The organism is Terriglobus albidus (assembly GCF_008000815.1).
Taxonomy (GTDB): Bacteria; Acidobacteriota; Terriglobia; order Terriglobales; family Acidobacteriaceae; genus Terriglobus; species Terriglobus albidus_A.
Genome location: NZ_CP042806.1, coordinates 2,648,514 through 2,706,184 on the forward strand (window position 1 = coordinate 2,648,514; position 57,671 = coordinate 2,706,184).

A 57,671-nucleotide genomic window follows, 5' to 3' on the forward strand; every position below is an offset into this window, starting at 1 on the left:
CGACAACTGTCTCCGGTGTTATCACCCGCCAGCAACTACTGGATCTTCCTGTCATCAACCGCAGCTTTATCGCTCTGGCGCAGCTTCTGCCGGGCGGCGCGCCATCGCTCTCCGGCGATGCACGCTTCGGTACACAGACGGCCGTGGGAGGTAGCAACGTGCGTAGCGGCTACTCCACGCTGGTTGACGGAGCCTCGCTCGATCACCCGATCTATGGATTCTCGATTGTTGACGTAAATCAGGACTCAGTGCGTGAATTTCGCGTTCTGCGAAATCAGTTTGATGCGGAGTATGGCCGCGCCGGAACCGCCGTTGTCGATGTGGTTACACGTTCCGGAACCAACAAGTACGATGCACTCTTCAATTATTTCGGCCGCCGCGATGCGCTCAATGCGCGCAACTATTTCAACAGCGGTAACCAGCCGCCGTTCTCTCTCAATCGTTACAGTACCGCGGTTGGAGGGCCAGTCGTCAGAGACAGAACCCATTTCTTTGTCGCCGATGAGTACATAAAACAAACCTCTGCCTACTACCAGGCGCTGGCGGCAAGCAACCCCTTTGCCTCTCAGGTGAATGGAACCTATCCGAACAACACCACGGAAAAGACGCTCCAGGCAAAGCTCGATCACCAGATCAACGAGAAGAACTCAGGGTATCTGCGCTACCTGTGGGAGCAGCAGGACATCAACGAGACGTACGCCTATAACGACAACTACTCGATCGCCTTCCATGATGTGATGGGGCAGTGGAGCCACATCTTCACGCCGTCAATGCTGAACAGCTTTCAGCTGGAGTTCCTTGACCAGAATACATATCGCTTCATCCTGGCTCAGGGAGCGCAGCAGGTACGGCCGTCATTCACGCTGGGAGCGCAGCCCAACAAACCTCAAGGGTATCCACGTAAGCGTGTCGGTCTGAATGACACCTTTTACATCACGAAGGGCCGGAACACTATCAAGCTGGGTACCCGCCTTACATACGAAGTGCTGCACTTTGACTCGAACTACTACGGTCAGGGCGTGTGGAACTTCAATACCGATGCGGCGTTCGACATCAACAACTCCGCCACCTGGCCAACCCGGCTCACCATCGGGTCAGGTTTCTCGACGAAGGTCTACAAAAACTCCGAGCAGAGCTATTTCATCCAGGATGATGTCAAGCTGTCGCCACGTCTGACGATGAACGCCGGCCTGCGCTATGACTTCGAAACCGATCTACGCAGCCAGCGGTATGTAGCACATCTTCTGAACAACTCTGCCTATGCGGGGCTCTCCAATTACGTTTCAGCAGATCGCGGGAATGACTGGAATAATGTCCAGCCGCGTGTCGGTTTTGCCTATGATCTGATGGGCAAGGGAACAACGGTGCTGCGTGCGGCATATGGCGGTTACTCGGTCCGCAATCGTCCGTTCTTCAATATGCAGGGACAGACGGTGACCGACAACTTCACTGTCCAAATCAGCGATCCGAACTTGTTGAAGTACTATCCCAACACCACCGCTGTGCTCGGCGGCCTGAGCCTGCAACAATACGTGGCGCTGCAGGGTGGGCGTCTAATCTATCTGCCCGGCGATCATTTGAACATTCCCTACGTACACGAGCTGACGGCTGGTGTACAACACGGGTTTGGCCGGAACTCTGTGCTGGTGGTGGACTTCGTCCGGCAGATCCAGACCGGCCTGCAGACTGGGCACGACGCCAATCTTCCGGCCATCGGGCCGCTCAATAGCGCGCATCCGCGGCCGTTGAAGCAGTTCAGCACGGTAACGTTGTTTGATAGCACAACCACGTCCTGGAATACGGCGCTGCAGGTGCAGTTCCGTACCCGCTATCGCCGCGCGAGTGTGCAGACTTCCTATGCGCTGGGGAAGGTCGTTTCCGATGGTCTGAACGACAATACGGCCGCTCCCTCGGATCCATTTCACCTCATGGGCAATGCTGACCGTGGTCTGGATGAGCTTGACCGCCGTCAGGTTCTGACAGTAGCTCCGATGTTCTATTTCCCATGGGGCATTCAGATCTCCGGCGTTGCCGCGGTCTTGACGACGACGCCGTTCAATATCACTTATGGACGCGACCTCGATGGCGATGGCAATACCAGCGATCGCCCAGCAGGTTTGACCAAGTTCGCCGGCGGCCACGCCAACCAGCACAATCTCGATCTGATCAACGCAGCGCGCACCCTCAAAACTGCCACGTCCTTCAATGGAGTTACCTTGCCGGCACTGAACCTGTCTCCGGTAACCATGAGCCAGCTCGCACAGGGCTCTGGAGGATCTCGCGTTGATGTGCGAGGCGCGAAAGAGTTCAGCTTTCGCGAAGTCTTTAAGGTCAATCTCTTCGCCGAAGCCTACAACATCTTCAATACACCGGTCTTCAACGCACCGACAGCGACCATCTCATCGACTGCCTTTCTTACTCGCAGCTCAGCGGCAGATCCTCGCCAACTGCAATTTGGTGTCCGGGTGACCTGGAACAACCGCTAACCGCTGCGTGTGAGGAGACGAGTGATGAAAAACTGGGCTATGGCTGCAAGCATCGCCGCGAAGTCAGTCGCGGTAGTTGGGCTGGTATCTGCGATCACCGCATCGGCGCAGTATCCTCCACCCGCGCCAATTAACCTGCAGCAGACCACTCCGCAGAAGCTACTGGGTTTGGCCAAGGAGAACCTGCCGGAGACCAGCGGAACCGTTCTGGTGAAGGGGGTGAAGCAGCCCGTCCGTATCGTGCGTGACCGGTCTGGCGTGCCCCACATCTACGCGCAGAATACGGCCGACCTGTTCTTCGCGCAGGGGTATGTCGCTGCGCAGGATCGCATGTGGCAGCTCGAGATGTGGAGGCGCATGGGAGAGGGCAGGCTCTCCGAGGTGCTGGGGCCGCGTTACCTGGAACGCGACCGCTTTGCCCGCACGCTCCAGTACCGCGGCAATCTGCAGGAGGAGATGGCGAAATACCACCCGGAGGGGCAGGTCATCTTCGAATCGTTTGCCCGAGGAGTCAACGCGGCAATCGTCGAAACGCTCGAGTCAGGAAAGCTGCCGATTGAGTTTCGCCTGATGGGTTTTAATCCGGAACCCGTATGGACGGCGACGACACTGCTCAACCGCATGGTGGCTTGGAGCTTGACGCGCAATGTTGCCAGCGAAGTGGCGCGTGCCCTGGCGCTCAAAAAGGCAACTGTTGCGGAGGTCGATCGCGCTCTGGTCACCGATCCCGTGCATAAGACGGTCGTGCCGGAAGGACTCGATCTGGACGATATTACTCAGGAGATCCTGAACATTACGCGTGATGCCGGCGATCTCCGTTGGAAGTTTCAGGAGAGCAGTAGTAAATCTTCCACTGCCAGTTCGCCGACGACCGATCAGCAGAAGCTGGCGGACCAGACTCTGTCAGCACTCACGGAACAGATCGCCGGGAACAGTGATCTCGGCAGCAATAACTGGGTCATCGGCGGAGGTAAATCCGCGACCGGAATGCCGCTGCTCGCCAACGATCCGCACCGTGAGGTAGTGAACCCGTCACTACGTAGCTTTGTTCATCTGGTCGCTCCCGGCTGGAATGTGATCGGTGCAACCGAACCTGGGCTTCCAGGAGTCTCCATCGGTCACAACGAGAATGTTGCGTGGGGTTTCACCATCCTCGGTGTGGATCAGGAGGATCTCTACGTCGAGGAGACGAATCCCGAAAACACAGCGTACCTCTACAAGGGAAAGTGGATTCCATTGAGCGTGGATCGCCAGTTGATCCGCGTGAAAGGGAAGCCTGCCCCAGAGATCTACGATGTGAGATCGACGGAGCACGGCCCGCTGCTGTATCTGGACGCGAAGCGCCACCGCGGATACGCGCTGCGTTGGGTAGGCTCAATGCCGGGTGGTGCGGGATACCTGGGAAGCCTGAATGTGATGCAGGCGAAGAACTGGGATGAGTTTACGAAGGGCGTCGCAAAGTCCTGGTATCTCCCGTCACACAGCCTTGTATATGCCGATGTGAAGGGGAACTATGGCTACATTGCCGCAGCTGCGTCTCCGGTTCGTAAGGGTTGGGATGGTCTGCTGCCGGTTCCCGGTAAAGACGGGAGATACGAGTGGCAGGGCATCGAAGCGATGGAGTCGTTGCCACACGAGTTGAATGGCAGTCGTGGTTACTATGCTTCAGCGAACAACGATGTGGTGAGCCGGTATTTCTCAAAATACCAAAGCTCGCTCGGCTATGAGTACAGTGCGCCCTATCGCTTCGACCGCATTACGGAGGTACTGAGCCGAAAGCAAAAGTTCAGCCTGGACGATATGGAGCACCTTCAGTTCGACCACAAGTCGCTGGTGGCGGAAAAGCTGGTACCGATGCTGAAGAGTGTTCCTGCCTCAGAAGTGGCAACACGAGATGCCATCCATATGTTGTTGGGATGGAATTTGGATGTCTCCATGGATTCCACAGCCGCGACGCTGTATGAGTTCTGGTACTACAAGCTGGCGGCAAAGGTGTATACGGCGAACCTGCCGGAGAGCCTGAAGGGAGAGATCAAAAGTACCGATCCTCGTCAGGTGATCAGTTGGCTGTCCTCGGAAAAGGATCTCACCAAACGCAATAGCATCGTGACCGCAGCTCTTGATGAGGCTGTAGCGGAGATTCATAAGCGATTCGGAGCCGACCCTTCTGCCTGGGCGTGGGGAAAGGTCCACAAAGCCGAGCTGCGCCATCCCCTGGAGAATGACAAGACCGCCGTTGTCTTTCATCTGGATCCCGTATCGCGTGGAGGAGATGCGTTTACCATTCAAGCGACAAGTAACGTTAGCCCCGCAGGCTCTTCAGAGTTTCATGGGGCCTCTGCCATGTTCGTCCTCGATCCGCAAAACTGGGACAGGTCGGTGGCTCTGAATGCGCCCGGCAACCAGGCTAATGCAGGCGCAAAGCATGCAACCGATCTTGCCGCGGGGTGGGGCAATGGGGCGTACTTCCCACTTGCGTTTTCCAAAGCGAAGGTGGATGAAGTCGCCGAAGAGACGATGACACTCGCTCCTTACAGCGAAGCGGAGGGCAGCGATAAAGATGCCGCCTTTGAACGCGTACAGACGGACATCTTCAACATCCCTGCTGCTGTGACCATTGTCGTTGGTGATTATGACAATGACGGCTGGCCGGATATGTATGTCGGTTATCGCAGCGACATGAACCGCTTGTATCACAACGACCACGGCAGGTTTGTCGACGTAACGTTGTCCAGCGGCATCATCGATACCAACGAGGTTCGCTCCGCCGCATGGGGTGATTACAACGGTGATGGGCTGCTCGATCTCTATGTCGGCTTTGGAATGACGTCAACGGTGCCAAACAGGCTATATCGAAACGATGGCAACGGGCATTTCACAGAGGTTGCACTTGCAAGCGGTCTTTACGATACAGGAGAGTCGAGACAGATTAGTTTTGTGGACTACGATAACGATGGCCTGGTTGACCTGGCGGTCGCCTTCCGTGAGAAGGAAAACAAGATCTATCACAACGACGGCAACGGCCACTTCAGCGATACGACCGCGAAAACTGGCCTGGGCGATCCGCGCAAGACCATCGCCGGCGTCTGGTTCGACTATAACCAGAGCGGACATCTAAGCCTGTTTGAAGCGAATCAGAACGGCGACGCCAATGGTTTCTACGTCAATGACGGCAACGGCCACTTTACTGACAAGGCAAAAGAGCTGGGAGTCGCGGCGGAGAACCGTGGCATCAATTATGGAAGCGTCGGCCTTGGCGTAATTGATATCAACAACGATGGTAAGCTCGATGTCTTTGCCGCCAACTATGGGCCTGCCTGGTTGTTGATGAACGATGGAACCCGGTTCCACGACGTAGCGCCTGAGGTGGGTCTAGGTATTAACGCCCATCTGGTCTCGACCGGGTGGGGTGACTATGATAACGACGGCAAGCCTGATCTATATGCCGATGGATACCTGAGCGGCCACGAGAATATCCGCGACTATCTGTGGCACAACAACGGCGGCACGTTTACCGATGTAACGCCCGGATACATGCTGAAGCACGATGCCGATCATGCTGTGGTCTGGGTCGACTTTGACAACGACGGCGCACTCGATCTTGCGTTGGCCGATCATGAGCGCGAAGGCGGAGTCAACCTCTATCGCAATGTGCTGCCGGTAGGCGCTCCCGGCCGATCGCTGGCTGTACTTGTCCTCGACGATCAGGGGCATTACTCGCGCCCCGGAGCCGAGGTGAAGGTCTACCGCGCCGGGACAAAAGAGCTGCTTGGCTATCAGCTCGTCGATACTGGAAGTTCCTACAGCTCACAAAGTGCGTTGCCGCTGTATTTTGGTTTCGCGCAGCCGGCACGTGTTGACGTGGAGGTCATCAACCTCACGCAATCCGGTCGTAAGTCCACCTGGGTGCGCAATGTGAACCCGGCGGACTATCACGGGAAAATGCTGCAGGTGAGAGCAATACGTTAGTCTCCGATGATCGGAAGGGGCGGAAACGTTCAATCGTTCAAGGAAACGCCCTTCCATCCAGCACTTGCGCGAAGGATCGAGGGCTTATCGGGCAACGCCCCGCCTGCCTGTGTCCAGGTGGAGGCGATAACCCTTGTCTTGAAGGAAAGATAAAGGTCGTGTTAAGATCGCGATCAACAGCGCACTTCAGCATCATTTCTAAAGAAATCATTCCTTCCCCATAGTTGTTGGCTTGGCAGCTCACGCTATCGGCGAAGCTCCATCCATGCGTATGAGGAGAGTTCGAATGGATTTCCGAATTAGCCAGTTCCGATCTTTCCTCGTGCTTGCCGAGACCCTGAACTACGCCAAGGCAGCCCGGCTGCTGTATATGTCGCAGCCGACACTCACAGCACAGATCAAATCTCTGGAAGACAGTTTTGAGGTGCGTCTGTTTGAGCGCTCCCGGCAGGGTGTCTCAATCACCGCTGCCGGCAGAGAGTTACTTGGCGTAGCCAGAGGCATTCTTGAGCAGGTGGAACAGGCCGGTAATCGCATGAAGCAGGCCGAGGCCTCGCAGCCAGTGCGCATTTGCTGCAGTCAGGCCGGACAGTTTGAAGTGCTTCCAAAGCTGCTTCGGACGATGGCAGAGCAGCACCCCGAAATCCAGATGGAGTTTAAGGCAATGGTGCCCGGCGAAAGGTTGCAGGCTTTGCAATCGCGCCGTGTCGATCTGTTGATGATGACCTTGCCGGTTTATGCCGAGGATGTCCAGTTTGAATATCTGTGCTCGGAGTCTATGGTCGCGGTCCTGCCAGATCGTGAGCCCTACTCTTCAATGACAGAGATCTCCGTCGCGGAGTTTGTCCGTGAACCGCTGCTGACAGTCAGTGCAAAGGAGTGTTTGCGATGCACGCCTCTGGCGCTGGCCGCGCTTGCGCAGCACGGCGTTGCTCCAGTGCGCCTGGTCGAAGGGCCGATCGATCACAATGCGCGGCTTGCGATCGTGGCCGGCGGCAGAGTAGCTGCCTTGGCGGGCAAGGCCTCGTCACAACTTCATTTTCCAGGAGTGATTCGTCTCCCGTTTCGTGAATCGGTGCAGGGATCTCAGATGGGAATGGCGTGGCGCAATGAGGAAGTCTCCGAAGGGCTGCATCTGGTCATGGAAGAACTTCGGCGTTTGACGGGTGGGCAGCGCGAACCAGTTGTTTCTGTCCGCAACTCCGAAGTGTTTCCAGCGCGCATCAGCGCATAGCGCCTCGATTCCCACAGAGGAAGGTAGAGCACGATCAAGGAGAGCGGAAGAGAATGCATTCCCGCAAACATCTCGGTGGATTTCTCCTGCTCTCTTTCCTGTGGGGAAGCACGTGGGCGGCGATTCGTGTCTCCGTAGAACATATGCCGGTGCTGCGGTCGGTCGCTCTCAGGTTTCTTATCGCGAGTGTTGTGTTGCTGGCCGGGATGAAATGGCGCCGGGAGGCATTACCGCCCTTGCGTGAGTGGCCGACGCTCGTCGGCTTCAGTCTGCTCACGATTGTGATTCCGTTCTGCATAATTGGGTGGTCCGCGGGGCGCGTCTCGACCGGCCTGACCTCCATCCTTTTCTCGGCCTCACCCCTTGTGGTTTTGGTCCTGGAAGTCGTCGCATCTGCGCCATCACATCGCCGGCGTCTGAGCCGGGGTGTCCTTGTCGGTCTTGTCTGCGGCATCATCGGCATAATGTGTGTCATGCACTCCACCAGGTCGTCGTCCTCGCAGATCGGCGGTGTGGCGGCAATTGTGCTGGTTGTTTTTCTGGGATCATGGTCGAGCATCACCGCCCAAAAACATCTCAGGCATCTGCCACCGTTAACGGTCAGCGGATGTCTTTCCGTAAGTGCTGCAGTCCTGATAGGTTTGGCCAGCCTGCTGTTTGACCGAGGCAAATCCACGAGGTGGGACATAAGTGCCGTCGAGGCTATCTTGTTTCTCGGCATCTTCAGCAGTGCCGTCGGCTTTTTTCTTTTCTACTGGCTGCTCCGCGAAGTGCGCCCGTACACCCTTGCATCCCGCTATTTCCTGATGCCTGTCGTCGCAGTATCGGAAGGGGTCATCTTTCTGGATGAAGCTATTTCGCCCTCTCTCGTTTTGGGCGCGATTTTGATTCTTGGCTCGCTCGTTCCTGTTCTTCAGGAAAGAAAAGCAAGTTTCGGAACGGAGTGACAGTCCATCTCCGTTTGCCCTGGCTAGGTTTTACAAGATGGGGGGAGCGTAGCCTTACCGGTTTCCCATCAGACGTTTCAATCCGTCATGTTGATAACGGCTCATTCTGAGTTGCCGGCCGTCTTCCAGCACTACGACATGGAATCCGTTGAACCAGGGATGAACCTCTTTCACTTTGCACAGGTGCACGATGGTGGAGCGATGGATTCTCACGAAGTGCCTAGGATCAAGCTTCTGTTCGAGTGACGCCAGAGAATCGCGAATTTCGAACTGGTGTTTACCAGCGAGGATTCGCACGCTGTTTCGCTCAGCCTCGAAATAGCTCACATCCTCAACCTTCACAAACGTCACACGACCGTTTGAGGAGACTGCGATCCGTTCAAGATATTCCTCTTGCCGGCACAGCTTTCGCAGTGCCTCGCGCCACTCAGGCTCCTGGCTCTCGGTGGGTGTGCGTTTGATTCGATCGAGAGCTCGGCCGAATGCCTTGTTGAAACGTTCTTTCCCAAATGGCTTTAGCACATAGTCGACGGCGTGTGCGTCGAATGCCTGTACCGCATATTTGTCGTAGGCCGTAATGAAGACAGTTGCTGGCATCCGTTCTTCACCGATCGCCGACACTACGTCCAGTCCAGTCATTCCCGGCATCTGCATATCGAGGAATACAAGATCTGGTTGATGCCGTTCAATCGCTTCGACGGCTGTAGAGCCATTGACACACTCGGCTACGACCTCGACCTGGTCATGGTCGCGTAGAAATCCCTGGATGCTGCGCCGTGCCAGTTGCTCGTCGTCTACGATCAGAACTCGAATGCTCACTCAGATTTACCTGGAATGACTGGAAGAGGAATGCGGCGTGCCGGAATCGAGATTCGTGCGGCAACGCCCGTTGGTTCTAACGAATCAAGAGAAAATGTTGCGCGGTCCCGATATAACGTCTGTAAGCGTACGGTTGTATTCCGCAACCCTATTCCATGCTGAAAGCGGTTCGAACTCTTATCGAGCACCCCGTTTCTATTCACTACATCGAGATGAAGGGAATCTGTCTCCAGGTAGATTCTCACTTGAATCGCGTCAGGTCCTTCGTGCTTTCCGATGCCATGGCGGATGGCGTTCTCGACCAGCGGTTGAAGGATTAGCGCGGGGACGGCATAATCCATAAGGTTCGGCGCTACCTCGATAGAGGAGTGAAGCCGATCACCGAAACGCACCTGCTCGATGCCGAGATGGCACTCCAGGAAGGTGAGCTCTTTTTCCAGGGGAATCTCGGGCGTCTCTTCCTGCTCCAGAAACGCACGCAACAACTGGCTCAACCGGAGCAACATATCTTCCGCGGCGTCTGGATCATAGCGAAAGAGTGTAGCGATTGAGTGAAGCGTGTTGAAGAGAAAGTGCGGATGGAGCTGCATCCGCAGGAGGCTCAAACGCGTCTGAGCCAACTCCGCGTGGAGCTGTGCCGTCTGCAGCTCCCGCCGTCGGGCATCCTCGTAGTAGTACCAGGCCTGCACCAGGCCGATCACCATGCAATAGGTCAGCAGGTTGTAAAGAACATAGTTCCAACTCCGCACCAGTCCTGAGAGGATGCGGTACTCGGCATCGCCCTCGTTTGCATAACGGTGAACAATCGCCGCGACTGCCTGATCCTGGAGCGGACGCCCCGATCTGACCAACTGGAAGGTGAATGCCTGGACGGCGCTGGTGAGCAGGCCGGCTCCGAGAGCCACAACGATGTAGAGGCAAAGTGCTTTGACGATTGCCTTTTCGCGCAGGCGATATCGCGCGGCAACGTACAACACGATCGGTGACAAGGCTGCCCGCGTGTACCAGACCGCCATTGACAGAGTCAGATAGGCCAGTAACGGTGTGGTGTGACCCGCAAACAGATCGTAAATGTACCATTGCCCTGCATTTAGGACGACGACCATATTCCAGGCGACAAAACAAATCACCCAGAACGAACTGAGTCGCACGAGCGATCGATTGGATGTGGTCGCCGAAGGAGTCATGAATGTGCTCCGTATGGTTGCATCATGCGATTGTTGTAGCTTTAATGCAAGCCTAACAGCGTCCTAATACGATTCAGCCTCGGATTTCTACGATTCAGCTCAAAGTGCTCGGCAAGATTTGCAGTCTGTTTTAGATTCAAGTCATACACGATGCCAATTAAGTTCTCCAGTGATGCTTTTCGCGTTTTTGGAAGACCCTGGACAGGCTGCTCTTCAGCACAATCAGCCTGGTTTGAGCGTTTTGTCTCATGCGTCCGTAGAGCCGAGCCACCGCATGGCCGATGTCGTCTGGATAACGGGAAGTAAAGCCCGGTAGAGGACACCTTGATCTCTCCTGCTGAGTGCCCGTTGAAGCAATGACTTTTTGCAGTGTGTTGTACCTGATGCTGTAGTGTGCCCGCGCACGAGCCGGCGGCAGGTACCGCCTTATCGAAGTCCGAATCACTGAAACTGAAGCCCTAAGGAGCCAAGCGTTGTCTTGCGTCCGACGCCGTACTTTCTCTATCGCTGCAGTGTGCTTTTCCGTCAGCACCTTTCTAGCCGGAGTCCAGGCTCAGGAGAGAGTTGAGGACAGGCGTGCCTTTATCTGGCCACAGGCCGCCACAAGCGACGATCCCCGTCACATCCCGATCCGCCCTGAAGTTACGGTAAAAAAGCCTGTACTCGTGCTCCGCGGCGGACGCGTATTTGACTCGGTTAAGACCGATGCCTACGCAGCTACTGTCGTCATGGAAGGGAAGTACATCAAAAGCATTCTCCCTCCCCAGGATACGAACTGGCCCACAGACGCGAAGGTAGTCGACGTCACAGATAAAACAGTGATGCCCGGGCTTATCGACCTGCATGTCCACATCACTTATCCGGACTCGTCAACACCGGTCGACGAGCAGGCAAGCGAGGGCGCAGGTGTGCTGCGTGGGCTGACCAACCTGCGCTACTTCATTGAGAGTGGCTTTACTACGGTCCGCGATATGAATGGTGTCTTGAACGCGCCCTTCCTGCTCAGTGAATGGATGGCGGAGGATCGTGCTCCCGGCCCGCGTGTCTTTGCCGCCGGCCACATCATTACGGGAACCGGTGGACATGCCGCCGATCGGCCTATCAGCCCGATTCATTCATCGGCATTCGCGCAAGAGGTCGATGGTCCTGACGAATGGCGCAAGGCAGTCCGTCAAAACTTCAAGAACGGCGCGAACGTGATCAAGATCGCGAGCATCTTCTCGCCGGGGGAGGTGCGGGCGGCGGTGGAAGAGGCCCATGCTCTCGGGCTGCGCGTCACGTGTGACTGCGAGACGTTCTATATCAGGTGGGCAATCGAAGCGGGTGTCGATATGATCGAGCACCCGCTTCCTCGAACTGATGAAACGATTCGTCTGATGGCGCAGCATCACACCGACGCAGACCCGACGCTGCAGGTCTATCAGAGCCTTCTTGATAGTTCGGGAGGCTATTACGGTGTCACCTCTCGCAGGTTCACCCTTGGCAGCCAGCAGGACTTCGATGTCTTCAAGAAGATGAAGGCCGCCGGCATTCGCCTGGGAGTCGGTACTGACACCATCGGCAACGCAAACGCGTTTACTCCAAATACTTACATCGCGGAACTGAAATGGTTTGTAAAGGGAGGCTATACCCCTTCCGGCGCGCTGATCGCGGCCACTCGAACGAACGCCCAGATGCTCGATGTCGGCGACAAGCTGGGAACCTTGGAGCCCGGAAAGTTGGCCGACGTGATCGTTGTCGATGGAAAGCCTGACCAGAATCTTGACGATCTGAAGCAGGTCAGCATGGTAATCCGCGACGGCCTGGTCATGGTCGATCACGGTCAGATCAACGTTCCGCCACATGTTCCAAAACCTCTTTTGAAAGCATCCCCTCCCGAGAATGTGCACTAGCAGGGACTGTCAATGCCAGTGCAGTTTTGAAATCTGTCGACGACCACAACCCTGATTCGGAAAGGACACCATGAAGAACAGTGTTTTTGTTGGGCGGGAAGTTCTTTTGGGCGATGTTGCAGGGGCGAGCAGAAAAGCTCCTCGATGCGTGTTGCGTGGTTTGGCCATCCTGTTTGCCTTTGTGGTTGCATTCTCCGCGCCGCCCTTGAGCCATGCTCAAACTGGGGGCGCTCTGGCGGGAGAGGTTTCGGACGCGAGCAAATCTGTCCTGACCGATGTCACCGTAACCGCGACTGCTGCGACCACCGGCCAAGTGCAGACGGTTAAGACCAATGAGAACGGACTCTATCGGTTTCCGTTGTTAACGCCTGGATCGTACGAAGTAACATTTATACTTTCCGGCTTCAAGGAGCTAAGGGCCAAGGCGACGGTGGTGGTCAGCGAGACGGCAACGCTGGATGCCGTATTGCCCGTAGGAGGTGTGAATGAACAGGTGGAGGTCAGCGCCGCGGATAACAGCGCGCTGCTGCAGACAGATACCTCTACCCTGGGCCGTGTCGTTGATGAAAAGACGGTGCAGGAGGTTCCCTTATCCACAAGAAACTTCACCCAGTTGATGACGCTTTCCCCGGGAACCTCTTCTAACGTCAATAACGCTGGTTCCTTGGGAAGAGGAACGCAGACGATCTATGCCAACGGCGCCAGAGCCGTATCCAACAGCCTCACGATCGACGGAATTGACGCGATCAATATTCACAGCAACGGGCTTGCTGAGAACTCGGTTTCGTCAAACGGCGTTGCCGTGCCATCCCCCGAGGCCATCCAGGAGTTCAAGGTTCAGACCGGAATGTACGACGCGCAATATGGAAGAAATGGCGGCGCGAACACGGCACTTGTGACCAGGACCGGGACCAGTCGCTTTCATGGATCCATCTATGAGTTCTTCCGCAATGACGCATTGAATGCGAATACCTTCCTGTTTCGCCAGAACGGCACAAAAAGAGCAGTTCTGAAACAAAATCAGTTCGGTGTCTCATTGGGAGGACCTGTCATCGCAGAGAAGATGTTTTTCTTTGCGAGCTATCAAGGGACGCGGCAGGTGAATGGCCTTGCCGGCTCGAAGACTCTGAGTCTGCCATCCGGTCTTTATGGTTCCATGCGGACTGCTGCCGCACTTGGCGCCGCATACGGAGGCAAGACGGGGACCAACGGAGGCCTCGCCATCGCGAATGATGGCTCGAATATCTCTCCGGTTGCACTCGCGCTTCTGAACTACAAGCTACCGAACGGGCAATACGTCATTCCGAGCCCGCAGTCGTCAGCGACAACCAACAACTATTCCGTTTCAATTCCGTCGCGATACACAGAAGATCAATGGGTTGCGACGATCGACCATAGCTTCAGCACAAGCAATCACTTCACGGTTCGCGGCCTGCTTGCGAATCAGCCTCAGTTCAATTCATTTACGACTGCAACAGTAGCTGGATTTGGACAAACCCAGGACTTCAAGTCCCGTGCGTTCAATCTGACAGATGTGCATGTGTTCAGCCCCCGCGTCGTCAATGAGGCCCATGCGGGGCTGATGCGCATTATGGGAGCGCTCGGTGTGGAAAACGTAATTCCAATCGGATCGATCGGAATGAGCCGGTTCAATTCATCGATCTTCAATAACATCCCAACGATTGCCGTATCAGGAAGCTCCGGAACGTTCACGCTTGGATATAGCACGGACGGGAATCAGGCAGGACACCAGAACACCTTTCAATACACGGACACGGTGTCTGTAATCGAAGGAAAGCATAGCGTGCGTATTGGCGCTGAACTGAGACGATATCAGGACAACTACAACACCTACAACCGCACGCTGGGTACGATCACGCTGTACTCGTTTCCTGACTTCTTGCTCGGGCGTTCTTCTGGAAGCGTGGCGAGCGGTGGCAACGGCTTGAGTACGTACGGGGCATTGAGCAATGCCAGCGTAGCGAGCAATATCGGTGTCCGTAACGACCGGTTGACCGACTATACGCTGTTTGTTCAGGATGATTGGAAGATCTCCCGTAAACTCACCTTCAATGCCGGACTTCGCTGGGACCGTTATGGTTCTGGTGTTGATCAGGGTGGACGAAACGGGAACTTCGTCCCTTCGCTTTACACGGCTCCTCCCTCCGGTGGATACACCAGCGCCGGTTTTGTTCAGTCAGCCAATGCGCGCAAGTTGCTGAACGGGGTTCCGACTGTCAATCCGAGGCTGCTGAGTCATGAGATGTGGAAGAACTTCGCGCCTCGCGTAGGCTTCTCTTACCAGGCCTTACCCAGCATTGTGGTGCGCGGCGGCTATGGCATCTTCTTTGATCGGCTGTCGAACCAGATCAGCCTGAGAACCGCGCTGGCTCCGCCTAACTACATCAAGTCCGATCTGTCGGGGACCAATGCGAATGGGGCGAGCCTCGCCAATCCGTTCCCGGCGCTGCCTCTGCCGTCTGCCTTGCCGACCACGCCACTGCTGCCTGACCCCTTCACGTTCCCGGCAAGCAGCCTGTTGGCAACCAATGCGGTTGATCCGAATATGGGAATGCCTTACATGCACCAATATGTAGGGAATGTCCAGTGGGAGGCACGAAAGTCGTTACTCCTGGAAGTTGATTATGTCGGAAGCAAGGGAGTGAAGCTTCCGAACCAGATGTATATCAATCAGGCCCGGATTGCGTCCGCGTCCACCCCTGTCAACGGAGTGACTACGACCACAACGGCTTCAGCCAACCTTGCCCAGCGGGTGCCTTTCCTCGGGATGAGCCCGAACGGCCTGACTTACCTGATGACCAATACGGACTCGCGGTATAACTCGCTCCAAGTGAGTGTCACCAAGCGGCTCTCGCACGGCTTGCAGTTTCTGGCTTCGTACACGTACTCGAGATCCGTGGATGACAGCTCCGGCAGTAGCGGCTCAACCTTCGTGAACTCCGATGGCGATCAGATCGATGTTCATCAGGCAACTGGCAGATCGGACTTCGACCGGCCACGCAGGTTTGTTGTTAACTACATCTACGATGTGCCGTACGTGGGCTATCATCTGCAGCGCAACGCCTTCACCAACGCCTTGTTTGCGGATTGGCAGCTTACCGGTGTAACCACCCTGCAGGATGGATCGCCCTTCGATCTGACTGATGCGAATGGGGCGGCGTACTACGGGACCGGTACGTCCCGTGCATCGTTTGCTTCGGGCAAAACAATCGCGGACGCGAAGAAGAACGGTTCCGTAACAAGCCGCTACAAGGCCTATTTCAATACCTCGGCCTTCGCAAGTGCAGGGAACTATTACGGGAATGTCTCAAGAAACGCTCTTCGGGGCCCGGGACAGGCGAACTGGGACTTTGCGGCGTTGAAAAGCTTTCAACTCTTCGAGGGCGTCAGGTTCCAGTTCCGCTCTGAGTTTTTCAACGTCTTCAACCATACGAACTTCGCGAACCCCTCGTCGGCGATATCAAGCAGCTCCAGCTTTGGTGTGATCTCTTCCATCATTGGAAATCCAAGGGTCATCCAGTTTGCGGGTAAGGTGACGTTCTAGCACAGGCCAGACGGCGGGCGACTTTTGAGAAGTCACCTGTCGTCTCTTTCAGCATAAAAACCTAGGGAGGCATGATGAAGGAGCTTGCTATTGTTGTGGCCGGATGGGCAGTAACCATGTGTGCAGTTGCTCATGCGCAGAACTCCAAGTTCAACGGAAGCTGGAAGATCGTGAATGCCAAGTCGAGCTGGAGTGATGGGAATTATCCCAAGAATATGAGCTTAGCCATCGATCTTGTTTTTACCGAGGAACAGCTCACCTACCATTCGGTCAACGATACGAATAAGGACAAGCCGGCATCCGTTTCATTCACGGCAGGTATCGGCGGTAAAGCCTTTCCGCTATCCGGAAGTCCGCGTTATAACCAGGTGACACTCAAAAAAATCAGCGATAACGAGTTTGAACTTCTTGAGCTAAAAGATGGAGATGTTATCGTAGGCGCTTTATGGATGTTCTCGCAGGACGGCAAACATCTCGTCCGTTGGGGCGTGGGCAAATCCCCTGAGGGCAAATCAAAGGCGTACATCGAATACTTTGATCGCCAGTAGCTTGGCGATCGTTCTTAAGTGCAGCCTTTCCGTGTTGACGATTTTCAAAATTGACGAGCAGGAGAAGCACAATGAAGACCGCCGGCCATCTTGTATTGGCTGCCTTACTGAATATCACTGCTTTGGGCAATGCCCAGACGTTGACCGCGATCAGGAATGCGCGCGTATTCGATGGGACTGGAGCCGCAGCGCAGATCGCAACGGTTCTGATCGCCGATGATCGGATTAAGGCCGTTGGCCCAGAGATCCAGATTCCTAAGGGGGCACGGGTTATCGATGCTGCCGGCAAGACATTACTGCCGGGTTTCTTTGACCTTCACACCCACCTCAACGCATCTGCCGGATCATTGTCGGCGGACTGGCAAAAGAGCGCAGCCTCGTATCTCCTCTCCGGCATAACCACCGTCGATGAGTTCAGTGCAAACCGGGAGATGTATGCCCCCATACGCAAGTTGGTCGCGGATGGAACGCTGGTGGCGCCGAACATCAACTTTGCAACCAGGATAAGTACACCCGGTGGGCATGGTGCAGAAAGTGGCATGGGAGAGTTCACAACCGTGGAGGTGAACACGCCCGCAGCAGCCCACCTGGCAATGAAGCAGATCCTGCCCTATCACCCTGATGTCATCAAGATCTTCACGGATGGATGGAGATACGGAACCACGCCTGCGCTGAGCAGCATGAACGAAGCTACGATTCACGCGATTGTCGAAGACGCACATGCAGCCGGTATCAAGGTGCTTACGCATACGCTGACCGTTGAGGGTGCAAAAGCCGCGGCTGGTGGTGGTGTCGACGTCATTGCGCACAGCATTCAGGATGGGCTTATCGACCAGGAACTGGTCGCCATCATGAAGGCACATCATACGTCCTATGTGCCAACGATGGCTGTCTATGAGGCAAACAAGCCCGCGGCTCCGACGCCATTGATGCTCTCAATCATGGAGCCATTTTTGCAAACGGAGATGGCAAAGGGCTTCGAGACCAAGAAACCTCTCACGCAGGATAGTCCTGGATTCAAACGTTGGAGCCAGCTTCAGCAGAACCTTCGGACTCTCTATAGCGCGGGAATTCCCGTCGCGCTCGGAACCGATAACGGTATGCCGTCAACCCCTCATGGCTGGGGATCGCTGCGGGAGATGGAGCTTATGGTTGCCGCGGGTCTCACACCTTCCCAGGCGCTTCAGGCTGGTACCCGCGTCAGCGCAGAGGTGTTGGGAGTCGACAAAGACAGGGGGACAATCGCTCCCGGAAAGTTGGCCGACCTTGTCTTGATTGATGGCAGGCCAGACGAGACCATCGCCGAGGTGGAGAAGACGGATGCGGTTTGGCTCGCCGGCAAACAGGTTGATCGGCAAAAGCTATTGATGATGTTCCGCACGGATGACCTGGTGCAGTTCCCGGTGATTGTTCCGGACGCTCTCATAGACGATATGGAACGGGAGGATGGCCGCAGCAATCTCGCTACTCTTAAATATCCCACCACCGATGCCGGCGCCGACCATAGCCAACTGCTGCTGCAGCAGGTTGTGCGAACTGAGGGCGGAGGGCATGCATGGCTGGCTACAGCAAAGATGGGGCCGTCATCCCGCAGCTATGTACGCCTCAACCTTCCCCTAACGGCCGGTGAGATTGAAATTGCCGACGTGTCGAAGTACAAAGGCATCGAGTTCGAGGCGAAGGGTGAGGGAGAGTTTCGTTTGCTGCTGAATTCGTTTAGCGTTCGTGACCGGCACTTCCCGGAGGCCCCATTTCGTGTAGGCCCTGCATGGACGAAAGTACAGGTCCCGTTTACGGACTTCAAAGTAAATCCCAGCGGGACGGTCAACCTCCGCGTACGGGGGCTGATGTTTCAACTGGAAGGCGCACCCGGCAGCAGAGAGTGGCTGGAGCTTGATAACGTTCGGCTTTACTAAAGCACGCCATAACCCTATGGAGAAGTGAAATGCTTTCAAAGTGTATTCAGCGTTGCGCGCTGATGGTGGGTTCTACTGCCTTTGCCACGTTGTTCCTTTGCACTGTATCGATGCGCGCTGAGGAGCGTAGCGGTATCACGTCTCCGAAGGAGGCGCTGGGCTTCAACATCGGAGACGATTATCACGTAGCGAACTATACCCAGCTTGAGGCTTACTGGAAGCAACTGGCCGCCGAGTCCGACCGGATGAAGCTTATTTCCATCGGTAATACTTCGGAGGGCCGGCCGCAGTACATGGCGATCATCTCGTCTCCGGAAAATCTGAAGAACCTGGATCGCTATCGTGCTATCTCCCAGAAACTCTCCCTGGCAAAAGACTTGAGCGACGCGGAGGCTCATGAGCTGGCAAAGGAAGGGAAGGCTGTTGTCTGGATCGACGGAGGGCTGCATGCTTCTGAGACTGTCGGTTCACAGCAGATCATGGAGTTGGTCTATGAGTTGAACAGCCGCACGGATGACGAGACATTACGATTTCTACGCGACGAGATCATCCTGTGCGTAGCGGCAAATCCGGATGGTCAGGAACTGGTCGCCAACTGGTATATGCGCGAACCGGTCCCGGAAAAACGGAAGGCGGACGGTTACGGGATGGGCGTGCCGCGCCTCTGGAATAAATACGCCGGCCACGATAATAATCGTGATTTCTTCATGTCTAATCTCGCGGAGACGACAAACATCAATAAGCAGCTCTTCCGCGTTTGGTACCCACAGATCATGTACAACCATCACCAGACCGGACCGGCCGGAACGGTGATCTTTGTCCCTCCATTCCGGGATCCGTTCAACTACCATTTCGATCCTCTGGTCCCGATAGGAATTCAGGCGGTGGGAACCGCGATTCACATGCGGTTTTTGGAGGAGGGAAAGCCTGGCTCGACCATGAGGAGCGGCGCCACCTACTCCACCTGGTATAACGGCGGACTGCGGACAGTTACTTACTTCCATAACCAGATCGGCATACTGACGGAGATTATCGGGAGCCCGACGCCCTGGCAATTGCCCCTCGTCGCCGCCAAGCAGCTTCCCAACAGCGATCTGCCCGCGCCGGTGAAGCCGCAGCTCTGGCACTATCGACAGTCCATTGATTACGAGATGACGGCGAACAGGGCCATCCTGGACTATGCCTCCCGCAACCGGGAAAAGTTGTTGTATGACATCTACCAGATGGGCCACAACTCTATTGAGCGTGGAGAGCAGGATACGTGGACCGTCTCTCCACAGCGAGTAGCAGCAATAGAGACGGCAGCCGAGGCGGAACGAAAGGCCCAGGCTCCGAAGCCTGCGGCTGACGGTCCGAACGCGAATGCTGGTGTTTCACCTAAGTTATATGACACGGTATTGCACGATCCCACCAGGCGCGACCCGAGGGTTTACGTGTTACCGGCAAACCAACCTGATTTTCCCACTGCCACAAAGTTCGTTAACACGCTCTTGAAGAATGGAATTACAGTTCTTCAGGCGACATCTGACTTTACAGTCGATAGCAAATCGTATCCAGCCGGTTCCTATGTGGTGAAAACCGATCAGGCTTTCCGGCCTCACATTCTTGACATGTTTGAACCGCAGGACCATCCAAATGACTTTCGTTATCCTGGTGGTCCTCCAATTCCTCCGTATGACGTGACCGGATACACGCTCGCAATGCAGATGGGCGTAAAGTATGACCGCTTCTACTCCGCCGTAGATGGTCCTTTTCAGGTGATCGTAACCGAATTAGCCTCTCCGCTTCCCGGGAAGATCTCTGGAGAGAAGGGCAAGGTAGTGGGCTATCTGGTCAGTCACGAATATAACGATGCGGTCATTCTTACAAACCGCTTGCTGAAGGCGGGCTGTGAGGTGTCCTGGCTGGAGAAGCCTGCTGCAGGGCTTTCGGCTGGAGCGATCTGGGTTCCAGCTACAGTGAAGTCTCGAACCATTCTGAGCAGTGCTGTGCAGCAGTTGGGAATCAATGCAATTGCCATGGGGAAGACGCCTGATGGTCCATCCTTGAAGCTGAAGACGGTGCGAATCGGTCTTATTGAGCAGTATGGTGGACTGATGCCATCTGGTTGGACCCGGTGGCTTTTAGAGCAGTACGAGTTCCCGTTCGATGTGGTCTATCCGCAGACGCTGGATGCAGGACATCTTCGCGACCGGTTTGACGTATTAATCCTTGCCGACGGCGCTATTCAAAAGCAGCAGCGGGAAGACACACTGCTCAGGCCGGACACACAGCCAAAGCCGGAAGAGATTCCTGTAGAGTTTCGCCCGTGGCTCGGGCGTATCACTGAGAAGACGACGCTTCCACAGCTTCAGCAGTTTGCAGAGAGTGGGGGAACGATCCTCACCATTGGCAGTTCAACGACGCTGGCTGAGCTGCTGCATCTTCCGGTCCATAACGCTCTCACGGAATTGAGGCAAGGCAAAGAAGAGGCCTTACCGCGCGAGAAGTTCTACATTCCGGGTTCGTTGCTGCGAGCACAGGTCGATACGATGACCCCTCTCGGATATGGTATGCCGTCGAGCACGGATGTCTTCTTCGACCATAGTCCTTCGTTCCGCTTGGCTCCTGACGCCGAGCAGAGGCATGTTCGGGCCGTTAGCTGGTATCAGGGGACAAACCTTCTGGAGAGCGGATGGGCCTGGGGACAACAATATCTGGATGGTACCGCTGCCATCGTCGAGGCCTCTGTCGGAAAGGGGCGGGTTATTCTCTTCGGCCCGGAAATCGCGTTTCGAGGCCAACCGCATGGGACTTTTAAATTTCTCTTCAATGGCATTCTGGCGGGAACAGCGGAACCGTCTTCTACAGATTCGGTTGAGAAGAAGCCTCATCGGCGTGAGGGGAAAAGGACGTGAGCTAGTCTTTACTCGAATATCTAATCCGGATTCGAGATTGTGACGTAACCACTGGACACCCCTCTCCAGGTAAATGACGAGCCCGTTAGCCGGTACGCCTGCGTGCCAGCTAACGGGTTCGTTTAGCTTTTAAAACGAAAGCCGGGCCGTGAGTGAGATTGCGCGTGGCCCGGCGTTGTCCTTGCTCTGCATGCTTGTGATCTGGCCGAAGCTTCCGGTTTCGATTCCGTTTTTAATGGATGAAGTGGCGAGGTCCAGCGATGAGGGGATATCGTAGTTGTGATGGTTGAACAGATTCTGGACCTGTGCTCCCATCTGGAACTTCACCCGTTCGGTGAAAACAAGACTCTTCATCAGCGATGTGGAGAAGGTATTCGTTCCTGGACCTACGACGCTGCCTACGCTGGCCGTTCCCTGGCGGCCGATATTGGCGGCCGGGTTAGCAAACGCGGTTGCGGTGAGGAAGTTGCGAATCCCTTTGCCGGAAGTATAGGGAGAGACTCCCACCACTGCATCCGGACGCGAGTAGGTGGCGAAGCCCTTCGAGATCATGCCGGTCCCCGTGGGGTCAACCGACGAGGTGATTGGGGTTAGGAAAGCGCCGCTTTGCTGCAAATAGTAGCCAGCAAGCTGCCAGTCATTGACCAGCGAGTTAAGCAGATAGCCGACGTTGGAGAGATATGACTTGTTGTGGCCGAAAGGGAGCTCATAGAGGAACGATCCCAGGAAGCGGTGACGGCGGGTGTAGATCACGTTGCCGTAATCGACACCCGGGTGGTAGATATCGCTGGGGATTCCGCCAATCTCGCTGGCATTGGAGGTAGGGTTGCTTCCACCTTCTTCAGAGAGATTGCGGGCGAAGGTGTAGCTCGACTGGAATTGGAGCCCATGCGACATGCGGTGGGTCCCTTCGATGGTGACCGCGTTGTAGTTGCTCGACGCGAGGTTGCGCACCTGGTACATGGAGTTCATCGTGGGGAAGGGGCGCTGGGCGGTATTGGGTGTTCCAGTGCCATAGGGCAACTGGTTGGCGTCGCCTTCCATGCCGAGGTTCTGGCCATGGCTTCCGGCGTAGGAGACACGCATTCCGGTGCTGAAGCCAAGGTCCTGTTCCACCGTAAGGTTCCACTGCTGGACGGTCGGATCTTTGTAGTTCGGTGTAATGGCGTAGTTGAAGTCGAGGCTCCCGGAGGAGGTAGCGTTGGGTGTGCCGAAGGGGTTCGGGAAGGAGAGCGTCGGTTTGCCGCCGGAATAAGCATTCGTATACGAGTTGACGGCGCTCGCAGAGACCGCCCATCCGCCCACGACGTTGCCTCCGAGGGCGCCGGCGATGAATCGCCCGAAGCCACCGCGGATCACTGTCTTATCGTTGTGCAGCGGACGCCATGCGAAGCCGAAGCGGGGTGCGAAGTCATCTTTGGCAACTGAGACCAGAGCCGATGAGATGCCGGCCTGGGCCGCGGTGAGAATCGGCATCGGAGCAATGCCGTTGCGGAAGCTCGCCAGTACATTGTTGTTGATTGCGTAGGCCGTAGGAACGACGACTACTCCGCGAACATTCGTGCCGTTGACGTTGGTGTAGGAGTCCGGCAGGAATTGCGCACTGTTCTCGTACTTATCGCGCAGCATCGGGTGGTATTCGTAGCGGAGGCCGAAGTTGAGCGTCAGTGTGGACGTGATCTTCCAGTCATCCTGCACATACATGGCATACGCATTGCCGCGGCCATTCATGTCCGGTGCAAGAACATCGGCCAGGTTCGTCGAGTCAGGGATGCCCAGCAGGAACGACGCCATCGGGACTGCGATGGTCTTGCCCACGGCGCTGCTTCCGTTGAACGTATAGCGGCCCAGGCGCGTGCTGCCGAAGACGTTGCTGGAGTAGGCATACATGCGCCGCCAGTCGCCGCCCATCTTGACGGTGTGTGCTTTTCTGGACCAGGTCAGGTTGTCGATGATCTGGTAGGTATTACTGCTGCCCTTGGAAGATCCCGTACCGCCAGCAGCGGTGAAGCCAGTGATACGAACGTTCGGAGAGGCGGCAGTCGAGGCGGAGATCAGGTTGGGGATGCCCGTAATGCCAAGCTTGGAGAAGTTGGTCGAGTTATCGCTGAAGGTCGTCTCGGTAATGAATTTGCTCAAACCCCCGCGGAGCTCGTTGAGCAGGGTCGGCTTGATGGCGTAGTTGTAGGCGACGGCGAGGCTGGTGTCTTTTTCGGGTCTGTTGAAGGTTCCAATCAGCGCGGAGCCGCCTGCGGTCGCGCTGCTGCTCGGTGGGGTAGTCACACTCCGCTGCTTGTAGCTGTAGCGGGCATAGATGTTCTGCTTCGTAGTGATGGTGCGGTCGATGCGGGCATCCCCCTGGTCAGAGGAGATGGGGGTTCGGAAGTTCTGCTGGTAGTTGTTGGTGATTGCGGTAGATGCTCCGGTATTAGGGAGAGGGTAGTAGGCATTCAGGAGATTGCGGGAGACGGCACTGATGTCGCCGCTGGGAATTTGGTTGCCGGCGTAAGGAACACCGGAGGCGTTCTTTATCTGTGTCGAGTATGCCGAGAGATCTCCGTTGCGCATCGCCTGCGTGGGAACGCTTTGAATGACATTGGTCTGTTGCGGTAGACGAAGCCCCTCATAGCTGAGGAAGTAAAAGGTTTTGTCGCGACCGTTATAGAGATGCGGAATGATGACCGGGCCTCCGTAAAAAAGGCCGAAGTCATTCATCACCAATTTTGGCTTGCGGGTGGCGAAGGGGTCCTTCGAGTTGAAGCCCGCGGTCTCGTAGTTGTCGAAGGCGCCGCCGTGCGCCTGATTCGTTCCACCGCGCGAGACAGTGGTGATGTCGCTGATGCCGCCGAACTCTGCGGCATTGGCATTTTGGCTGATGCGGATCTCTTCGATGGTGTTGAACGAAGGGAAGAGCTCCGATGCCGGAATGCTGGAGCGCACATTCATCGTGCTGATTCCGTCGACGGTGACGGAAAGCAGGCTGGGCTTCGCGCCGGCGACCGAGATGTTGCCGGAGGAGTCAGTCTGCACGCCCGCCTGGGATGTAAGGGTTGAATAAGGGCTGGTCGATCCGCCTGCCCGTGAGCTTACCGCCAGCGGAAGCGTTGTCAGTTCGATGCCGGTACGGGTCTCAGTCAGATTGGAGGTGTCTGTGTTGATGACGGCTGCGGCCGCCTCCACGGAGACAGATTGTGCTTCGGAGCCGACCTGCAGTGTGCTGTCGAGGCGCTGGGTTTCGCGTGCCTGCAGCGTCAGGCTGGTCAGCACCAGCGTTTGGAAGCCTGGGAAGGTCACGGTGACCTTGTAGCTCCCCGGCTCGATATTCAGGAAGCCGAACTGGCCGTCGGGCCCTGTAGTCGTGACTCTCTTGAGGTTTGTGCCTACACCTTCCAGAGTGACGGAGGCCCCGGCGATCACCGCGCCTTGCGGGTCTTTGGCCGTTCCGACAAATGCGCCAAATGTAGACTGCGCCTGCAGGCGCCCGGTGAATACGCCGATGCTCAAAAGGCAGAGCAGCGTCGAGATACACGCCGCAATGCGGAACATCCGTTTGCACGGTGTAGAGAGAAGACTGTGCATGCCTAACCCCTTCATAGGTCGAAAGATGTACTGCGATCGTGAAAGCTGACGACGGAACACGCCTAACCAGACAGAACTGCATAGCCGCGACATACTCTGGCGAGTCTGCGTAGAAGCGCACACCGGTGCATATCACCAAAGTCCTTTGGATGGACGGTGCGCAAAAAGACCAGAAGCTGCTTCTTGTGAGTTGAACCGTATACCAGATGCCCCGAAACGCAAAAGCACAAATTCTTTATGAGGGATAGAAGCTGAAGTTATCGCCGCGGCAGATTGGCGTGCTTCATAGCTTTGTCTTATCGGATGAAAAGAAATAATTATTTGCTTGCAGGCGGACTCCCGTCCTAGATTGCAGTCAGTTCCGTTGACCGGTTCCATTCCTTTTCCTCCTCTGCTTCAGCCACTGTGCTGGGAGCGAAGTGCCTGTACGCAACCGATGTCCGACGACAGCGGTTTTCACGAATCGAAACAAGCAGCTAAGGATAAGCATCTGGCATGACGAACATCAGAAAGCGCACTGCTGGCCATACGGTCTTGATGCTTATGGCAGCGTTGACCTTCCTTTGCAGTGTGTCCCTCTCGAACGCACAGCAACCTTCAAATGGGGCAGCGAAGCCCACCACAACACCCGCCGATGAAGGCTTGCCGGTCAAGGACCCGCTGGTGCAGCAGAAGTGCGGCGCGTGCCATCAGGCGGATGTCAAGGGAAACCTGAGCCGCATCTCCTATGTGCGTACAACGCCTGAGGGATGGGAAGAGGCCATCAAGCGGATGATCCGCCTCAATGGCCTGCAGGTATCGCCGGATGAGGCGCGCCACATTCTGCGCTATCTCAGCGACCGGCATGGTCTGGCGCCGGATGAGGCGAAGAAGACGGAGTACTTCGTCGAGCATCGCATGATCGACGAGACTCCAATTCCGGAGATTGACGGTCCGTGCGGCTCTTGCCATGCAACGGCAAAGCCGCTCTCATGGCGCCGTACCGGCGACGACTGGAAGCTGCTGAAGAACATGCATATCGCATTCTTCCCCAGCGCGGAGAACACTTCGTTCTCAGGCAACCAGAACCGTCTGGGCCAGACTCCCGGCGGTCAAGGTGGTGGCGGCAGAGGCGAACAGAATGCGCGCACCGGTCCTGACGGAAAGCCCATCCGTCCCGTAGACGATGCCATTGCATGGCTGGCGAAGAGCGAGCCGCTGCATACGCCAGAGTGGGCCAATTGGGAGACGATGATCCAGCAGCCGAAGCTCGAAGGTGTTTGGTTTGTCAGCGGAAAGGCTCCAGGCAAAGGTAGCTTCCATGGCAAGGTGACCATCAAGGCTACGGAGACGCCCGGCAACTTCACGACAGAGACTTCGGTCACGTATCTGGACGGAGAGACCTACACCGCTAAAGGGTATTCCATTGTGTACACGGGCTATGCCTGGCGCGGCCGCTCTGAGGCTCAGTCAAGCGCTGCCGGCGTTGGAGCTCCATCCAAGGTTCGCGAGGTCATGATGTTGTCACGCGACGGATCGAAGCTCGAAGGACGCTGGTTCTGGGGAACCTACGAAGAGTTCGGCATGGACATCACCATGACCAGAGACGTCGGCGCGCCGGCTCTTCTCGACATCAGCGCTGCCTCGCTCAAGGCCGGTACAAGCGGCGCGAAGGTCACAATCTACGGGCAGAACCTTCCCACGTCAATTACTCCTGCCGGCATCGATCTTGGATCGGGGATTACTGTCACAGGGGCGGAAGCAAAATCTGACTCTGTCACGCTGACTGTCAGTATCGCTGCGGACGCTATCCCCGGCAAGCGTGCCGTGACCGTCAATGGCCTGGTCTTGCCCAGCGCGATCGCGGTCTACGATCACATCGACTTCCTGAAGGTTACTCCCGAGACCTCGCTCTCACGGCTTGGAGATGAGCCGCATGCAAAGGGATATGCGCAGTTCGAAGCCGAGGCCTACGCCTTCGGACCGGATGGGAAGGCGATGACAGCGGACGATGTCCCGCTAGGTGTCGTGCCTGCAACCTGGAAACTGGAGGAGTTTGTTGCCTCCTACGGTGATGACGATGTGGACTTCGTCGGGAAGCTCGATAGCAAGACCGGCTTCTTTACACCGGCGTCGGACGGTCCCAACCCGAAGCGCAGGTCAATGCGAAACAACTACGGCGATGTCTGGGTGGTTGCCACCTACACGCCTGAAGGTCAATCGAAACCGGTTACAGGGCGTAGCTACATGGTCGTCTCTGTTCCGCAATACATCCAGTACGATCAGCCGGAGGTTGCAGGCAAATGAACCTTGCACTCGGAGAGTTTCATCGCTTCCGTGGGAACAGAGAGACGTTCCTTTACATGGTCAACAGCGGCGGCATCGTCGCTCTGGATGAGGTGTCGGACGTACTGGTCCAAAAACTAGAAGGCCGCACACTGAGCGGCGACGATCTGATTCGAGAGACTGTCGCCGATGGCTACGCCGCACAGGAGGTCGTGGAGTCGCTACGCGAGCTGTGGCAGCTTGGAGCTGTCTCGGATGGCGCGCCAAAGCCGGTCATCTCGCAGGCGCTGCCGGATGACTTTCCTTTGCAGAGTATCGTCCTGAACATTACGAACCAGTGCAATCTCTCCTGCTCCTACTGCTATGAGTTTGGTGAGGACAAGATCGCGACCCCTGACGGGAAGCCGAAGTTCATGGACTGGCATACCGCGAAGGCGTCTGTCGATTATCTGTTCGAGAGTGCCAGCTCGCGGGATGCGCTGCATATCACTTTCTTCGGCGGCGAGACGCTGATGAACTTTCCTCTGCTGCAGAAGGTAGTGGACTATGCCCGCGGCCTGGCAAAGGAGAAAAACGTCAGGATCGGCTTCAGTCTGACGACGAATGCAACGCTGCTGACAACGAAGATTATCGAATACCTTGCTGACAACGAGATTGGCGTTACGGTCAGCATCGACGGTACCAAAGAGATGCAGGACAAGTTCCGTATCTTCTCCAACGGCAAGGGCAGCTATGACGTCATCAAACCGAAGATCAAGGAGCTGATCGCGCGCCATCGCAGCCGCCCAATCGCTGCCAGGGTCACGCTGACTTCGGGCGCGAGCGATGTATTGAAGATCTACGATCACCTGAAGAACGAGTTCAACTTCCATGAAGTTGCCTTCGCTCCAGTTACCACCTCCCCAAACCGTCTGTACTCCATCGGAGAACCCGGTATGGATAAGGTGCTGGAACAGTTCAGTGAGCTGGCAAAGGACTACTTGCAATCTGCGCTTCGGGGAGAGCATCACGGCTTTTCCAATGTGAGCGACACACTCGCGGAGCTGCACCAGGGAGTGAATAAGTCGCTCCCCTGCGGTGCGGGGTTGGGAATGGTTGGCGTTGGTCCCTCCGGCGACATCGCTCCGTGCCATCGCTTTGTCGACTCTGACGATCACGTCATCGGCCATATCGATACAGGCATCGATATGGAGAAGCGGGGTGAGTTTCTAAAGAAGGGTAGGATCGACGGCAAGTACGACTGCCATAGTTGCTGGGCACGGCCGCTGTGTGCGGGAGGCTGCCATCACGAGGCCTTTGTCCGGTATGGCGATTCCGGTCATGCGAATCTCCACTACTGTGACTGGATTCGCGAATGGACGCACACCTGCCTCAGCGTTTACGGCGCCATCGCCGAAGAAAACCCAGCATTCCTGGAGCACTTTTCAGAGAGGAAGGCATCATGAAGCATCTGCGGGCGATCAACAGGAAGGCTGCTCGTATTGCCGAACAAACTTCGGCGGAGCAGAACGACATTGTGGCGATGCAGCAACAGCAGCCGCCGCCGCAGCAACCGCACGTCCCCATGGGATGTTCCATTGTCTTTTCCCCGGGATGGGAAGTCGACTCGGCCGGTGGTACGGCGGGCCTATGCCAGCCGGTGGAGCGGGACATCTTTGACTGCTACGTCACCTGCTTCTGGCCGGCCCAGGTTCCGGATCACCTGAACAACTATCCGGACTGGACCACCAAGTGCGCTGTCGCTACGAAGGACTGGCGCAACATCGACATCGTCTTTCCCTAATCTCGAACGAGGATCTGAATGCGAGCGATCTCCGCACTTCTCACGTTGGTATGTCTTACCGGCTCACTCTTTGCAGCTCCTGCCAAGGCTGTGAAGCCGGCCACGCCTGAGCTGATGTATCTGGGGGTATGGCCACATACCATTCTTGTCATCGACGCCAACCAGGAAAAGATCGTCGACAAGATCGATCTTCCCACTGACATCGCCCGCACGCTGCTGCTCTCACCCGATTGCAAGAAGATCATCGCGTCGACACTGCGCGATAACTCGATTCTCGTGATCGATCTGGCGAGCAAGCAGATTCTGAATCGGTTTTCGCTCGATAGCGGCGGAATCTTTACCAGGTTGAGCGGCCTTACCATTGACCCGGGCGGCAAGCTGCTCTATGCGGTCGGTACGGATATCACGAAAAAGACCGATCGCTTTGAGGTCGGCGAACCGAAGCTGGTGGTCATCGACCTCGATGCGAAGAAGATCACTCGCTCGGCGGAGTTTGGCAAAGAGGATGCGCTTACCTCTCCGCGCACGAACATGAAGGTCTCGCCGGACGGTAAGTTTCTTTATATGTTTCGTCAGTCGATCTTCATCTATGACACCTCCACGCTGAAGATGGTCAAGAAGATCGAACTGAGCAAGGCCGAAGCGCCGGAGACATCCAGCCTGTCGCTTTCTCCGGTTGAGGATCCCAATGCGCCTGAGGGGAAGGTCGTAGGCATCTTCAATTCGTCGGACCCATATGTCCATCAACGCATCTTCGGTATCGCGGAGATCGATCTGGCGACACAGAACTATGAGATGACTCCTATCGGTCCTTCGGCCACAAGTATTCAGCCGATGCTGATGAGCCCTGACCGGAAGTACGGTTATACCGTGGCGGTGAATGGAACGCATGGTAACCGCGTTACCGAGTTCTGGGTCTTCGACCTGAAGACCAAGAAGATCATCAGCAAGAAAGAGTTCATCGGTCGAACCCGGCTCAATTTCGGAATTACTGCGGACGGAAACAAGCTGCTGATCTATAACGCCGGTTATCAGGTAGAGGTGTATGACGCAAAAACACTCGACCTGCGAAGCACGATTGACCTGAACGGCGACACTGTATCGAATCTGCTCGTCATGCCTATGATGCACCACTAAACATTGGGAGTTGGCCGCAATGGACCGAAGTACGCTGCCCGCAGGCAAGCTCTTTGTGCAGTACGGACGCGCGCTGCGGTATGTGCGGCCCTACCTGGGTGGATTGCTCGGTTTTATCGGGCTGGGGCTGCTGTCAACCGCTCTTGGACTGGCACAGCCCTTCATGTCTCGCTACCTGGTCGACAAGGCTCTGCTGGGGCGTGATCTTCGGGCGCTACTTGTGATTGCCGCGGCTATGATCGGTGCGGCCGTGGTGAGCTCTACCATCTCATTTGTCTCGAGCTATCTCTACCTCCGGCTTTCGACACGGAGTCTCTTCGATATGCGGATGGATCTCTATCGCCATCTGCAGAGCCTTTCGCCGCGGTTCTTCTCTGGACGCAAGCTGGGTGACCTGGTCTCGCGGATCAATAACGATATCGGTGAAGTGCAGCGGGTCGCGTCGGATGCCTGCCTGTCGCTGCTTTCGAATGTCATCTTCCTGATCGGAAGTCTTGCCATGATGCTATGGCTGAGCTGGCAGCTTACGGTGGTGAGCGTTGTTCTGTTGCCGATCGCGATCATTGCCTTGCGCGCCTACCAGGGCCGCCTGGTGCTGCAGAGTCGTGAGATCCGTGAGAAGAGCTCTGATCTGGGCAGCTTTCTGATTGAGTCGCTGTTGAGTCTGCGCTTGACCGTTGCGGTTACGGCGGAAGAACGGGAGGCCGCGAAGTTCCGGCGCTTGAACGACGGCTTCATACAGGCGCTGTTGAAGAGCCAGGTGACCTCTTTCCTGGCAGGCACGGTCCCGTCTCTGATCCTTACGGTGTCAACATCCGTGATGTTCCTTTATGGAGGATGGTTTGTCTTCCAGGGCCGATTGACCCTTGGAAGCCTGCTGGCGTTCATCGCATATCAAGCGAAGCTGATGGCGCCGGTTCAGAACCTGCTTACGCTCCATACAAATCTGCTGACCGGCGGCGTGGCCTTGGAGCGGGTCTTTGAGCTTCTCGATGTACCGGCAGATGTGGCGGATTCGGAGCTGCCCGTGGCGCTCCCAAAGAGCCTGGGTACCGTCAGGTTCGAAGCGGTCAGCTTTTCCTACAAGGACGCGGAGGTGGCGTTAGACAATCTCTCTTTCACGCTGCCGAAAGGGTCTCTCACTGTACTAGTGGGGAAGAGCGGTTCCGGCAAGTCGACGATGGCGGATCTCCTGCTGCGACTACACGATCCTCAATCCGGAGCGATTACCGTCGATGGCGTAGACCTGCGATCCATTCGCCTGAAAGAGCTGCGGGAGCGCATTGCGATCGTGGAGCAGACACCTTTTCTGCTCCATGCCTCGTTGCGGGAGAACATTGCGTACGGGCGGCCTGAGGCGGGTTTCGACCGCATTCGGGAGTGCGCGCGTGCGGCACAGATCGATGACTTCATCATGGGTCTGCCGGAAGGGTACGAGACGCTGGTGGGCGAACGTGGCGCTACGTTGTCCGCCGGTGAACGGCAGCGAGTCGCCATCGCTCGAGCGCTGCTGCGAGATCCGGAGCTGTTGATTCTGGATGAACCGACAGCCTCACTCGATCCGCTTTCAGAGGCGCTGGTGACCACGGCCTTGGCAGAGGTTGCGAAGGGGAGAACGACACTTCTGATCACACACCGTCAGGCGCTGATCGAACAGGCGTACCAGGTCATCGTGGTGCAGGGCGGCAGGATCGTCGAGTGTGGCACGCCCGAGGGCCTGATGCAAGACGGCGGCTATCTGGCCGCACATCGAAAGGGCTACATCGATCTATCGGGTGTTTCTGTCGATGAGGCGGTGCTGGTATGAGCCATCTCCGGATTGCTGTTCTCGACAGCGGTATAAATCCGTCTCATCCTCATGTCGGTGGTCTTACGAACGGTGTATGTCTGACAGGCGACGGCATCAGCGAAGACACAATCGACCGCCTGGGCCACGGGACAGCCGTCGCGGCCCTTATCCATGCGCTGGCTCCCGGGGCGGCGATTGTGCCGGTGCGCATCTTCGACAGGACTCTCTCAACCAATCTTTCGACGTTACTGCGAGCGCTGCAATGGTGTGTGGCGAACGGGATCCATGTGATCAATCTGAGTCTTGGAACGACGAACGAGAGCTATCGTGATGCGTTTGCGGAGGTCGTCGCGCGCGTTGCCGACGCCGGAGCTGTGCTGGTTGCTCCTTATGCGATGGGGGAGAAACTTCTGCTGCCCGGGACTCTTTCGGGGGTGGTGGGAGTTGTTGCCGACAGCACATGCAACGATGCAGCGTGCACCGTAAAGCCGATGACCTTCAAAAAGGCCTTCGGTGCGCCGCCTTATCCACGCGATATTCCTGGAGTTCCTCGAGCGTTGAACCTCAATGGTGTCAGCTTTTCCGTGGCGCGCGTCTCGGCTTATATTGCACGCGCGTGGTCCAGCCGAAAGGAAGGCGAGCCATGGGAGCGATTCCTGGAAGCGCGTCTCGACCAGGAGCCGATTGAGGTTCTGCTCAGGCAATAACCGGCTTGAGGTCGAGATCCTCGAAGCGGAATCCCACCGGAATGTGTATCGTCTCCGTTTGCAGCGCGGCGATACCGGCTTCAAGATACGTCAACTCAGAGCGCCAGAATGCGGAGTCGTGGTGAACGGCATAGAACGACCGGCAGACCAGCAAATGACGTAGGAACGCCTGTTGCAACCGGGCAGAGTAGTGCGTCAGGAGTTCCTGCACTGGTTCGCCGCGGCCGACAGCACGAACTACTGCAGTGGCAAGGTACGCCTCGCGCGCGGCGTGTCCCACACCTTCGCCACAAAGAGGATCGAATTGCAGCGCCGCACTGCCCGCACGGATCAGCTGCGAAGCGCAGAGTTCGCTTGCCATCGCCGGTGCGATGCTCACCGGTTCCAGACTGGCGGAGGCATCTTCCACCTGGAGGGCGACAAGACGGCTCTCCCGCAGGACCTCGTCCGGGTGATAGCCACAGCAGATAACGACGGCTTCAGTAAAGCTGGTCGGAAGCAGGAAGAGCCAACCCGCGGCGGTGGATTCCGCAAAGCAGCAGTGAGCGTCGGCTGACGTCCGGAGCTTCGCCCTGTGGAAGATTGCTCCGCGTTTGCCATAACGTATGACCGCCTCGCTGTCCCGCAGTTGTGTCTCGATCACCCAGCCGGAAGATGCTCGGTCCGATTCGCTTGTGAGAGTGTCGGGCAGATGGGAACGAAGCTCGTCGGCAAGCAGAATCTCCGGGATGCTAATACCGTGATGCTCAACGGTGACCGGTTCTTCGGCATCTCCCCAAAGGACGCTTCGACGCTGTATCGGCCACCCGAGTCGCGCAAACCTGTCGGTGCGATGGATCGTACTCAACAGTTGTATCGTCTGCGAACTCAATAACACCGATCGCTGGTGTTTGGATCGGCCTGACTGCATGGAAGCTGCAATGCCGCTCTGCGAGAGCAATTGTGCGATGCTGAGCGCAGCAATACCGTTTCCGGTGATCTGAACCTCGGCCAAAGCAATCTCCTGTGTGACGGCGAGTATTATGCGGATTCGGCGATCTTGGGAAACTCTGTTACCACCTGCGGTTGAAGCGGATGACCGAATGAGAGAGGCGCGGAAGCGTCATTCCAATGACATGAGACCGGGTCGAAGGATTTGATGCAGTCCACGGCGATCTCAGCGAACGCTCGTGTATTTTTGCGGAGACCGGCACGCTGTGAGACAGCTAGAACAATTCGCGATACCGGAACATCTTCCCGGATTTGGAGACAGACGAGCCTGTTGCTCGCGTAAGCATGGTCATGCAAAGGCTTAGTGTTCAGGATGGCGTATCCGGCTCCCGCCGCCACCAGGCCGCGCAACAGCTCGAGTGTTGTAACACGATGCCCAATCTGTGGTTTCCCGGCGTATCCGTCGAAGATCGAGGAGAGGTGGTCCTCATATTCGGGTCGGTCGAGCAGAATGAGAGGCTGATCGGTCAGCTGGTCCAGGCTTACGAAATTCTTGCGCGCCAACGGATGGGTACGGGCAAGCAAAACATAAGGTTTGAGCGTGACGAGAGGGATGGTCTGGATTGAAGGCTCTGGTTGCAGGTCGTACATCAGGGCAACATCGGTATCGCCCGATCGGAGCCGCTGGATCAGGCACTCCGTGGTGCCATCGAAGATAGTGGGAATCGTCTCCGGATGTGCCCGCTCGAATCGCTCCAGAATGCGCGGAAGAAAACACGGTCCAATCGTGGAAAGACATCCGATGCTGAGTCGCGGCGGCAAGCTTTCGTTCAAGCGGGCGGCGTGTCGTTGCAGGTTTTCGGCGCTATCCAGTACCTGCCGAGCCTCTGCAATAAAATCGCGGCCGGCGGAGGTTAGCGTGACACCGCGGGCTCGATGCCTTACGAAGCATTGCATCCCAAAGATCTGCTCGAGGTGAAGAATGGCAGCCGAAACTGCCGGTTGAGATACAAACAACGCCCTTGCCGCGGCAGAGACACTTCCGTGATCGGCTACTGCAATCAGGTATTTCAGTTGCTGAAGGGTATAGTTCACCGCGTAACTCCCAAAGAGCCTGAACCGGAAAAATGGTGTTGTCGAGAACGGGTGCGAAGCGAAATTAAAGCTACATTAACGCAGGATCCATTCGCCCGCAAATCCACAGAGCCCGATCCAGGGTTGTCGTTCACGATGTGCAGGGTTGTCTCGATAGTCGATTAAGTGTTTATTCATCAATGGTTTAACGTTTTTTCCCGGCGAGTCGATCGAACCGAAGAAAGCGAATACCCAACGTGTAAGAGCTGTTGAAGCGCCAAATCTTGTCGTTTGCCGTGAATTTGCGGACGTTCGCCAAATCGCCCGAACTTGCCCCGGAAGTCTCGTAAAGAGGTTAAGGAATGACAGATCCTCACTCGCTCAACATGGAGTTGCCGCTGGCACTCGGTCGCTCCGTTACGACTGCAGCAGCACCAACAACATCCCGCGAACGGAGCGGGCAGCAAGCCAAAGCCAGAAATGATTTCCAGCCGGTATGGTGGAATCCCGGCTTTGGCCGCATGCTGCTGATCTGGACATCGATCAGCACGTTGCTCTATGTCTGGAATTACGTCTTTCCGCCCAAGCCGTACGTGCATGATTTCATCGGCAGACTGCGATATATCTCGTGCTATTTGCCCTGGGCTGTCCTTACACCGCTCATCTTCCGCCTCGAGAATAAGTTTCCCCTGGGTGATCGTAAGGGCTTAAAGCATCTGTCGTACCTGGCTATGCTGAGCGTGCCCATCAGTGTGCTCGGGGCTTCGTCGATGTTGTTTTCGTTTCTGATCGTGTCGTCGGTCCTGCGCGGACACATCGTATACCCACGACGTGCTCTGAGCCTGGTGATAGAGTTCCCAGCCGCTGAAATTGTCTATTGGTGCAGCGTTGCAACGGGCTACTTTCTTCGTACCCGCTTTCAGCTCCATGAGCAGGAACGCCGTTCGGTCCAACTGGACCTGGAGAAGTCGCGGCTCGAGGCCAGCCTCAATCAGGCACAGCTTGAGGTACTGCGTTCAAGGTTGAATCCACACTTCCTCTTCAACAGCCTGCAGAACATCTCAGTGTTGATCGCAGAGAATCCAAAGCTGGCGAACCGCATGGTCGTTCATCTGGGGGATCTGCTTCGTGCCGTCCTTCGCAATGACTCGCAGCCAGAGAATTCGCTGCTCGAAGAGATCGAACTTACGCAGATCTATGTGGCGATGGAGCAGATGCGGTTCGGCAGCAGATTGCAGGTGACCTTTGACATCGATGCGGAGTCACATCAGGCGATGGTGCCGAGCTTTCTGCTACAGCCCATCGTCGAGAACGCCATCCTCCATGGCCTGCGGGAGATTAAGCGGAACGGCGTGATTACCATCTCAGGAGAGAGCAAGGGAAGCAGCCTTATCCTCACAGTGACAGATAACGGCGTCGGGCCCAGGGATCCGCACCGGATGAAGATGGGGGTGGGGCTTGGGTCCACGTGCGAACGTCTCGCCAAGATGTATCCCGAACGGCATTCGTTTTCCATGTGTAAACCTCCGCAGGGCGGCACTGAGGTGCGCATCGCAATCCCACTGCATTTTCGGGAGGAGCAGGCAGCATGACCTCTTGTCGAGAAATCATTCGGTTGCTCATTGTGGATGACGAACCACGTATCCGTTCCGGAATTCGTAGGGACCTGCACGGCTATGGGAAGATCGAGATCGTTGGTGAGGCCGGCTCGGTTGCGGAAGCGGTGGATGCGACGCTGCTCTGCGCCCCGGACCTGGTCCTGCTCGATGTACAGTTGCCCGATGGCACAGGCTTCGATGTTGTTCGTCACATAGGGTCCCGACAGATGCCTCCGGTCATCTTTGTTACGGCTTTCGATCAGTATGCAATTAGAGCGTTCGAGGTGAACGCGATTGATTACGTCCTCAAGCCGTTCGACGAAAGCAGGTTGCGGCAAAGCATCGATAAAGCCATCGACCGGCGGCTTGAGGCTATGGTGCTGATCAAACGGCTCGAACGCTTGGTGGAGGCACAGCAACAAAATTTGCAGCAGCGCATTGTGGTGAAGCATGACGGAAGGTTCGAGTTTATTCCGGTGGAATGCATTGATTGGGTGGAATCGGCGAACAACTATATCGTGCTGCATTGCGGAAATCGTACCCATATCCTGCCAGAAACACTAAGCAGCCTGGAGAGCCGGCTTGACGGGAATCTCTTTGTCAGAACACATCGCGGCCACATCATCAATCTCTCCCGCATGATCGCCGTCAGTTCACTGACAGGCGGAGGCTATGAAGTCGAATTGCGGAACGGGATACGGCTACCAGTCGGAAGGCAGTACCGTGAGGTGATACATGCACTCATACGTAACCGGCATGCCTGAACCCCGTGGTTCAAGAGCGCAGAGCAATGTATCTCTGACATGCGATTACAGGCGCCGGCCTTTGGCGATCACTCCGCTCATTTTGAGCCGCAGATTTACACGTTTTTTTTACATATCTGAGTGATTGCTCGAGCCATTGAAAACAATGGTGGAATCGGCAGACACAGAGGACTTAAAATCCGCAGGTGCGAAAGCGACGTGGGGGGCAAGTCCCCCTCCGGGCACCACATGACGCAACGTTGCTAGCTGGCATGTCACCACAGAATTGGCTCGAATTCATTGGGGAAAAATTGGAATATCATGCGAAGGAGCGAAGCTGAGTGTATCGAGATCCCTCAATGCGACGCAATCCTTACACACGTTCAAGTGAATCCAGTAGCCGAATAGAAGTTAGAGCTAGATAGTGACGGCCAATTGTGGTTATCAGACCCCGGTCACATTGGTAGGGACTCTTTCTTGAATGCTAGATCTCCAGCGTAGCGCATTATTCCCTGTTGCTGGGTATCGTGATCACGATATTGCCTGTGAGGAGGAATCGTCTACCCGTGAGCTTACGAAATGAGTGGTTTGGTGAATTAGAAAGGGGAAGGATAGCCTAGCCCTAAGATAGGCGTTCGAGCTGCAAAATCGCGCGTCAGCTCATGCAGCACTCTGAGGAGCATTTTTCAATGGGTGCCCGTCGCGGGCCATGACAACGACAAACGAATCCTGATCAATCGTTCGGAACCCGGCGTTTTCGAGCTTGCGGAGTATTTCCGCGGTCTTATCTTCCCCGATGATCCTTGCATGGGTCTCAAGGATTAGGGTATTCACCTTCTGCAATACTTCTGTTTCATTGAGCAATAGATCGTACTCGTGACCCTCGATGTCGCAAATAAGAGTGAAGGAGGTGAACCCCCGCTGATTCACAATATCCTGCAAACGAGTGGTAGGAACGGTTACTTTCGCTTCTCCATTCCACTGCGCTAAAGCATTGGACCATAGATCGCTAGCCGGATTGAACGTTATGGAGTCTGCATGATATGCGATTGCTTCGTTCAATATCTCGAATTTGCATTGATTGCGGCGTCGACTATCTTCCAGGATGGGGATCGCATTGGGGTTGACCTCGACGACAATATGCATTTTGGGATTCGTGAGCAAACGATTCGTAATACAGGCTACGACGCCGATACAGCCGCCCAACTCGATCACCGGCTCATTGCTATTCACGTAACGCATCACAGCACGCCGCTCAAAGGCTTCATAGTCCTGCTCCAGTAGCGCCAGTTTCATGGGGGTATTGGGCAGGCGCTTCAGGTCAAACGTACAGCCATCGAGAGTGATTGTGGTTATGTGTTTCGTGGCTAAAAGTTTTTGCGATAACTCTGCTTTCCTCCGGATCATATCCATAACTCCGGAAAATCCCTTGTCTCGGAATATTCTTCCTGCAGTCCAGATCTTCTTTATCAGCTTCACGGCCCTCATGAAAGTGCTCTCCTCATGTGCCCGCGATCTCCGTCAAGATTCGGAAAACCAATCGCCGGATCGAGCGCGGCCGGTGACTGGGTTCCATTCGGGCTGACGAGCGACCCCGGGATGGCGAACGACGGTGTGAACGTCGTGGTATTGGTGGTCAAACTGGCATGATGACAGTCCATAGGTTGGTGCTACCCACACTGATTGGAACGCCGATGATTGTAAATCCTCGTAAACCCTCCTGTGAATCAGTAGGTCAGTTGCTGAAGAAGTTCCAATGTGACTTCTGCAGCTATACGTTTTTTCGTTCAAGAATTGTTCTGCAATACGAAAATCACGGCTGCCGACGTAGCGTTTTTCCGGAGTTGGGCGGTCTTTGCTTGCGCATGGGGAAGGTATGAAACCGCACCCTCTTCTGGGAGGAAGTCGCGCCGCCCATTGCGACTGAGTATGGATATCAGTCGTAGCGGGTGCTCAGAAAGCCGCAAAGCGTGACGGAGTGGAGCTGAAGCAAGAGTCTCTTCTGTACCTCCCAAGATATGAGTTGCGTTTGGGAACCCAGCTCATTCGTTCCATTTCTGCAGGCCATTTGACCACTTGGATTTGCACATTTCGCGGATGATTTGTTGTAAATATTTGAAAATAATAGTGAAATCGGCAGACACGGCGGACAGGATCCTGTACTCCAATTCCAAATTATGGTTACGTCCCGTGGAGTGCACCCCTGAGGTGAGACACAGTAATCTGGGGACAGGCGAATCGAAAGAGGAGCGATGTCCCAGGAAGAGAAAAGGGCGTTCAGCCGGTCGTTCAAGCTGCGGGCAGTAAAGCGAATGGAGGCTGGCGAGAGCAGCAGTGCGTTGTCGGTAGAACTGGCAGTGAAGCGAACCCTGCTCTATCGTTGGCGCGATGCTGTTCGGCAGGATGGAGAGAAGGCCTTTCGAAGGAAGTCTGGCCGCCCATCGAAGACGGAACTGCTGAAGCGTGAGCACGGCGAGGAAGAAGCCAGCGAGTTAGCCCAGGCGCGGCGCAAGATCGCAGAGTTGGAGCGCAAGATAGGCCAGCAGCAGTTGGATCTGGATTTTTTCAAACAAGCCTTGCGGCACATCGAGGCTCCACGGCAGCGAAACAGCGCGCGTGGCGCAACAGCATCTTCGCCAGCATCCAGACGATGACGCTACCGCAAGGCTCTCCATCGAGATCGGTGGAGGGGATGTACAAGCTGGCCGGCGTGAGCCGGGCGAGCTTCTATCGCGACTGGGAAAAGTCAGCGCCGCCGGGTGAAGAGACAGAGCTGCGAGACACGATACACCGCCTGGCTCTGGCCCATCGTACTTATGGCTACAGGAGAATAGGAGCTCTTCTGCGGCGGGAAGGGCGTGTGGTCAACCACAAACGGCTGATACGGGTCACGCGGGAGGACAACCTGTTATGCCTGCGCAAAGCTGCGTTCCGCCCTGCGACAACAGACTCCAATCATCGTTGGCGGGTATGGCCGAATCTAGCGCGGCACATAACTCCCATGGGCCCTAATCGGCTGTGGGTAGCAGATATCACCTATGTCCATCTGGCGGAGGCCTTCGTGTATCTGGCTGTCGTGCTGGATGCGTTCAGCCGCAAGGTCGTGGGGTGGGCGTTGGGAAATCAGCTCACCGCGAACCTAGCGCTGGGAGCGTTAGAGATGGCCCTAAGTGATCGCAAGATCGCGCCTGGCGAACTTGTTCACCACACAGACCGGGGTATCCAATACGCCTGTGGTGACTACATCACACGCCTGCAGGCCGCGGGGATACAACCGAGTATGAGCCGCCCAGGATGTCCCTACGACAACGCCATGGCCGAGAGCTTCATGAAAACCCTCAAGGCGGAAGAAGTCAACGCCACTTCCTATCGCAATATCCAACATGCCAGATCCGCCATGCGCCGCTTCATCGAAGACGTCTATAACCGCCATCGGCTCCACTCTGCTCTCGACTATCTATCACCAGTAGAGTTCGAGCTTGCCTCGCTCTCCGCTACTTCCACCACCGTAGCTCTCAGCGCCAACCCATAACTACTAACCTGCCTGTCCCCAGATTACTGTGTCTCACCTCAGGGGTGCACTCCACCCGTCTGTCTCCAGGTTTCCCTGTCCCCAGATCCCCTCCCCGGTTTCCCCACGTCGCTTTCGCAACTGCGGATTTTAAGGAACGCAGTGTGGCAACGCGAGACGGTACATACTGGAGCACGATGAAGATCGGGCCGTGTACCGGAGTTTGTTGCAGGAAAACATGCAGCAATACAGGGTGTCATTTCTTAAATATCGTTTGATGTCCAATCAGGTCCATCTGGCTGTTTTCCAGAAATTTATTATGCAGTCGTCAATTGCCGCGCCTTTGCCAAAGGACGTCACCGTTTGGGAAGGTATGCAGTGACCGAAAAGAGCGCGTCAGGTAGTTTCGAGCTGGTGAGAGGTAATCCTTACAGCTGAAGAATGAGCATCGTTCATCAAGATGTTCGTTCCAAAGGATAAATTTCACATGCTTAGCCTCCATCTGCTGAATGGCGGGTTCAATGTCCTCTGGTCGCGTAGAGTCCCAACGCGACAGAGTGGGCAGGTACAGTGGATTCCTTAGCTCCAATGGCAGATACGCGCCGGGCCATCCCGCTTCGAGGAAATATTCTCCTGGCTTCGTCTGTTGAGCCAATACTCGCAATTCGTCGAATGCTTCTGGGGTTGTTGCAACCCGTCCTCCAGGCAGTTGGCCTTTAGCACTACACGCGATATGCTTTGCGACTACCTGATGTCCGCCCAGGGCAACTATGACACCGAAAGCAACGACTGAAAGTGTTCGCTCCGGAAACGAGAGCTCTCCTAACATCCAGACAAACAAAATGACCGCAGGCATTGCGATTGCGAAGAGCCTTAGCACGTTGATACTCGCTGCGACCTCAAGGAGCAGCGAGAGCCCACACAGGCTCAGTAATGTAATCGAGTTCCACGGGAATAGGTTGTCCTTGTACGCCCGTGAGCACTTCCAGAGAGCGAAGCCGTAGACTAGTGGCACCAGCGAGTAGACCAGCAGGAAGGGCAACATTCTCGGAACGTTAGACAATGTCAACGGACCTGGAAGCCCGAGCGATCTCGGAGACTGTGCGACATACCGAGATACAGATTCCACCAAACAGAACCACAGTCGTTCGAGCCCCACAGCACGGAAGTAGTAAACGTAAAGGGAAAGATTCACCAGCGCGAATGCGACTACCAGAGCCGCAACAAGTCTTGCCGTATGTGCTCTCGCCTCACGTCTCCGGATGCCACTGAGTAGTAAGAAGACGACAAAACCTATGAGAGCCGCTGCTCCGTGCGCTTGATTGAAGAAGCTGGAGATCGCGAGAAGCACGCCTGACATCACATTGCTTCTGATCGTCAGAGACTCCATTCCTATCCGGACGGCCAGAAGTATAAAAAATACAGCGAACCAGTGATGTGTCGGGTTCAGGAATTTCCCATAGATCAAGACCAGGAACAAGCCTGTGGCAGTCAGAGCAGATGCAACACTCATCAGCTGCCGCGATAGCGAATAGCAGAGGCAAGCTGAAAGAACTCCAAGGGCTAAAGCAATCGCATTTGTTACCCAGATTGCGTTCCCAAAGAGTCCGAAACTGCCTGCATAGACTAAATCTGTACCGGGAGGCGTGAATTGAAAGAAGTCCCGATAAATTGTTTGTCCGTCCAAGAGACGCTGCGCTCCCATCCAGGAGTAGACCTGATCACCGCCGAGCAGAAACGGAAACCTGGGCGAAGAGAACAGGTTCAGATAAAGATATAGCGCCGAGGAGAGGGCTACGACCGCATGCCATCGCAATCCCTCGGGGATTCTCAGGAGTGGCTCAATGGCAGCAAAGCTCCTTTGTCTCATACCGGTAAAAACCAGCAAGTCGTCCTCTTATTCCCTTCAGTCATCGCCTGGCGGAGGGCCACTCAAAGCCGCGCTAGTGTGGTGAATCTAAAGTTCGCGACATAAATCATGAAAAGCGTGCCGTCCGAAGCGTTGAAAAAGCAGGTCCTTCGCGTTGCTCAGGATGACAACATTTATGACCAGAACTTTAGACAGAGAACTCCGAAGACAGAGCCTACATCCCCGCGCCCAGACGCGCAACCCAGGGCGCGGTCATGAACAAGCCTCTGTCGGGCATCGGCCGAGTTGCAAAACTCTCCAAAACGGAAATGACTTCAACGTTGCCTATGTTGCCTAGGTTGGTGGTGCGTCCTGGGCATCGAACGAGGCACGTTCCTGTTTCCATATATCCCAAACATACGTTGGGTTCTGGAGCAGGCGCACGCAGCGATTCCAGCGAAGGATTGCCTCGTCGTTTCCCACCGGACGGACCTTTTCAGCTTCTGCGAAAAAGTGCAGGGCCTCTTCAAAAAGTACCAGCAGCATCTCCGGTGGCTGTCCTGCGCTGAGCTGTGCTTTTGCGCGCCGTTCGCACAGAATGCCAGAGTAGTAGAGTCGTTCGTAGGGGTCAGTGAGCTGCCGGAAGGTCAGTTCCGCTTCGCGGTAGCGATCGGACCCACCTCCGGTGAACTGGTCTGTAAGGGCGAGTCCGAGTAAACGCAACGCGCGTTGGTGCTGAGGTTCGATGGTCAGGATATCGCGACAGATCGACTCCGCTTCTTCCGGTTCGTTAAGCGAGCGGTAGAGTTCCGCCTTCGCGATAGCTTCGGCGATCCCCGCCGTTGAAATGCGTTTGAGTTTGTATTCCATGGCGTATCCTCCACGCCTAGATCTTTTTTGCGCTGCGGATTTTGCGGACGAGCATGAGCAGCGGGTCATAGAACTCGTCCACCACTCGCTCCTTGAGCGGAATGATGGCATTGTCGGTGATATGGATATCTTCGGGGCAGACCTCGGTACAACATTTCGTGATATTGCAGAGGCCGATGCCAAGCTCCTCTTTCAATACGGATGTCCGGGAGACGCCGTCGAGCGGATGCATCTCAAGGGAAGCCGTTCGTACGAAGAAGCGGGGCCCACCAAATTGTTCCTGCTTGCCGTGATCGCGCAGGACGTGGCAGACATTCTGACAAAGAAAGCACTCGATGCACTTGCGAAACTCCTGTACGCGATCGACGTCCCGTTGATCCATCTTCCACACGACACCAGCCCGTGGTTGGAAAGGAGGGATCTTCCGATTGACGCGGAAGTTCCAGGAAACGTCAGTCACCAGATCCTTGATCACGGGGAAAGCCTTCATGGGAAAGATCGTGATGGGCTGATCAAGTGGAAGAGAGTCCATGCGTGTTTTGCAGGCGAGCCGCGGCCGGCCATTGACCTCGGCCGAGCATGAACCGCATCTTCCCGCCTTGCAATTCCAGCGGACGGCCAGATCGGGCGCCTGATGCGACTGAACCCAGTGAAGCGCGTCGAGCACTACCATCCCGGGAACGAGGGGCACTTGATAGTCAACGGTCTTGCCGTCTTCGCGGTCACCCCGGAAGATTTGCAACGTTGCTTCTGCGAACGAGACCTCCGCCATGGCCAGCCTCCGCTATTTCGCTCCGCTATCTTCTGCCAGCAGTTGCCTCAGCTCATCTGGCATCTCAAGAACGGGGGCTTCGATGAGTGTCATCGTGCCGGCATTCCTGACCACGACATTATGCTTCTTTCCCCACGCGTCGTCCAGGGCTGGGTAATCAATGCGACTATGCGCGCCGCGGCTCTCGCGGCGTGCAAGCGCGCTGCGGGTCACTGCTTCAGCTATGGTCAACATGCTGTGCAGATCCCACACGAGGTGCCAGCCTGGGTTGAAGAGCCGTGAGCCTTCCACACGCACGCGTGCCGCACGCTCTTTCAGGGTCTCGATCTCCAACAAAGCTCGGCGAAGGTCCTCCTCGCAACGAAAGATGCCAACAAGACTTTGCATGGTGGCCTGCAAGTCGCTGTGAATAGCGTAGGGGCCTTCGCCATCCAGCCGCTCAAACGGCGCGAGCATTTGCCCAACGGTTGCCTCGATATGGGAGGAATCGATCGTTGGTGTCTCACTTCCCCTGGCGTGTTCCGCAGCCGCCAGTCCCGCTCGTCGACCAAACACCAACAGATCGGAGAGTGAATTGCCGCCAAGCCGGTTTGCTCCATGCAGGCCTGCAGCGGCTTCTCCTGCTGCGAATAACCCCGGGATGGATGTCTGCGCCGTCTCTGCGTCGACACGGATACCCCCCATCATGTAGTGACAGGTCGGTCCCACTTCCATCGGCTCCCTGGTGATGTCCACGTCCGCCAGTTCCAGGAACTGGTGATACATGCTGGGCAGCTTCCGCTTTACATAATCGGCAGGCTTGTGGGAGATGTCGAGAAAGGCGCCTCCGTGCTCAGTGCCGCGGTCCTCGCGCACCTCGGTATAGATCGAGCGTGCCACCACGTCGCGGGTAGAGAGTTCAAGTTTTTTGGGGTCGTAGCGTTCCATGAAACGCTCACCGTTCTTGTTACGGAGGATGCCTCCCTCTCCGCGCACGGCCTCGGTCACCAGGATTCCTTGCACTCCCGGCGGCCAGACCATGCCGGTAGGATGGAACTGCACAAACTCCATGTCCATCAGATCGGCGCCCGCTTCATAGGCGAGCGCCATACCGTCGCCGGTGTATTCCCAGGAGTTGGAGGTAATCTTCCAGGCCTTGCCGATGCCGCCCGTACAAATGACTACAGACTTCGCTCTGAACACGACGAAGCGGCCCTGTTCGCGCCAGTAGCCGAAAGCGCCGGCGATGCGGCCGCCGTCTTTGAGCAGCCGTGTGACCGTGCACTCCATATATACGTCAATACCCATGTGCACGCCGCGATCCTGCAAGGTGCGAATCATCTCCAGTCCGGTGCGGTCGCCGACATGGCACAGCCGTTTAAACGTGTGGCCACCAAAGGCTCGTTGCAGGATGTCGCCGTTCTCGGTGCGATCAAACAGAGCCCCCCACTGTTCCAGCTCGCGCACGCGTTCAGGGGCTTCGTGAGCGTGGAGCTGCGCCATGCGCCAGTTGTTTAGAAATTTGCCGCCGCGCATCGTGTCGCGAAAGTGCGCACGCCAATCGTCGGATGTATCCACGTTGGCCATCGCCGCGGCAATGCCGCCTTCGGCCATGACTGTGTGTGCTTTGCCGAGCAGAGACTTGCACACGATGCCGACGCGGACTCCCTGGGACAAGGCTTCAATTGCAGCGCGAAGGCCGGCGCCGCCCGCGCCTATGATGAGCACGTCGTGTTCGTGAATTTCGTATTTTGAAGTCACAGCAGCCGAATATCCTTGAGCAGACCCGCGGAGACCATACGCACGTAGAGATCGGCCAGGCCCACTGAAAAGAGGCTCACCCATGCAAAGAGCATGTGGCGCTCATTCAAGCGGCTGAGCCAGCTCCAGGCCGTGTGACGCGGAGGGCCAAACTTCGTGCAAGAGAAGCAATCGAGCTTTCCCCCTGCCAGGTGACGCAGGGAGTGGCAAGAGAAGGTGTAAAGAGTGAGCAAAATTATGTTTGTTAGCAGGACGAGTGAGCCCACTCCGATTCCAAAGCCATCCTGGAAAAAGAATGCGCGAATTGCGTCCCACCAAAGGATGGCGAGAAACACCAAAGCAAGGTAAAGGAACCAGCGATGGAGGTTTTGCAGAATGAACGGAAAACGAGTCTCGCCGCGGTACGCTCCTCTGCCTCCTTCGCTTACCGCGCAAGCGGGGGGATGCAGGAAGAATGCTCGATAGTAGGCCTTTCGATAGTAGTAGCAGGTTGCACGGAATCCGAGCGGGCCGGCCAGGATCAAAAGTGCCGGGGAAAATCGCCACCAGTGATGTTGCGGATCGATCAGCGGGGAGTAAAACGGCGAGAGGTAAGGTCCCCAGGCATAGAACTTTCCTTCGAAGGCCCGGAAGGTGGCATAGATTCCAAACGTGCTCAGAACGGCGATGACGGGCAATAGTTCCACCCACCATGCGTCTCGCCGCAACGTAGTGCCGAAACCGATGACCCGACGATCCGCAGAAGATCCCATCGTTGGGCGCCCTTCACGTCGGGTAACAGAGTAGTCCAAAATGTACCGTTGCAAATCGGAATTTTTAGCGTTCCAGGGCGATCAATTCGGTTTTGCTATGCCATATCTTGCCTTATTTACCTGTTTCGTATAGAATCGCGCGTCAGTGCAGCGCAAGCGGGTTGCACCGGGGCGGGGACCGTGAACCTTTGGCCGCTAGCAGTCTATGTCGTACTCGTCGGCATGCTTGTGATGGTCATGTTGAGCCTGTCCTTTGTCCTGGGTCAACGGCACCATGATCGAGCTACCGGTTCCCCATACGAGTCTGGCATCCTCTCAGAAGGTTCTGCGCGTGTGCGATTCTCTGCAAAGTTCTATCTGATCGCGATGTTCTTCGTTATTTTCGATCTTGAAGCGGTGTTTTTATTTGCCTGGGCGGGCGCTGTCCGAGAAACCGGATGGGCTGGCTACGCCGAGGTGCTGCTATTCATTACGGTACTGCTTGCGACGCTCGCTTATTTGTGGCGCGTCGGCGCTCTTGATTGGAAACAAGGAAGCAGACGAATGGTGAGTTAGTTACGGTGGTGTACCATGCGCTGGTCGATCAGCAGGCCTGCCGATTCTCTGCAGGCTGAAAAGGCCGATGGAAATCTTGATGAGGCGATCCGCCGAACTCTTGTTCTGTCCCGTGTAGATGATCTTGTGGCGTGGAGCCGAAAGAACTCTGTCTGGCCGTTCAACTTTGGCCTCTCCTGCTGCTTCGTGGAGATGGCTACAAGCATTACGAGCAAATATGACATTTCGCGGTTTGGCGCTGAAGTGATCCGCGGTACGCCACGAGAGGCGGATCTTATGGTCATTGCAGGCACGCCATTTATCAAGATGGCGCCGGTGATCAAGCGCCTTTATGAACAGATGATGGAGCCGCGGTGGGTGATTTCCATGGGGTCCTGCGCCAATTCGGGCGGCATGTACGACATCTACAGCGTGGTACAGGGGGTCGATAAGATCCTCCCGGTAGACGTCTATGTCCCCGGATGTCCACCTCGGCCGGACGCGTTTCTGGAAGGCGTTCTGTTGTTACGCGATGCGATAGGAAAGGAAAAGCGGCCCCTGAGTTGGGTTATTGGACCGCAAGGAGTGGAGCGGCCTGATATGCCTTCGATGCGCGACTCCAAACAGGCACAGCGGCAATTACTTACTGTGCTCCGGACTCCCGATAGTGTTTAGCAGTAGCGGCGGTATGTATGATGCGCAGCCTGATTGTCGATGAGGAACTACGGAACGAACTTGGCCCTACGGTTGCGCCCCAACCTGCCTGCGACGGAATTCCGACATTCTGGGTCTCGAAGGCCGATATCCATGAAGCTATTCGCTCGCTCCATTGCGAAATTCCAAAACCATACAGAATGTTTTTTGATATTACGGCAATTGACGAACGCGGCCGCACCCACCGCGATGGTCAGCCGCCGAGTGACTTCACCGTTGTTTACCACCTCTACTCTCTTGAACGGAACGAATATGTTCGGTTGAAGGTAGCGCTCGACCAGGATCAACTCTCACTCCCTACCATCACTGACATCTGTCCCGCGGCCAACTGGTATGAGCGGGAGGTGTGGGATATGTTTGGTATCGTTTTCAACCAACATCCGCATTTAACGCGCATCCTCATGCCGAGGACGTGGCCGGGGCATCCGTTGCGCAAGGACCATCCGGCACGCGCCACGGAGATGGGTCCCTTTACTCTGCCGGACGAAAAGCAGGATGCCGAGCAGGAAGCGTTGCAGTTCCGCCCCGAAGAATGGGGCATGTCGCGGCAACACGAAGATACCGATTTCATTTTTCTGAATATTGGTCCGCAGCATCCCGGCACGCACGGCGTTCTCCGCATCATCCTGCAGTTAGACGGCGAGGAAATTGTCGATGCTATCCCCGACATTGGCTTTCATCACCGCGGCGCCGAGAAGATGGGTGAGCGCCAGACATGGCATACCTATATTCCTTACACAGATCGCGTGGATTATCTGGGCGGGGTGATGAACAACTTCGCATACCTGATGGCGGTCGAAAAATTGGCGGGCATCACCGTGCCTCCCCGCGGACAGATGATCCGGGTCATGATGGCGGAGCTGTTTCGCATCATCAGCCATCTGGTCTGGTACGGCACGTTCGCACAGGACCTTGGCCAGATGTCGCCCGTGTTCTATATGTTCAACGACCGCGAGCGAGCGTTCGGCATTGTTGAGGCGATCTGCGGTGCGCGCATGCACCCCAACTGGTTCCGCATTGGCGGTGTAGCCCAGGATCTGCCAAACGGATGGGACCGCCTGTTCCGAGACTTTCTGCAATACCTGCCGGCCAAACTCGACGAGTATGACCGCACTGTCATGCGCAATCGTCTGTTCAAGGCGCGCACGAAAGGCATTGGAAGCTGCACGATCGAGGAAGCAATTGAGTGGGGCATGACTGGTCCAAACCTGCGCGCGTGCGGTCTCGATTGGGATTTCCGCAAGAAACAACCCTATTCCTGCTACGACCAACTCGAATTCGATATACCTGTCGGGCGCACGGGAGATTGCTACGACCGCGCGATCGTGCACGTCGAAGAGATGCGCCAAAGTCTGAGGATTATCCAGCAATGCGTTGACGATATGCCGGGTGGTCCATGCAACGCAGACCATCCGCTGACCACACCGCCGCCAAAAGCGCGCACCATGCACGACATCGAAACGCTCATCCACCATTTCCTTAGTGTGAGCTGGGGCCCTGTGATCCCGGCCGGCGAAGCCATGGCCGCGATCGAAGGAACCAAGGGCAATAACGGCTATTACCTGATAAGCGATGGAGGCACGGGGTCTTACCGGACTCGTATCCGCACACCATCGTTTGCACACATGCAAATGCTGCCGCAATTGTGCCGGGGATGGATGATCCCGGACCTTCTGGCGATCCTGGGAAGTCTTGATTATGTGCTTGCGGACATCGACCGGTGAACAAAGAAAAGGGAGAGTGAGACGATGCTGACTGTTGAGGAACGAGAGGAGATCGACGCGAAACTTGCCGACTATCCAAACACCCAGGCCGTCGCTATCGAAGCGATGCTGATCATTCAACGGCGCCAGGGGTGGGTATCGGACGAAAAACTGCGCGACCTCTCGGAAATCCTACGGCTTTCCGTCGCCAACCTGGACGGCGTAGCGACGTTTTACAACCTGATCCGCCGGAGGCCGGTGGGACGGCACGTCGCACTCGTTTGCGATAGCGTCTCGTGTTGGATCATGGGCTCTGACAGAATGCGGGATCACCTCTGCAGCAAGCTGGGCACACCGATTGGCGGCACAACTTCAGACGGGCAATTTACTTTGTTGCCGATCGTTTGCCTGGGAGCGTGTGATCACGCTCCAGCCATGATGATCGACGGAACGTTACATGAAGATCTGAACGAACAGAAGATCGAAGAGATATTGACGCAGTACACATAGGCATCTATGGAGAAACCTCTTACAGGCAATTTTCGACCTGACAAAACTGCGGTGAGCCTTCCGGAGTACGAGCGTGCCGGTGGATATCAAGGGCTCCGCAAGGCACTCACTATGCAGCCGGCTGATGTCACGGAATTGATAAAGAGATCGAATCTTCGCGGACGGGGAGGGGCGGGTTTTCCGACCGGCTCGAAGTGGAGCTTCGTGCCTATGGGCAAGGATGCGCCGCATCCGAAATACCTCGTTGCGAATGCCGATGAGATGGAGCCCGGAACGTTCAAAGATCGTGCGTTGATGGAGAGGGACCCGCATCAGTTGATCGAGGGTATGATCGTCGCCGCATATGCGATAGAGGCAGACATCGCTTACATATTTTTGCGAGGCGAGTACGAGTGGCCGAACCAGTGCCTTTCCAAAGCAATCGCCGAAGCAAAAGCAAGCAACTATCTCGGTCGCAATATTCTGGGATCGGGTTACAGTCTTGAAATTCATCTTCATGCCAGCGCGGGCCGTTACATATGCGGCGAAGAGACTGCTCTGCTGAATGCCCTCGAAGGGAAGCGGGCGCATCCGAGAACGAAGCCTCCCTTTCCCCAGGTCTGCGGGCTTTGGGGGAAACCGACGATCGTCCAGAATGTGGAAACGCTTTGCAATGTTCACCACATCGTGAACAAAGGCCCAGATTGGTTCCGACGTCTGAGCCTGACTGAGGATGGAGGTACAAAGCTGTTTGGCGTTAGCGGCAAAGTCAAACGCCCGGGACTCTGGGAACTTCCCATGGGCACGCCACTACGTGAGATTCTCGAGGACCACGCGGGAGGAATGCGCGACGGCCTACGTTTTCGTGGGCTGCTGCCGGGCGGAGCGTCGACGGACTTTCTTGTCGAGGAGCATTTGGACACTCCGATGGACTACGGGAATGTGCAGAAGGTTGGAAGCCGATTGGGCACGGGAACCATGGTTGTGCTGGACGACCAGACGTGCCCTGTCGGCATGGTCTGGAATCTGGAACACTTCTTTGCTCAGGAATCGTGCGGCTGGTGCACCCCGTGTTGGAGTGGGCTCGCATGGACGGAGAAGATTTTGCTCGCAATGGAGCAAGGCCGCGGGAGCGCTCGTGATCTGGAGACGCTGACGTTTCAAACAAAATTTCTTGCGCCGGGCAACACTTTCTGCGCCCTTGCGCCGGGAGCAGTCGAGCCACTTCAAAGTGCGCTGAAGTATTTTGCTGAAGATTTTCGCCGGCACATCGACGAACATCGCTGTCCCTGGAGATGACCATGGCGACTATTTATATTGACGGCAAGCTCAGACAGGTGAATCCGAAGCAGAACCTGCTGCACGCCTGTCTTTCGCTGGGTTATGACCTTCCGTATTTCTGCTGGCATCCAGCATTGGGTTCGGTGGGTGCGTGTCGCCAATGCGCTGTTAAGCAATTCCGCAACGAGCAAGACACGGCAGGCAAGCTCGTCATGGCCTGTATGACACCAGCTGCCGAGGGCACACGCATCTCAATCGCCGATCCTGAAGCGGTGGCCTTTCGCGCCGGTGTTATTCAGGGGTTGATGCAGAACCATCCGCATGATTGTCCTGTATGCGATGAAGGCGGCGAATGTCACCTGCAGGACATGACGGTCATGACCGGACACCGGTCACGCGTTTACAGCTTTGGCAAGAGGACGTTTCGAAACCAGTATCTCGGTCCGCTGGTGAATCATGAGATGAATCGCTGCATTCAATGCCAGCGATGTGTGCGCTTTTATCGCGAATACGCGGGTGGTGACGACCTGAATGCGTTTCATCTGCGCGACACCGTCTACTTTGGACGACACGAAGACGGCGTTCTTGAAAACGAGTTCAGCGGCAACCTGGTTGAGATCTGTCCGACGGGTGTATTTACCGATGCAACACTCAAGCACCACTACACACGCAAGTGGGACCTGCAGATGGCGCCGTCGATCTGTGTTCACTGCGGGCTGGGTTGCAATACTACTGTCGGCGAACGATATGGCACGCTACGCCGCACTGTGAATCGTTATAACCACGAGGTGAATGGGTACTTTCTTTGCGACCGTGGACGGTTTGGCTATGAGTTTGTGGAGAGCGATCAGAGAATTCGCCATCCGTTGCTGAATGGCAAAGCAGCAACGAAGAGTGAGGCATTGGAACGATTCGGCGCCATATTGCGCGAGGGCAAGGCATTCGGAATTGGATCACCGCGGGCTTCCCTGGAGGGCAACTTCGCACTACGCACGCTGGTTGGTCCCGATCGGTTCTTTGCTGGAACTTCCGATCATGAGTTGCAGCTTCTTTCGACCATCCTCCGCATCCTGCGCGAAGGCCCGGCGCGATCACCTTCGCTTCTCGAGATGGAGCACTCGGATGTTGTGTTCGTCCTTGGTGAGGATGTCACGAACGTCGCGCCGATCATGGCTTTGCGGCTACGTCAGGCTGTGCGTCAGGCCCCCATGCAGATCGCGGAGAAACTGCACATTCCGGAGTGGCTCGACCATTCGGTGCGCGAGGCTGTGCAGAATGAGAAGGGGCCGCTCTACATTGCTTCTGCTTACGCGACGAAGCTGGATGACATCGCGAGGGGCACATATCGTGCGGCGCCAGATGATCTGGCTCGGTTGGGTTTCGCTGTCGCTCACGCGATCGATCCCGATGCCCCGGTTGTAGAGGGCCTGCTGCCGGATTTGGAGAAGATGGCGTCGGAGATAGCGTCAGCGTTGCTTGGTGGGCAGCACCCGCTGGTTGTTTCCGGTACAAGTTGCGGCAGTCAAAGTGTCATAGAAGCGGCGGCGCAGGTTGCGTGGGCTTTGTGCAAGGTGGGACGCCCTGCGGCTCTCAGCTTCACGGCGCCGGAGTCTAACAGTTTTGGTCTCGCGTTGATGGCGCCCCGTCCACTCTCTGAAGCTGTCTCCGCGATCAAAGGCGAACCAACAAGCACGCTGGTTGTCCTTGAGAATGATCTGTTTCGCCGTGGTCCTGCAGACGTGGTGTCATCTTTGCTGAAAGATGCCGGCCACCTTGTCGTTCTCGACCATCTGGATAACGCAACTACAGAGGCAGCCGAACTTGTATTGCCGGCAGGCACTTATGCCGAATCTGATGGAACGATCGTGAACAACGAAGGGCGCGCCCAGCGACACTTCCAGGTTTTCGATCCCAGTACCGACGTGCAGGAAAGCTGGAGATGGTTACACGAAGGAGCGATTGCAGCGGATAGTGAGAGCGGGGCACAGTGGCAGAACCTCGACGGTCTCACTGCGGCTATGGCCGCAGAAATACCTGTATTTGCATCGATTCCACGAGTTGCTCCATCACGGAAAGCCAGCGGCAAGATCGCACGCGAGCCGAACCGGTACAGCGGTCGCACCGCAATGCTAGCCAATATCAGCGTGCATGAGCCAAAACCGCCTGACGATCCTGATTCTGCCCTGGCGTTCTCGATGGAGTCAGGGCCCGAATCGGCTCCGCCGTCGCTGATTCCTTTTTTCTGGGCGCCCGGCTGGAACTCCATTCAATCGGTCAATAAGTTTCAAACCGAAGTGGGCGGGCCATTACGCGGCGGTGATCCTGGGATCCGTCTGATTGAGCCGTCACTGGAGCGGAGCTGGAAGTATTGCTCTACGATTCCCGCAGCATTTCAACGGCAGCCGGATGTGTGGATGCTGATCCCGATGTTTCACATCTTCGGATCAGAGGAACTGAGCCTCCACGCACAGGGTATCGGTCAACTGTCCCCGCACCCCTATGTGGCGTTGAACCCAGTAGAGGCTTCGCAGAGTGGGGTCAACGCCGGCGAGCGGATCAAGGTTTCCGTTGAAGGGTCTCTCTTCGAACTAGAGGTCGCGTTGCGAGCTGACCTGCCTCGCGGTGTAGCCGGCTTGCCCGCCGGATTGTCGCCAGCCAAGGGTATCCTTCTGCCGGCTTTCTGCAGGCTTGCACCAATTCCGGCTGAACCATCCAGAGGTGCTCCATGATGCAGAATCTCTTTCCCTTTGTCATCATCGCGGTGGTTCTGTTTGTGGTGCTCAATCTATCAGCCGGATTGATCTGGGTGGAGCGTCGTCTGCTTGCCTTGTGGCAAGACCGATATGGCCCCAATCGTGTCGGCCCATTTGGCTTAGGACAGGTGGTAGCCGACTCGGTGAAGATGTTCACCAAAGAAGACTGGATTCCACCCTTTGCGGACAAGCCCGTCTTTGTTATCGCGCCCGCCATCATTGTTGCTACCGCACTGATCTCGTTTGCGGTTGTGCCTTTTGCTTCGGGATTTGTAATTGCCGATCTCGACGTGGGAGTCCTGTTTCTCCTGGCGATGTCCTCCCTGGGTGTCTACAGCATTGTTCTGGCAGGCTGGGCGTCGAACAACAAGTACTCGCTGCTCGGTGGCATCCGCGCAGCCGCACAGATGCTGAGTTACGAGGTCTTCATGGGTTTGTCCCTGTTAGGAGTGGTGATCCTGGCCGGCTCCTTTCGGATCTCGCATATCGTCGAAGCGCAGCGGGGGATGTGGTTCATTGTGCCTCAGTTCCTCGGCTTCGTCCTGTTCCTGATCGCGGGCCTGGCGGAGACGCGTCGGCTGCCATTCGATCTTGCGGAAGCGGAGAGCGAATTGATTGCAGGCTTTCACTCAGAGTATTCCGGTATGAAGTTCGGCATGTTCTTCGTCGGGGAATACATCGGTGTGATTCTGATCTCGGCGACCATTGCGTTGTTTTTTTTCGGGGGCTGGTTGGGACCTGTGTTGCCCGGGCCGGTCTGGTTTGCAGCGAAGACGATGTTTTTCGTCTGTCTATTCATCTTGTTTCGTGCGGCGCTTCCCAGGCCGCGATTTGATCAGCTGATGTCCTGGGGCTGGAAGGTGATGCTGCCCCTGGCATTGGTGAATTTGTTGGTAACCGGGGCTGTTGTGCTTGCCCGGACATAAAGGAGGCTCCCCGTGCTTAGTCTCGTGCGTTCTTTGTGGATGGTTTTCCTGCACGCCTTTGCACGACGTGTGACCGTTCAGTATCCAGAGGAAAAGCCCTATCTCGCGCCTCGGTATCGAGGTCGCATTGTCCTTACGAAGGATCCTGACGGAGGAGAACGTTGCGTCGCGTGCAATCTCTGCGCCGTCGCCTGTCCCGTGGATTGCATCTCACTGCAGGCAACTGAGGACGAGCATGGCCGGAGAACCCCGGAGTTCTTCCGAATCAATTTTTCCCGCTGCATTTTCTGCGGCTACTGCGAAGAAGCGTGTCCCACGTATGCGATTCAACTGACACCCGATTTCGAGATGGGCGAGTACAAACGGAAGAATCTTGTATACGAAAAAGCTGATCTCCAGATTGAGGGTCCGGGAAAGTATCCCGATTACAACTTCTGGCGTGTAGCTGGAGTTGCAATTGGTGGCAAGGACAAAGGAGAAGCTGAGAACGAAACCGCACCCGTCGACTCTCACAGCCTGATGCCTTGAAGATGAGCCATGATCACACTTTTTTATCTCGCGGGTACTATTGCCGTCATCGCTACACTGCTCGCGATTACGCGACGTCACGCGGTTCACGCACTGCTTTACCTGGTTGTGTCGCTGCTTGCCATCGCCGTGGATTTCTATGTTTTGGGAGCGGCTTTTGTAGCAGCGCTTGAAGTCATGGTCTATGCAGGCGCCATTATGGTGCTCTTTGTGTTCGTTGTGATGATGCTGAACGTCGCCGAGCACGCTATGGAAGTGGAACGTGAGTGGCTGAGACCTCGAAACTGGTACGGGCCTTCCGCTCTCGCCGTGATCTTGTTGGGGGAGTTGGTTTACTGCGCCGTGACATCCGGCAGTACGCCTTCGCTGACGAACGCAGTCGGTCCAAAGCAAGTCGGCGTGGCGCTATTCAGAACCTATTGGATCGGAGTCGAACTCGTGTCTCTGTTGTTGATGGCAGGGTTAGTTGGTGCATGTCATCTGGGACACCGTGAAATTACAAGAGAGGAGGAGCGACATGCCGCAGGTACCGATGCAGCACGCGCTGATTCTGGCAGCGATTTTGTTCGCGCTGGGTCTGGCCGGACTTCTGACGAGGCGGAACCTGATCTTCACGCTCATGTGCATTGAGATCATGCTCAATGCGAGCGGCCTCGCGTTTGTCGCGGCCGGCTCCCGTTGGGGGCAACCGGACGGTCAGATAATGTTTCTGTTTATTCTCGCAATGGCGGCGGCCGAAGTCTCAGTCGGACTCGGCTTCGTACTCCTGTATCACAAGCGGCACGCCACATTGGATGTGGACGCGGCCAGTGAGTTGAGAGGCTGATATGTTCCGCCTGCTGTGGCTTGTTGCGGCTGTTCCGTTTGCAAGCGCTGGTTTGCTCGCACTGTTCGGTTCCCGGTTGTCCCGGAGAATCATCGCAATCTCCGGCGCCGGTTCGATTGGATTTTCCGCAGCACTTACGTTGTTGATTGGCGCGGAGTTCATCACGTCACCACCTGCCGGCAACGCGTATGTCCAGCACTTGTGGACGTGGATGAATAGCGGTGGATTTCAATCAGAGATCGCGCTCTATCTCGATTCTGTTGCGCTTCTTATGCTTCTGGTCGTTACGTTTGTCGGCTTCCTGATTCATCTTTATTCCGTTGAGTACATGCGTGAGGAGGAAGGGTATGCGCGATTCTTCGCCTACATGAACCTCTTCGCGGCGTCGATGATCACGCTCGTGTTAGCGAATAACCTGCTCTTGCTGTACCTGGGGTGGGAGGGGGTCGGGCTCTGCAGCTTTCTGCTGATCGGCTTCTGGTATCGGGATCCAGTGAACGTTCGCGCGGCGAGTAAAGCCTTTATCGTGACTCGGGTTGGTGATACCGCCTTCGCGGTCGGGTTGTTCCTCTTGTTTACCCGGTTGGGAACGCTGGACATTCAGGAGTTGATGCATCGTGCCTCAGTACAGTGGAATTCGGGCAGTGGCATCGCGGTAGCGGCGGCAGCGCTGCTACTGGGAGGAGCCGTCGGTAAATCCGCGCAACTGCCACTTCAAACCTGGTTGCCGGACGCGATGGCCGGCCCCACGCCGACGAGCGCACTCATTCATGCCGCGACTATGGTCACCGCGGGAGTGTATCTGATTGCACGCACGCATGTGGTCTTTACGCTGGCTCCTCCTGTCCAACTCGCTGTGGCGATCATTGGAACCGCCACAATGCTTCTGGCGGCCTTCAGCGCACTTGCTCAGCGTGATATGAAACGCGTGCTGGCGTACTCCACCATCAGTCAGATCGGTTATATGTTTCTCGCGCTTGGACTGGGCGCCTGGTCGGCTGCCCTGTTCCACCTTATGACGCACGCTTTTTTCAAAGCTCTGCTCTTCCTGGCTGCAGGAGTCGTCATTCATGCAGTACACGAGCAGGACCTCTACCGCATGGGCGGGCTCCGCTTCGAACTGCGACTCGCATTCTGGTCGTTTGTGATTGGCGGCTCGGCGTTGGCCGGCCTGCCACTGATCACCGCTGGTTTCTTCAGTAAGGACCTCATCCTATGGCAATCCTGGGCAGGTCCGAATGGAAATGCGTTGTTCTGGACTGCGGGCATGACGGGGGCCATGCTTACCTCGCTCTACACGTTCAGACTGATATCGCTGGCGTTCTATGGCCCACAGCAGTCACACGTGAAAGCAGAAA

41 protein-coding genes (2 of these 41 cut by a window edge) are annotated in these 57,671 nt (G+C 56.1%); 30 read left to right on the top strand and 11 right to left on the bottom strand.

The annotated features are described in order from the left end of the window. The 4 genes from FTW19_RS10555 to FTW19_RS10570 form a co-directional block, all read left to right on the top strand. Positions 1-2,486 carry the 3' portion of a TonB-dependent receptor gene (locus FTW19_RS10555; RefSeq protein WP_187143413.1) on the top strand. The gene continues 382 nt to the left of window position 1, outside the view, so the window shows 2,486 of its 2,868 coding nt (coding positions 383-2,868); its start codon lies off the left edge, out of view; its stop codon occupies positions 2,484-2,486. 24 nt (positions 2,487-2,510) lie between these two features. Beyond that, complete coding sequence (locus FTW19_RS10560; RefSeq protein WP_147647592.1) at positions 2,511-6,455, top strand: penicillin acylase family protein; 3,945 nt, start codon at positions 2,511-2,513, stop codon at positions 6,453-6,455. 286 nt (positions 6,456-6,741) lie between these two features. Further along, entirely contained in the window at positions 6,742-7,689 is a 948-nt protein-coding gene (locus FTW19_RS10565) for a LysR family transcriptional regulator (protein ID WP_187143414.1), read from the top strand. Between the two features lie 53 nt (positions 7,690-7,742). Beyond that, a complete protein-coding gene (locus FTW19_RS10570; RefSeq protein WP_147647594.1) occupies positions 7,743-8,636 on the top strand; it encodes a DMT family transporter in 894 nt (297 codons plus the stop codon). A gap of 54 nt (positions 8,637-8,690) precedes the next feature. Here FTW19_RS10570 and FTW19_RS10575 read toward each other — a convergent pair whose 3' ends face one another. Further along, positions 8,691-9,455, bottom strand: a complete 765-nt coding sequence (locus tag FTW19_RS10575) for a LytR/AlgR family response regulator transcription factor (RefSeq protein WP_147647595.1) — start codon at positions 9,453-9,455, stop codon at positions 8,691-8,693. Continuing rightward, positions 9,452-10,642, bottom strand: coding sequence for a sensor histidine kinase (locus tag FTW19_RS10580; protein WP_147647596.1), 1,191 nt, complete (start codon positions 10,640-10,642; stop codon positions 9,452-9,454). The genes FTW19_RS10575 and FTW19_RS10580 overlap by 4 nt, the downstream gene beginning before the upstream one ends. Positions 10,643-11,115: 473 nt before the next feature. Between FTW19_RS10580 and FTW19_RS10585 the strand changes: the two genes are divergently transcribed. From FTW19_RS10585 to FTW19_RS10605, 5 genes are all read left to right on the top strand, one after another. Further along, positions 11,116-12,534 carry an amidohydrolase family protein gene (locus tag FTW19_RS10585; protein WP_222705564.1) on the top strand — a complete coding sequence of 473 codons (1,419 nt, stop codon included), beginning with the start codon at positions 11,116-11,118 and terminating at the stop codon, positions 12,532-12,534. Positions 12,535-12,682: 148 nt separating this feature from the next. Beyond that, a complete protein-coding gene (locus tag FTW19_RS10590) occupies positions 12,683-16,099 on the top strand; it encodes a TonB-dependent receptor (RefSeq protein WP_187143415.1) in 3,417 nt (1,138 codons plus the stop codon). A gap of 71 nt (positions 16,100-16,170) precedes the next feature. Continuing rightward, positions 16,171-16,647, top strand: a complete 477-nt coding sequence (locus FTW19_RS10595; RefSeq protein ID WP_147647598.1) for a hypothetical protein — start codon at positions 16,171-16,173, stop codon at positions 16,645-16,647. Positions 16,648-16,718: 71 nt separating this feature from the next. Beyond that, positions 16,719-18,563, top strand: coding sequence for an amidohydrolase family protein (locus tag FTW19_RS10600; RefSeq protein WP_147647599.1), 1,845 nt, complete (start codon positions 16,719-16,721; stop codon positions 18,561-18,563). 29 nt (positions 18,564-18,592) lie between these two features. Next, positions 18,593-21,460 carry a M14 family metallopeptidase gene (locus FTW19_RS10605; RefSeq protein ID WP_246153669.1) on the top strand — a complete coding sequence of 956 codons (2,868 nt, stop codon included), beginning with the start codon at positions 18,593-18,595 and terminating at the stop codon, positions 21,458-21,460. Between the two features lie 129 nt (positions 21,461-21,589). On the opposite strand, the gene FTW19_RS10610 is transcribed toward FTW19_RS10605, so the two are convergent. Continuing rightward, complete coding sequence (locus FTW19_RS10610; RefSeq protein ID WP_187143416.1) at positions 21,590-25,039, bottom strand: TonB-dependent receptor; 3,450 nt, start codon at positions 25,037-25,039, stop codon at positions 21,590-21,592. Between the two features lie 495 nt (positions 25,040-25,534). On the opposite strand from FTW19_RS10610, the gene peaA reads away from it, so the two are divergent. From peaA to qhpE, 6 genes are read left to right on the top strand one after another with little or no spacing between them, the layout of a single operon-like run. Continuing rightward, entirely contained in the window at positions 25,535-27,325 is a 1,791-nt protein-coding gene (gene peaA / locus FTW19_RS10615; protein WP_147647601.1) for a quinohemoprotein amine dehydrogenase subunit alpha, read from the top strand. Continuing rightward, positions 27,322-28,749 carry a quinohemoprotein amine dehydrogenase maturation protein gene (gene peaB / locus FTW19_RS10620; RefSeq protein ID WP_147647602.1) on the top strand — a complete coding sequence of 476 codons (1,428 nt, stop codon included), beginning with the start codon at positions 27,322-27,324 and terminating at the stop codon, positions 28,747-28,749. Before peaA ends, peaB begins: the two co-directional genes overlap by 4 nt. After that, a complete protein-coding gene (gene qhpC / locus FTW19_RS10625; RefSeq protein ID WP_147647603.1) occupies positions 28,746-29,087 on the top strand; it encodes a quinohemoprotein amine dehydrogenase subunit gamma in 342 nt (113 codons plus the stop codon). The genes peaB and qhpC overlap by 4 nt, the downstream gene beginning before the upstream one ends. 18 nt (positions 29,088-29,105) lie before the next feature. Then, entirely contained in the window at positions 29,106-30,224 is a 1,119-nt protein-coding gene (locus tag FTW19_RS10630; RefSeq protein WP_147647604.1) for a hypothetical protein, read from the top strand. Between the two features lie 19 nt (positions 30,225-30,243). Then, positions 30,244-32,031, top strand: coding sequence for an ABC transporter ATP-binding protein (locus tag FTW19_RS10635; protein ID WP_147647605.1), 1,788 nt, complete (start codon positions 30,244-30,246; stop codon positions 32,029-32,031). Next, positions 32,028-32,720, top strand: a complete 693-nt coding sequence (gene qhpE / locus FTW19_RS10640) for a subtilisin-like serine protease QhpE (protein ID WP_147647606.1) — start codon at positions 32,028-32,030, stop codon at positions 32,718-32,720. Before FTW19_RS10635 ends, qhpE begins: the two co-directional genes overlap by 4 nt. On the opposite strand, the gene FTW19_RS10645 is transcribed toward qhpE, so the two are convergent. Together FTW19_RS10645 and FTW19_RS10650 are read right to left on the bottom strand one after the other, a co-directional pair. After that, entirely contained in the window at positions 32,710-33,714 is a 1,005-nt protein-coding gene (locus FTW19_RS10645) for a hypothetical protein (RefSeq protein WP_147647607.1), read from the bottom strand. The genes qhpE and FTW19_RS10645 overlap by 11 nt on opposite strands. Positions 33,715-33,740: 26 nt before the next feature. Next, positions 33,741-34,745 carry a LysR family transcriptional regulator gene (locus FTW19_RS10650; RefSeq protein WP_147647608.1) on the bottom strand — a complete coding sequence of 335 codons (1,005 nt, stop codon included), beginning with the start codon at positions 34,743-34,745 and terminating at the stop codon, positions 33,741-33,743. A gap of 341 nt (positions 34,746-35,086) precedes the next feature. Between FTW19_RS10650 and FTW19_RS10655 the strand changes: the two genes are divergently transcribed. After that, positions 35,087-36,316: a sensor histidine kinase gene (locus tag FTW19_RS10655; protein WP_147647609.1), complete on the top strand. Its 1,230-nt coding sequence runs from the start codon at positions 35,087-35,089 to the stop codon at positions 36,314-36,316. Continuing rightward, on the top strand, positions 36,313-37,086 hold the full coding sequence (locus tag FTW19_RS10660; RefSeq protein ID WP_147647610.1) for a LytR/AlgR family response regulator transcription factor: 774 nt from the start codon (positions 36,313-36,315) through the stop codon (positions 37,084-37,086). The genes FTW19_RS10655 and FTW19_RS10660 overlap by 4 nt, the downstream gene beginning before the upstream one ends. A 639-nt stretch (positions 37,087-37,725) precedes the next feature. Here the strand turns inward: FTW19_RS10660 and FTW19_RS10665 are convergent. Continuing rightward, positions 37,726-38,553, bottom strand: coding sequence for an FkbM family methyltransferase (locus tag FTW19_RS10665; RefSeq protein ID WP_147647611.1), 828 nt, complete (start codon positions 38,551-38,553; stop codon positions 37,726-37,728). 764 nt (positions 38,554-39,317) lie between these two features. Here FTW19_RS10665 and FTW19_RS10670 point away from each other — a divergent pair. Together FTW19_RS10670 and FTW19_RS10675 are read left to right on the top strand one after the other, a co-directional pair. After that, the gene (locus FTW19_RS10670; RefSeq protein WP_147647612.1) at positions 39,318-39,719 is read left to right on the top strand and encodes a helix-turn-helix domain-containing protein; all 402 of its coding nucleotides are present in this window, start codon (positions 39,318-39,320) and stop codon (positions 39,717-39,719) included. Next, a complete protein-coding gene (locus FTW19_RS10675) occupies positions 39,716-40,597 on the top strand; it encodes an IS3 family transposase (protein WP_147647613.1) in 882 nt (293 codons plus the stop codon). The genes FTW19_RS10670 and FTW19_RS10675 overlap by 4 nt, the downstream gene beginning before the upstream one ends. Positions 40,598-40,904: 307 nt before the next feature. On the opposite strand, the gene FTW19_RS10680 is transcribed toward FTW19_RS10675, so the two are convergent. The 5 genes from FTW19_RS10680 to FTW19_RS10700 all read right to left on the bottom strand — a co-directional run bounded on the left by FTW19_RS10680 (position 40,905) and on the right by FTW19_RS10700 (position 46,559). Further along, on the bottom strand, positions 40,905-42,464 hold the full coding sequence (locus tag FTW19_RS10680; protein WP_147647614.1) for a hypothetical protein: 1,560 nt from the start codon (positions 42,462-42,464) through the stop codon (positions 40,905-40,907). Positions 42,465-42,779: 315 nt separating this feature from the next. After that, on the bottom strand, positions 42,780-43,295 hold the full coding sequence (locus FTW19_RS10685) for a hypothetical protein (RefSeq protein WP_147647615.1): 516 nt from the start codon (positions 43,293-43,295) through the stop codon (positions 42,780-42,782). Between the two features lie 16 nt (positions 43,296-43,311). After that, the gene (locus FTW19_RS10690; RefSeq protein ID WP_147647616.1) at positions 43,312-44,067 is read right to left on the bottom strand and encodes a succinate dehydrogenase/fumarate reductase iron-sulfur subunit; all 756 of its coding nucleotides are present in this window, start codon (positions 44,065-44,067) and stop codon (positions 43,312-43,314) included. A gap of 12 nt (positions 44,068-44,079) precedes the next feature. Then, positions 44,080-45,807 (bottom strand): FAD-binding protein, encoded by a 1,728-nt coding sequence (locus FTW19_RS10695; RefSeq protein ID WP_147647617.1) that lies wholly within the window; start codon positions 45,805-45,807, stop codon positions 44,080-44,082. Continuing rightward, the gene (locus tag FTW19_RS10700) at positions 45,804-46,559 is read right to left on the bottom strand and encodes a succinate dehydrogenase (RefSeq protein WP_147647618.1); all 756 of its coding nucleotides are present in this window, start codon (positions 46,557-46,559) and stop codon (positions 45,804-45,806) included. Before FTW19_RS10700 ends, FTW19_RS10695 begins: the two co-directional genes overlap by 4 nt. A 237-nt stretch (positions 46,560-46,796) precedes the next feature. Between FTW19_RS10700 and ndhC the strand changes: the two genes are divergently transcribed. The 11 genes in view from ndhC to nuoL are tightly spaced (at most 51 nt apart) and all read left to right on the top strand, a layout consistent with a single transcriptional unit that may run on beyond the window. Continuing rightward, entirely contained in the window at positions 46,797-47,114 is a 318-nt protein-coding gene (gene ndhC, locus FTW19_RS10705; protein WP_246153746.1) for an NADH-quinone oxidoreductase subunit A, read from the top strand. Between the two features lie 15 nt (positions 47,115-47,129). Further along, the gene (locus FTW19_RS10710; RefSeq protein ID WP_147647619.1) at positions 47,130-47,768 is read left to right on the top strand and encodes a NuoB/complex I 20 kDa subunit family protein; all 639 of its coding nucleotides are present in this window, start codon (positions 47,130-47,132) and stop codon (positions 47,766-47,768) included. Positions 47,769-47,785: 17 nt separating this feature from the next. Continuing rightward, positions 47,786-49,531, top strand: coding sequence for an NADH-quinone oxidoreductase subunit C/D (nuoC, locus tag FTW19_RS10715; RefSeq protein WP_147647620.1), 1,746 nt, complete (start codon positions 47,786-47,788; stop codon positions 49,529-49,531). 24 nt (positions 49,532-49,555) lie between these two features. Then, positions 49,556-50,020 carry an NADH-quinone oxidoreductase subunit NuoE gene (gene nuoE / locus FTW19_RS10720; protein WP_147647621.1) on the top strand — a complete coding sequence of 155 codons (465 nt, stop codon included), beginning with the start codon at positions 49,556-49,558 and terminating at the stop codon, positions 50,018-50,020. 51 nt (positions 50,021-50,071) lie between these two features. Next, complete coding sequence (gene nuoF / locus FTW19_RS10725) at positions 50,072-51,298, top strand: NADH-quinone oxidoreductase subunit NuoF (RefSeq protein WP_246153670.1); 1,227 nt, start codon at positions 50,072-50,074, stop codon at positions 51,296-51,298. Positions 51,299-51,300: 2 nt separating this feature from the next. Beyond that, a complete protein-coding gene (nuoG, locus tag FTW19_RS10730) occupies positions 51,301-54,009 on the top strand; it encodes an NADH-quinone oxidoreductase subunit NuoG (RefSeq protein ID WP_147647623.1) in 2,709 nt (902 codons plus the stop codon). Then, positions 54,006-54,959, top strand: coding sequence for an NADH-quinone oxidoreductase subunit NuoH (gene nuoH / locus FTW19_RS10735; RefSeq protein ID WP_348641848.1), 954 nt, complete (start codon positions 54,006-54,008; stop codon positions 54,957-54,959). Before nuoG ends, nuoH begins: the two co-directional genes overlap by 4 nt. A gap of 12 nt (positions 54,960-54,971) precedes the next feature. Then, positions 54,972-55,487 carry an NADH-quinone oxidoreductase subunit NuoI gene (gene nuoI / locus FTW19_RS10740; RefSeq protein ID WP_147647624.1) on the top strand — a complete coding sequence of 172 codons (516 nt, stop codon included), beginning with the start codon at positions 54,972-54,974 and terminating at the stop codon, positions 55,485-55,487. A 9-nt stretch (positions 55,488-55,496) separates the two neighbouring features. Next, positions 55,497-56,117, top strand: a complete 621-nt coding sequence (gene nuoJ, locus FTW19_RS10745; RefSeq protein ID WP_147647625.1) for an NADH-quinone oxidoreductase subunit J — start codon at positions 55,497-55,499, stop codon at positions 56,115-56,117. Continuing rightward, on the top strand, positions 56,020-56,313 hold the full coding sequence (gene nuoK / locus FTW19_RS10750) for an NADH-quinone oxidoreductase subunit NuoK (protein WP_246153671.1): 294 nt from the start codon (positions 56,020-56,022) through the stop codon (positions 56,311-56,313). Before nuoJ ends, nuoK begins: the two co-directional genes overlap by 98 nt. Position 56,314: 1 nt before the next feature. After that, positions 56,315-57,671: the 5' portion of an NADH-quinone oxidoreductase subunit L gene (gene nuoL / locus FTW19_RS10755; protein ID WP_147647627.1), read on the top strand. It continues 518 nt past the right edge of the window; only the first 1,357 of its 1,875 coding nucleotides appear in the window; it begins with the start codon at positions 56,315-56,317; the stop codon falls past the right edge of the window.

Bases quoted from the DNA above. Each gene is read 5' to 3' on its own strand.
- FTW19_RS10560 (WP_147647592.1), top strand. From the start codon at position 2,511: ATGAAAAACTGGGCTATGGCTGCAAGCATCGCCGCGAAGTCAGTCGCG.
- FTW19_RS10565 (WP_187143414.1), top strand. From the start codon at position 6,742: ATGGATTTCCGAATTAGCCAGTTCCGATCTTTCCTCGTGCTTGCCGAG.
- FTW19_RS10570 (WP_147647594.1), top strand. From the start codon at position 7,743: ATGCATTCCCGCAAACATCTCGGTGGATTTCTCCTGCTCTCTTTCCTG.
- FTW19_RS10580 (WP_147647596.1), bottom strand. From the start codon at position 10,642: ATGACTCCTTCGGCGACCACATCCAATCGATCGCTCGTGCGACTCAGT.
- FTW19_RS10595 (WP_147647598.1), top strand. From the start codon at position 16,171: ATGATGAAGGAGCTTGCTATTGTTGTGGCCGGATGGGCAGTAACCATG.
- FTW19_RS10600 (WP_147647599.1), top strand. From the start codon at position 16,719: ATGAAGACCGCCGGCCATCTTGTATTGGCTGCCTTACTGAATATCACT.
- FTW19_RS10605 (WP_246153669.1), top strand. From the start codon at position 18,593: ATGCTTTCAAAGTGTATTCAGCGTTGCGCGCTGATGGTGGGTTCTACT.
- FTW19_RS10610 (WP_187143416.1), bottom strand. From the start codon at position 25,039: ATGCACAGTCTTCTCTCTACACCGTGCAAACGGATGTTCCGCATTGCG.
- peaA (WP_147647601.1), top strand. From the start codon at position 25,535: ATGACGAACATCAGAAAGCGCACTGCTGGCCATACGGTCTTGATGCTT.
- peaB (WP_147647602.1), top strand. From the start codon at position 27,322: ATGAACCTTGCACTCGGAGAGTTTCATCGCTTCCGTGGGAACAGAGAG.
- qhpC (WP_147647603.1), top strand. From the start codon at position 28,746: ATGAAGCATCTGCGGGCGATCAACAGGAAGGCTGCTCGTATTGCCGAA.
- FTW19_RS10630 (WP_147647604.1), top strand. From the start codon at position 29,106: ATGCGAGCGATCTCCGCACTTCTCACGTTGGTATGTCTTACCGGCTCA.
- FTW19_RS10635 (WP_147647605.1), top strand. From the start codon at position 30,244: ATGGACCGAAGTACGCTGCCCGCAGGCAAGCTCTTTGTGCAGTACGGA.
- qhpE (WP_147647606.1), top strand. From the start codon at position 32,028: ATGAGCCATCTCCGGATTGCTGTTCTCGACAGCGGTATAAATCCGTCT.
- FTW19_RS10655 (WP_147647609.1), top strand. From the start codon at position 35,087: ATGACAGATCCTCACTCGCTCAACATGGAGTTGCCGCTGGCACTCGGT.
- FTW19_RS10660 (WP_147647610.1), top strand. From the start codon at position 36,313: ATGACCTCTTGTCGAGAAATCATTCGGTTGCTCATTGTGGATGACGAA.
- FTW19_RS10665 (WP_147647611.1), bottom strand. From the start codon at position 38,553: ATGAGGGCCGTGAAGCTGATAAAGAAGATCTGGACTGCAGGAAGAATA.
- FTW19_RS10670 (WP_147647612.1), top strand. From the start codon at position 39,318: ATGTCCCAGGAAGAGAAAAGGGCGTTCAGCCGGTCGTTCAAGCTGCGG.
- FTW19_RS10675 (WP_147647613.1), top strand. From the start codon at position 39,716: ATGACGCTACCGCAAGGCTCTCCATCGAGATCGGTGGAGGGGATGTAC.
- FTW19_RS10685 (WP_147647615.1), bottom strand. From the start codon at position 43,295: ATGGAATACAAACTCAAACGCATTTCAACGGCGGGGATCGCCGAAGCT.
- FTW19_RS10690 (WP_147647616.1), bottom strand. From the start codon at position 44,067: ATGGCGGAGGTCTCGTTCGCAGAAGCAACGTTGCAAATCTTCCGGGGT.
- FTW19_RS10700 (WP_147647618.1), bottom strand. From the start codon at position 46,559: ATGGGATCTTCTGCGGATCGTCGGGTCATCGGTTTCGGCACTACGTTG.
- ndhC (WP_246153746.1), top strand. From the start codon at position 46,797: ATGTTGAGCCTGTCCTTTGTCCTGGGTCAACGGCACCATGATCGAGCT.
- FTW19_RS10710 (WP_147647619.1), top strand. From the start codon at position 47,130: ATGCGCTGGTCGATCAGCAGGCCTGCCGATTCTCTGCAGGCTGAAAAG.
- nuoC (WP_147647620.1), top strand. From the start codon at position 47,786: ATGATGCGCAGCCTGATTGTCGATGAGGAACTACGGAACGAACTTGGC.
- nuoE (WP_147647621.1), top strand. From the start codon at position 49,556: ATGCTGACTGTTGAGGAACGAGAGGAGATCGACGCGAAACTTGCCGAC.
- nuoG (WP_147647623.1), top strand. From the start codon at position 51,301: ATGGCGACTATTTATATTGACGGCAAGCTCAGACAGGTGAATCCGAAG.
- nuoH (WP_348641848.1), top strand. From the start codon at position 54,006: ATGATGCAGAATCTCTTTCCCTTTGTCATCATCGCGGTGGTTCTGTTT.
- nuoJ (WP_147647625.1), top strand. From the start codon at position 55,497: ATGATCACACTTTTTTATCTCGCGGGTACTATTGCCGTCATCGCTACA.
- nuoK (WP_246153671.1), top strand. From the start codon at position 56,020: ATGCAGCACGCGCTGATTCTGGCAGCGATTTTGTTCGCGCTGGGTCTG.